This is a genomic window from Streptomyces sp. NBC_00045 (assembly GCF_045041095.1).
In the GTDB taxonomy this organism is placed as follows: domain Bacteria; phylum Actinomycetota; class Actinomycetes; order Streptomycetales; family Streptomycetaceae; genus Streptomyces.
In genome coordinates, this window is sequence record NZ_CP108271.1 from 4162102 (window position 1) to 4218656 (window position 56555).

Consider the following 56555-nt stretch of genomic DNA (forward strand, 5'->3'; position numbering starts at 1 on the left):
CCCGACCGACCGATCGTTCGGTTCGTACTCTTCAATGGTGGGTCGGCGGCCCGTAGGGTGTCAACCTCTGAGGTCAACCCTGTGGACGCCGGATGATCGGGGCGGGATGGATTCGAACGAGCGCGAGCCCGCGGAAGACGCTGTTCCGCCGGTCGATCCGCCGGTCGATCCCGCGGTCGGAGCGGTGCCCCCGCGGGCTCCCGGGATCGCCGGCCTGTCCACCCCGTACCGCGTCGTCACGGCACTCGCCCTGGCCGTCGTGGGCCTCGCGGCCTGCGGGCACCTGGCCCTGGTCTTCCTGCACGTCGCCCCGTCCAACACCCTGAGCAAGCGGCACGCGCGGACGGTCGACGACTGGATCTACCCCGAGTTCGAGCAGAACTGGAAGCTCTTCGCCCCCAACCCGCTCCAGCAGAACATCTCGGTCGAGGTGCGGGCGGAGGTCCGCACGGCCGACCGGGCCTCGGCCACGGGCGACTGGCGCGACCTGTCCGCGCAGGACGGCGCGGCCATCCGGCACAGCCCGCTGCCCAGCCATGCGCGGCAGAACGAGCTGCGGCGGGCCTGGGACTTCTTCACAAGCTCCCACGACGAGGACAACAAGCCGACCGGCGAGCGCGGGGAACTGTCCGAGCGGTACCTGCGGCGGATCGCGCTGAGCCGGCTCGCGGACGACGGCGTCGCACCGGGCGAGATCGTACGGATCCAGCTGCGCTCGGCGACGCGTGCGGTGGCGGCGCCGCCGTGGAGCGACGAGAAGACCGACACCCAGACCTACTACCGGGAGCTGCCGTGGTGGACGGTGTGAGGCGGGCGCGCGCCGCCGCCGGCCGGGTGGTCGCGCAGGTCAGCGGACAGGCCCTGGGCCCGTACCAGAGCGCCGTCGTCCGCATCGGCTTCTCGGCGACCTGGCTGCTCTTCCTGCTGAGGGAGTTCCCGAACCGCAACGAACTGTACGGGCCGGACGGGCCGTGGAGCTTCGCCCTGGCGGAGCGACTGATCGCCTCGAACCACGCCTTCACGGTGCTGATGTGGTCGGACTCGGCGCTCTGGTTCCAGACCGTGTACGCGGTGTCGGTGCTGTCGAGCCTGCTGCTGGTGCTGGGCTGGCGGACGCGCGCGACGTCCGTCGTGTTCATGGTGGGGGTGCTGTCGCTCCAGAACCGCAGCGTGTTCATGGGCGACGGCGGGGACAACGTCATCCACCTCATGGCGATGTACCTGGTGCTGACCCGGTGCGCGCAGGTGTGGTCGCTGGACGCCCGCCGCGCACGGCTGCGGGGATCGGCCTCGGCGGGCGCGGCCGGACCGGTGCTGTGGGGCGTGCTGGGCGTGGGGTTCGCCTACGGGGCGGTGACCGCGTCGTTCGGCTACGGCTGGGTGGCGGCGTTCGCTGCGCTGTGGGTGATCAGCGCGGTGTGGTGGATGGTGGACCGGTACGAGCCCGGGGGCGAGGGGCGGGCGGTCCTGGACGTCCTGGCGAACCTGGTGCACAACGCGGGCATGCTGGTGATCATGGCGGAGGTCTGCCTGATCTACGCGACGGCCGGCTGGTACAAGATCCAGGGATCGCGGTGGCAGGACGGCACCGCGCTGTACTACCCGCTCGGGCTGGACTACTTCACGCCGTGGCCGGGGCTGTCTGCGGTGCTGGCGGGGAGCGGGACGCTGGTGATGCTGTTGTCCTACGGGACGGTGGCGGTGCAGGTCGCGTTCCCGTTCACGGTGTTCAACCGGCGGATCAAGAACGTGCTGCTGGTGTTGATGATGACGGAGCACGCGGGGATCGCGGTGCTGTTGGGGTTGCCGTTCTTCTCGATGGCGATGATCGCCGCCGATGCGGTGTTCCTGCCGACCGGGTTCTTGGTCTGGCTCGGCGCCAGGGCCTCGGGCTGGGTGCGGGTGGCTGCGCCGGCGGCCGGGTCTGTGACTGCGCCGGTGCCTGCGCCTACGCCTACGCCTGTGGATTCCGAGACCGCGCTCGTGGCGCGGGAACCGAGTCCGGGGCCGCGCTGACCGCTGCGCGTGGCCTTCGCCCCGCCCAAATAGCGCTGGGCCGTGCCTCCACTCGGGACACGGCCCTGGACCCCCTTGCTCTCCGGCGCCGCTGTCGGGCCGGCCCCGGACCACCGCGCCTCAAACGCCGGCGGGACTGGAGGGGTGGCGGTCGCCTGGATGGGTCCCGTGTCGCTGGAGGGGGCCGGTGGGGGTGGAGCGAGACCTGTCGGCGGGTGCTCGGGTGGGACCTGCCGTGCTGGGGCGGGCCGGTGGTCCGGTCGGAGGGGAAGGTGCGTGCCCGTGGCCCGTAGGCTCGGCGGCATGAGTGAGCAGAGTGGGCGGCAGTGGCGGGACGCGGCCGAGCGGGGGGACCTCGTACTCCTCGACGGGTTCCACGCGCTGAAGCACGCCCTGCGCTTCGGGGCGGACGTGCAGGACGTGGTCGCCGATGATCCGGACGCCGTGCGGGCGCTGGCCGACGAGCTGGCTCCGGACGTGGCGGACGAGGTCGGGCGGCTGGTGCGCAAGGCCGAGCTGCGCACGCTGCTGCCCCGCGTCCACCCCACCGGGGTCGCGGCGCTCGCGGTACGGCCCGATCGCGGCGAAGGGCGGGCCCGGCTCGACCGGCAGCCGCGGACCGCGCCCGTCGTCGTGCTCGACAACCCCCGCAACCTCGGCAACGTCGGCGCCGTCGTCCGGCTGGCCGCGGGCTTCGGCGCCACGGGCGTGGTGACCCGCGGCGACCTCGACCCCTGGCACCCGAACGTGGTCCGGGCCGGAGCCGGGCTGCACTACGCCACCACCGTGGACCGGGTGGAGATCGACACCCTGCCCGCCGGGCCGCTCTACGCGCTCGACCCGGAGGGCGAGGACATCCGCGCCCTCACCCTCCCGGACGACGCCCTGCTGGCCTTCGGCTCGGAGCGCCACGGCATCTCACCCGAGCTGCGCGAACGGGCCGACCACCTGGTGTCCCTGCCGATGCGTCCGCAGGTGTCCAGCTACAACCTGGCCACGAGCGTGGCCATGACCCTCTTCCACTGGGGAGGGCCCCGGGCCGATTAGGCCTGGCGGCGGACCTCGACCATGCGGAAGCGGTTCGAGACGAACGCTCCGTCGCAGAGGGCCGCGTTGGCGGCCGGGTTGCCGCCCGAGCCGTGGAAGTCCGAGAACGCTGCGGTCTGGTTGACGTAGACCCCGCCCGTCAGGTTCAGCGACAGCTGCGCCGACTCCTCAAGGCAGACCTCCTCGATGGACCGCTCGGTGTCCGCCGACGTCGTGTACGCGCCGACCGTCATCGCGCCCTTCTCACGCACCGTGCGGCGCAGCAGGTCCAGCGCGTCCGCCGTGGAGTCCACGGCCACCGCGAAGGAGACCGGGCCGAAGCACTCCGACAGGTACGGTGCCTCCGGATCGGGCTTGGCGGCGTCCAGCTTCACCATCACGGGCGTGCGCACCACCGCGTCGGGGAACTCCGGGTTCGCCACCTCGCGCGAGGCCAGTGCCACCTCGCCCAGGGCGGACGCCGCCTCCAGGCGGGCCTTGACGTCCGGGTTGACCAGCGCGCCCAGCAGCGCGTTGGCCCGGGCGTCGTCGCCCAGCAGGCCGCCGACCGAGGCCGCGAGGTCGGCGACGAACTCGTCGTACGACTTGTGGCCGGTGTCCGTCGCGATGCCGTCCCGCGGGATCAGCAGGTTCTGCGGGGTGGTGCACATCTGGCCGCTGTACAGGGACAGCGAGAAGGCCAGGTTGGACAGCATGCCCTTGTAGTTGTCGGTGGAGTCGACGACGACCGTGTTGACGCCGGCCTTCTCCGTGTAGACCTGGGCCTGGCGGGCGTTGGTCTCCAGCCAGTCGCCGAACTCGGTCGAGCCGGTGTAGTCGATCAGCTTGATCTCGGGCCGGACGGCCAGGGACTTGGCGATGCCCTCGCCCGGCCGCTCGACGGCCAGCGCCACCAGGTTCGGGTCAAAGCCGGCCTCGGCGAGGACCTCGCGGGCCACCTTCACCGTCAGGGCCAGCGGGAGCACGGCGCGCGGGTGTGGCTTGACCAGCACCGCGTTGCCCGTGGCCAGGGAGGCGAACAGGCCCGGATAGCCGTTCCAGGTCGGGAAGGTGTTGCAGCCGATCATCAGGGAGATGCCGCGCGGGACGGCGGTGAAGGTCTTGCCGAGCTCCAGCGGGTCCTTCTTGCCCTGCGGCTTCGACCAGTCGGCGCGGCCCGGGACGCGGGTCTGCTCCTCGTACGCGTAGGCCACCGCCTCCAGGCCGCGGTCCTGTGCGTGCGGGCCGCCGGCCTGGAACGCCATCATGAAGGCCTGGCCGCTCGTGTGCATGACCGCGTGCGCGAACTCGTGCGTCCGCGCGCTGATCCGGGCCAGGATCTCGATGCAGACCAGGGCGCGCGCCTCGGGCCCGGCGTCGCGCCAGGCGCCCATGCCGGCCTTCATCGCGGGCAGCAGCACGTCGGGGTCGACGTGCGGGTACTCGACGCCCAGCTCGGGGCCGAAGGGGGACACCTCGGCGCCGGTCCAGCCGTCCGTACCGGGCTGGCCCAGGTCGATGCGGGTGCCGCGGACGGCCTCGAACGCGGCGAGCCCGTCGGCCGGCGCGGTTTCGCCGTAGGCCTTGGGGTGCTCGGGATGCGGAGACCAGTAGGCGCGGCTGCGGATGGCCGCCAGGGCCTGCTCCAGGGTGGAGCTGTGCTTGTCGGACAGCTGGGGGACGGTGAGCTCGGCGGCCATCAGGGACCAACTCCTCGTTGAGCCGGGCAAGATCAGGCTGGGTCGCAGACTGAGATCAGGCAGGGGCGGGTGAAGAAGAGCAGACTGGAGTTAGAGTAACCGAACGATCGGTCGGGACAAGAGGGCCCGGCGGACCTGTGGAAAACCCCGTGCGGGAGGATCAGGACATGACAGCAATCGAGCGGTCCCGCACTGTGGCGGTCGTCGGCGCCGGCACCATGGGGCAGGGCATCGCCCAGGTCGCCCTCCTCGCAGGTCACCCGGTGCTGATCTACGACATCAACGACGACCTCGCCGCCGGCGGCGTCGCCATCGTCCAGGACCGCGTCGACCGCATGGTCGCCAAGGGCCGCCTCGACCGCGCCGGGGCCGACGATGCGATCGGCCGGATCCGTGGCACCTCCGCCGTCGCCCGCCTCGCCGATGCCGCCCTCGTCATCGAGGCCGTCGTCGAGGACGCCGCCGTCAAGCGCGCGGTCTTCGAAACCATCGAAGAGGTGGTTTCGCCGGACACCCTGCTGGCGACCAACACCTCCTCCCTCTCCGTCACCGAGCTCGCCGCCGGCCTCGCGCACCCCGGCCGTTTCCTCGGCCTGCACTTCTTCAACCCGGCCCCGCTGCTCCCGCTCGTCGAGGTGGTCAGCGGTTTCGCGACCGACCCGGCCGCCGCCGAGCGCGCGTACCGCACTGTGCTGGGCTGGGGGAAGACGCCGGTCCGCTGCGCCGACACCCCCGGGTTCATCGTCAACCGGATCGCCCGCCCCTTCTACGCCGAGGCCTTCGCGGTGTACGAGGAGCAGGGCGCCGACCCGGCCACCATCGACGCCGTGCTCCGCGAGAGCGGCGGTTTCAAGATGGGTCCCTTCCAGCTGACCGACCTGATCGGGCAGGACGTCAACGAGGCCGTCACCCGCTCCGTGTGGGAGTCGTTCTTCCGGAGCCCCAAGTTCACCCCGTCCCTCGCACAGCGCCGGCTGGTGCAGTCGGGCCGCCTGGGCCGCAAGTCGGGCCACGGCTGGTTCCCGTACGGCCCGGACGTCGAGGCCGCGGCCCCGCACACCGCCGCTCCCGAGGCCGCCCCGGAGAAGGTCGCCGTCGTCGGCGACCTCGGTCCGGCCGCCGGGCTGGTCGAACTGCTGGAGGAGGCCGGGATCGCGGTCACGGCCACCGAGCACGGGGGTCCGTACATCCAGCTGCCCGGCGAGGGCCAGCTGGTGCTCGCGGACGGCAAGACCTCGATCGAGTTCGCCGACGTCGTCTACTTCGACCTCGCGCTCGACTACCGCGGCGCCACCCGGATCGCGCTCTCCGCCGGCGAGGACACCAGCGAGCGGACCCTCGCCGAGGCGGTCGGCCTGTTCCAGAAGCTCGGCAAGAAGGTCTCCGTCATCGGCGACGTGCCCGGCATGATCGTGGCCCGTACGGTCGCGATGCTGATCGACCTGACCGCTGACGCCGTCGCCCGCGGCGCGGCCACCGCCGAGGACATCGACACGGCGATGAGGCTCGGCGTCAACTACCCGCTGGGCCCGTCCGAATGGCACGAGCGGCTCGGCCGGGACTGGGCGTACGACCTGCTGCACCACCTCGACGAGCGCTGCCCCGGCGGCCGCTACGCGCCCTCGCTGGCCCTGTTCAAGCTCGGCTACGCGGAGGGTGAGGGCGAAGAGGGCGAAGAGGGCGGCGAAGGCGGAGACGGCGTCGCGGAGGAGACCGCATGACCACGGCCAGGCGCGACACCTACACCCCCGAGACGCTCCTGTCCGTCGCCGTCCAGGTCTTCAACGAGCGCGGCTACGACGGCACCTCCATGGAGCACCTCTCCAAGGCGGCGGGCATCTCGAAGTCCTCGATCTACCACCACGTGGCGGGCAAGGAGGAGCTCCTGCAGCGGGCCGTCAGCCGCGCGCTCGACGGGCTCTTCGCCGTGCTGGAGGAGTCGGGCGCGGTCCGGGGCCGGGCGGTCGAGCGGGTCGAGTACGTCACGCGCCGCACGGTCGAGGTGCTGGTCGCCGAGCTCCCGTACGTGACCCTGCTGCTGCGGGTGCGGGGAAACACCCGGACCGAGCGCTGGGCCCTGGAGCGCCGCCGCGAGTTCGACCACCAGGTCGCGGAGCTGCTGAAGGCCGCGGCGGAGGAGGGGGACCTGCGGGCGGACGTGGACATCCGGCTGGCCACCCGCCTGCTGTTCGGGATGGTGAACTCACTGGTGGAGTGGTACCGCCCGCACCCCGGCACGACGGCGGACCAGCTGGCCGACGCGGTCGTCCACATGGCGCTGGACGGCCTGCGGACCGTGCGCGGCTAAGCACCGGACCGGGCCGTGCGATCCCCGGCACATTTTGATATCGGTTCCCGTTCGAACTCTGTACGATGAGCCTGCTTTCGAACATGTTCAAGCAGGAACAGAATATGGGGGGATCGGTGCGCAGTCGCCGTCTCGTTGTTTCCGCTGCCGTCGTCGTCGCGGCCAGCGTTGGTTTCATCCCGGGCATGGCCCAGGCGGCCGGTCCGGCCGCAGGCTCGCCCGCACCCGTGGCCAAGGGGGTGTCCGCTCCCGGAGCGGACCTGGCCAAGCTGGGCGCGGCCGGGACGAAGACCTTCCACAGCCCGAAGGAGCACGGGGTCCGCAAGGCCCTGACCGCGGCCCAGGGCAAGGCCGCCGCGAGCGCCACCGTCCAGGGCGGCGAGACCGTCGCAGCCGGCAACCCGGACCTGGGCCTCGTCCTCGACGCCAAGGCCATCTCCGCGCACGGTGTCGAGCTGAAGACCCAGGTCCTCAGCTCCCCGGGCGCCACCCTCCGCGTCACCTACAACTGGGGTGACGGCACGACGGACGGCGCCGACGCCGCCCCCGGCCAGGAGGTGTCGCTCAAGCACAGCTACGCCGAGCTCGGCGAGTACAACGTCAAGGTCACCGTGACGGACGCCGCGAACCAGGCGGAGGTCGTCAATGAGCTCCCGCTGTCGACGGTCGGCTCGGACTTCACCCCGTACGCACCGACCCGCCTCCTGGACACCCGTACCGGCACCGGTGCCCCGATGGGCATGGTCCAGGCGTACTCCTCGGCCAAGGTGAAGATCGCCGGCAACGGCAAGATCCCGGCGAACGTCACGGCCGTTGCCCTGAACGTCACGGCGACCAACACCTACAACCCCGGACACGTGACGGTGTACCCCGGCGGTACCACCCGTCCGACCACCTCGAACCTCAACTTCGAGGCCAACCAGACCGTCCCGAACATGGTGGTCGTCCCGGTCGGCAAGGACGGCACCATCGAGCTCTACAACGGCAGCTGGACGGCGGTCGACCTGATCGCCGACATCACGGGCTACTTCACCCACAGCGCGGCCAGCGGCTACACGCCGATGACCCCGGTCCGCGCCGTGGACACCCGCGCCGGCCAGGGCGCGCCCCAGGGCCAGGTCCCGGGCCGTGGCACGATCGGCGTGCAGCTCGGCGGCTGGTACGTGCCCGCCAACGCCACCGCCGTGGCGCTGAATGTGACCGCCACCAACCCGCGCGAGGACGGCCACCTGACGGCCTACCCGAGCGGCCAGCAGGCCCCGAACACGTCGAACGTGAACTTCAAGGCCAAGCAGACCGTCGCCAACTCGGTGATCGTCCCCGTCGGCCCCGACGGCAAGGTCAACGTCTTCAACGGCGCCTGGGCGGGCACCGACGTCATCGTCGACGTCGTCGGCTACTACAGCCCCGACAGCTCGGGCGCCTACATGTCCGTGGCTCCGAGCCGGAGGCTCGACACCCGCTCCTGGGGCTACGGCCCGATGGACGCCCGGAACTACATCTGGATGAACATCTCCCACGGGGAGCCGGGCATCGCGGGCTACATCCTGAACACGACGGTGACCAACACGCGCACCGACGGATTCCTGTCGGTCGCCCCGGACCCCAACACGCCGGACCAGTACCACAACGGCACCGAGAACGAGGTGGCGCGGCCCACGGCCTCCACCCTGAACTGGGCGGCCGGCAAGACCGTCCCGAACCTGGTCCAGGCGAGCTCGGGCGGCGTCAACGGCGTCGTCGACTTCTGGAACCAGAGCTGGGACACCACGGACCTGATCGTCGACATGTTCGGCTACTACGAGACGAAGTAACGGATCGATCCGGCAGGCGGTGCCCCGGGACGGCCTTCGTGGCCGTCCCGGGGCACCGCCTTTTTCCGGCTACTCCTCGGAGATGGCCGGGCCGCCGCCCGAGCCCGGGGCCAGCAGGTCCGTCTCCTCGAAGACCAGGAGGGTGCGGGTCGACAGGACCTCCGGGATGGACTGGAGGCGGGTCAGGACCAGCTCGCGCAGGGTGCGGTTGTCCGGCGTGTGGACCAGCAGCAGGACGTCGAAGTCGCCGCTGACCAGGGCGATGTGGGCCGCGCCCGGCAGCTCGCGGAGCTTCTCGCGGACCGTCCGCCACGAATTCTGGACGATCTTCAGGGTGATGTACGCGGAGGCGCCCTGGCCCGCCCTTTCGTGGTTCACGCGCGCCGTGAACCCGCGGATCACCCCGTCGTCGATGAGCCGGTTGATCCGGGCGTAGGCGTTCGCGCGCGACACGTGGACCTGCTCGGCCACCGACCGTATCGACGCGCGGCCGTCCGCCTGGAGCAGGCGCATGATCGAACGGTCGATGGGGTCCAGGGGGCGCGGAGGTGCCTGTGGGGCGGAAGGTGCACCGCCCGGAGGGCCCGGCGCGGAACCCGCGGCAGAACCCGCCGCGGCCATTTGTTCATCCGGCATTGCCCACTGCCTCCCTCTCCTGGACGTCCTGCACCCATCCCACGGCCCCGGCGCCACTTTGTCCACAGCCTGGAGCCGCCTGTAGCCAAATTGCGCCATCGACCGAACAATCGGTTGGTGAGGCGCCTCACATCCGGGTCGCCGCCTGCCCGCTTCCCACGAGGAGGTGTACGCCGCCATGACGGTCCAAGAGCTGCCCGGTGCCGGTGCGTCCCACCGATCCACCCCGCCGCCCGCCTGGAGGCCCCGCACGGACGCCGCCCCGCTGCTCCCGGACCCCGAGCCGCACCGGGTGCTGGGCACGCCGGCCGCCGCGGAGCTCGATCCCGAGCTGATGCGCCGCTGCTACGCCGAGCTGGTGCGCGGCCGCCGCTACAACGCCCAGGCCACCGCCCTCACCCGGCAGGGCCGGCTCGCCGTCTACCCCTCCACCGTCGGGCAGGAGGCCTGCGAGATCGCGGCCGCCCTGGTCCTGGAGGAGCAGGACTGGCTGTTCCCGAGCTACCGCGACACCCTCGCGGCCGTGGCGCGCGGACTCGACCCCGTCCAGGCGCTGACCCTGCTGCGCGGCGACTGGCACACCGGGTACGACCCGCGCGAGCACCGCATCGCCCCGCTGAGCACCCCGCTCGCGACCCAGCTGCCGCACGCGGTCGGCCTGGCGCACGCTGCCCGTCTGCGCGGTGACGACGTGGTCGCCCTCGCCATGGTGGGCGACGGCGGCACCAGCGAGGGCGATTTCCACGAGGCGCTGAACTTCGCGGCCGTCTGGCAGGCCCCGGTGGTCTTCCTCGTCCAGAACAACGGCTTCGCCATATCCGTCCCGCTGGCCAAGCAGACCGCCGCCCCCACCCTGGCCCACAAGGCCGTCGGGTACGGGATGCCCGGCCGCCTCGTCGACGGCAACGACATCGCCGCCGTGCACGAGGTGCTGTCCGAGGCCGTCCGGCGGGCCCGGGCCGGCGGCGGCCCGACGCTGATCGAGGCGGTCACGTACCGCATCGAGGCCCACACGAACGCCGACGACGCGACCCGCTACCGCGGTGACGCCGAGGTCGAGGCGTGGAAGGCGCACGACCCGGTGGACCTGCTGGAACGCGAGCTGACCGCCCGCGGGATCCTGGACGCGGCAGGCATCCAGGAGGCCAAGGACGCCGCCGAGGCGATGGCCGCGACGCTGCGCGAGCGGATGAACGCCGATCCGGTGCTCGACCCGATGGACCTGTTCGAAAACGTCTACGCGGAGCAGACCGGCCGGCTCCGCGAGCAGGCGGAAATGCTGCGCGCCGAGCTCGACGCGGAGGAGCAGTCGTGACCACGGTGGCCGTGAAGCCGGCAACGATGGCGCAGGCCCTTGGCCGGGCCATGCGCGACGCGATGGCGGAGGACCCGACGGTCCACGTGATGGGCGAGGACGTCGGGACGCTGGGCGGGGTCTTCCGGATCACGGACGGCCTCGCGAAGGAGTTCGGCGAGGAGCGCTGCACCGACACGCCGCTCGCGGAGGCGGGCATCCTGGGCGCCGCGGTGGGCATGGCCATGTACGGGCTGCGGCCGGTCGTGGAGATGCAGTTCGACGCGTTCGCGTACCCGGCGTTCGAACAGCTGATCTCGCACGTGGCGAAGATGCGCAACCGCACGCGCGGCGCGATGCCGCTGCCGATCACCATCCGGGTGCCGTACGGCGGCGGGATCGGCGGGGTGGAGCACCACAGCGACTCCTCCGAGGCGTACTACGTGGCCACCCCCGGACTGCACGTGGTGACCCCGGCGACCGTGGAGGACGCGTACGGGCTGCTGCGCGCGTCGATCGCGAGCGACGACCCGGTGGTCTTCCTGGAGCCGAAGCGGCTGTACTGGTCGAAGGCGCAGTGGGACCCGCAGACCCCGGCGGCCGTGCCGGGGATCGGGAAGGCACTCGTCCGGCGTACCGGCACCAGCGCGACCCTCATCACGTACGGGCCCTCGCTGCCGGTGTGCCTGGAGGCGGCCGAGGCGGCGCGCGAGGAGGGCTGGGACCTGGAGGTCGTGGACCTGCGCTCGCTCGTCCCCTTCGACGAGGAGACGGTCGTGGCGTCCGTACGCCGCACCGGGCGCGCGGTGGTGGTCCACGAGGCCAACGGCTTCGCCGGACCGGGCGCGGAGCTCGTCGCCCGCATCCAGGAGAAGTGCTTCCACCACCTGGAGGCGCCGGTGCTGCGGGTGACGGGCTTCGACATCCCGTACCCGCCGCCGATGCTGGAGAAGCACCACCTTCCCGGTGTGGACCGGATCCTGGACACCGTGGCCCGCCTGCAGTGGGAGAACTGATGCCGCAGGTAATGGAGTTCAAGCTCCCCGACCTCGGGGAGGGACTGACCGAGGCCGAGATCGTCCGCTGGCTGGTCGCGGTGGGCGACGTCGTCGCCGTCGACCAGCCGGTGGTCGAGGTCGAGACGGCCAAGGCGATGGTGGAGGTGCCGTGCCCGTACGGCGGTGTGGTCACCGCCAGGTTCGGGGAGGAGGGCACGGAACTCCCCGTCGGAGCACCGCTGATCACGGTGGCGGTGGGTGCGGGCGCGGACGAGACGGTGGAGTCCGAGGATTCCGGCTCGGGCAACGTCCTGGTCGGCTACGGGACGGACCACTCGCGCACGGCGCGTCGGAGGCGGGTGCGACCTGGCTCCGCAGCGCCGGCTCCCGCCGCCGCTCCCGCACCCACGGCCGCTCCTGTCGCGGCGGCCCCGGTGGCTGCTGTGGTTTCCACTGGGCCGGTGGCGGTGATCTCGCCGCTGGTGCGCAAGCTCGCCCGGGACCACGGGATCGACCTGCGCGCGCTGCGCGGGTCCGGGCCCGAGGGGCTGATCCTGCGCGCGGACGTCGAGGCGGCGCTCCGCGCGCCGGAGCCGGCGGCCGCCCCCGCCCCCACGGCCCCCGCGGTGGCCGGTGAGCGGATTCCGCTGAAGGGCCTGCGGGGTGCGGTGGCCGAGAAGCTGTCGCGCAGCCGCCGGGAGATCCCGGACGCCACGTGCTGGGTCGACGCCGATGCGACCGAGCTGATGGCGGCCCGGGCCGCGATGAACGCCGTGGGCGGTCCGAAGATCTCGGTGCTGGCGCTGCTGGCCCGGATCTGCACGGCCGCGCTCGCGAAGTACCCGGAGCTCAACTCGACCGTGGACCTCGCGGCGAACGAGATCGTGCGGCTGCCGTCCGTGCACCTGGGCTTCGCGGCGCAGACGGAGCGCGGCCTGGTGGTCCCGGTGGTACGGGACGCCCAGTCGCGGAACCCGGAATCGCTGTCGGCGGAGTTCGCCCGGCTCACGGAGCTGGCCCGGACCGGGAAGCTGGCACCTGCGGACCTGACCGGCGGGACGTTCACCCTGAACAACTACGGGGTGTTCGGCGTCGACGGCTCCACGCCGATCGTCAACCACCCGGAGGCGGCGATGCTCGGGGTGGGCCGGATCGTGGCGAAGCCGTGGGTGCACCAGGGCGAGCTGGCCGTCCGCCAGGTCGTGCAGCTGTCGCTGACGTTCGACCACCGGGTGTGCGACGGCGGCACGGCCGGCGGCTTCCTCCGCTACGTGGCGGACTGCGTCGAGTCCCCGGCGGTGCTGCTGCGTTCGCTGTAGCCGTGTTCGGCGGGGCCCCGCAGGGTCACGGCACCCGGACCGGGAGCCGTGGCGGGGTCCGGTCCGCATGGCGCAGGACGGCCCGGACCGTGACTCCGGACGGCGCCAGCCGCAGCACGCCGTTGCGCAGTGCGACGGCCACCGGGTGGGACAGCCGGTGGCCCGGGCGGCCGGCCTGCCGGGCCGCCCGGGCCACGCTCCGGGTACGGGGCCGGCGTACGGCGTCGTAGCGGGCCAGTGCCGCCTCGACGTCGGGGCCGCAGCCAGTTCCGCGGCCAGCGTGACCGCGTCCTCCAGGGCCTGGCACGCCCCCTGGCCCGGGTTCGGGGTCATCGCGTGCGCGGCGTCCCCGAGCAGCACGATCCGACCGACGGCGTAGGCGGGCAGCGGGGTAGCCAGCTCGTGGACGTCGTGGTGCAGCACGTCTTCGGGGCGTGTCGCCGCGAGCAGCCGCAGTGTGGGTTCGTGCCCGTCGCCGAAGCGGCGCCCGAGTGCTGCCCGCGGGTCTGCGTATCGGGTTCCGGCGGACGGCCTGGTCCTGGAACACCTGCTCCGGGGCACCCCGGTTCCCCGGGAGGCCCTGGAGGGGCTCGTCGCCGCCGCGCTCAGATGGCCGTCGACGAGGCCCGTCGGCAGGTGCTCAGGCGCTCACTTGCTCACGTGGTCAGCAGGAGCTTGCCCACGTGGGTGCTGGATTCCAGCGTGCGGTGGGCCTCAGCGGCATCGTGCATCGGGAACGACCCGTGCACCACCGGGTTCACCCGGCCCGCGGCCACCAGCGGCCACACGTGTTCGCGTACGGCGGCGACGATGGCCGCCTTCTCCTCCAACGGGCGCGCCCGCAACGATGTGGCGGTGATGGCCGCCCGCTTCGACAGCAGTGCGCCCAGGTTGAGTTCGGCCTTCACCCCGCCCTGGAGCCCGATCACCGCCAGCCGTCCGTTCACGGCCAGCGCGTCCAGGTTCCGGGCCAGGTACTTGGCGCCCATGATGTCCAGGATCACGTCCGCGCCGGCGCCACCCGTCGCGGCCCGCAGCTCCGCCACGAAGTCCTGTTCGCGGTAGTCGATCAGGACGTCCGCGCCCAGCTCCTTGCAGCGGGCCAGCTTCTCCGGGCCGCCGGCGGTCACCGCCACCGTCGCGCCGATCGCCTTCGCCAGCTGGATCGCCATCGTGCCGATGCCGCTGGAGCCGCCGTGCACCAGCACCGTTTCGCCGGGGCGCAGGTGGGCCACCATGAACACGTTGGACCACACGGTGCAGACCACCTCGGGCAGTGCGGCCGCCGTCACGAGGTCCACACCGGCCGGCACCGGCAGCAGCTGGCCCGCCGGGACGGCCACGCGCTGCGCGTACCCGCCGCCGCCGAGCAGGGCGCACACCTCGTCGCCCTCCGCCCAGCCGGACACCCCCGGGCCGAGGGCGGAGATCCGCCCCGAACACTCCAGGCCGGGGTAGGGGGAGGCGCCGGGCGGGGGATCGTAGAACCCCTGGCGCTGCAGGATGTCGGCGCGGTTGACGGCGCTCGCCGCGACGTCGACGAGGACCTCGCCCTCACCGGCCACCGGATCGGGCACCTCGGCCCAGACGAGGGACTCGGGTCCGCCGGGCTGTTCGATGGTGATCGCATGCATGGCCCGGAGGGTACGCCAACTCCGTGTCCGGGTGGCTAGTCCGCAGGCCCGAGGGTCGCCGGCGGGGTGGCGGTCGGTGCCGCGCGGACGATGGTGATGAGACGGTCCGTCAGCTGAAGCGGGCTCGCGTGCGGGTCGTCGTACGCGAGCAGCCGGTGGCCCCGCAGCACGCTCACGACCAGGTCGTCCGTCTCCCGTACGCCCTTGCCCGCCTCGGACTTGCGCACCGGGCGTTCGACCAGGTCGAGCCCGCTGCCCTGGTGGATCAGGTCCTCCATCACCGTGCCCGCGCTGGGGCTGAGCACCGAGAGCCCCAGCAGCCGGCCCGCCGCGCTCGCGCTCGTGATGACCGCGTCGGCACCCGACTGGCGCAGCAGCGGCGCGTTCTCCTCCTCGCGGACCGCCGCGACGATCTTCGCGCCCCGGTTCATCTGCCGGGCCGTCAGCGTGACCAGCACGGCGGTGTCGTCCCGCTGTGTGGCGATGACGATCTGACGGGCCTTCTGGAGTTCGGCGCGGAGCAGGACGTCGGAGCGCGTGGCGTCGCCGACCACGCCCGTGAAGCCCTCTGCGTTGGCCGTGTCGATCACCTTGGCGCTCGGGTCCACGATGACGACCTGCTCTTTGCGGAGGCCGGTGGCCAGCAGCGTCTGGAGGGCCGAGCGGCCCTTGGTGCCGAAGCCGACGACGACCGTGTGCTCACGCAAGTTCTTCCTCCAGCGGCTCAGCCGCCACTCTTCCCGGGTCTTCTCGGTCAGGACCTCCAACGTGGTTCCGACCAGGATGATCAGGAAGAGCACGCGCAAGGGGGTGATCAGCAGGATGTTGGTCAGCCGCGCGCTGTCGCTGTACGGGACGATGTCGCCGTAGCCGGTCGTCGACAGGGTCACCGTCGCGTAGTAGAAGCAGTCGAGGAGGTCGACCGTGCCGTTGGCGTTGTCGTGGTAACCCGCCCGGTCGAGCCACACGATCAGGACCGTCAGGAACAGCACGAACAGGGCCATCAGCAGGCGTTTGCCGACCTGTCGGAGCGGCTTCTCCACGACGCGCTTGGGCAGCTTGATGCGCCGGGAGACGAGTTTCTCGTCGGGGCCGCGGGCCATCGCGTCCTGGCCGTGCAGTTTCACGTGAAACATCCTCCGGAGGCCCACGGCAGGTCGAGGATCTCCAGGTCCTGTCCGTCGCGCGCTCCGGCCGGCGGTACGACGGCCAGCCCGTCGGCGGCGGCCACGCCCCGCAGCATCGCGGGACCGTTGTAGCGCAGCGGCACGGCGTGCTCGTCGGTCAGCAGGACGGGCACGAGCCGGGTGTCGTACGGGTGGCCCGGCACGTCGCCCTGGACCGGAACCGTGTACCGGGGGCGCTGGCGGCGGCCGGCCAGGGCGCGCAGCAGCGGTTCGGCGAGGGTCAGCAGCCCGGAGACGGCGGCGAGCGGGTTGCCGGGCAGACCGACCAGATGGCGCCCAGCCTCGCGGTCGCCGAGCCGGGCCAGCAGCATGGGGTGCCCGGGCCGTACGGCGACGCCGTCGACCAGCAGTTCGGCGCCGGCCTCGTGCAGGACGGGGTGGACGTGGTCGACGGGCCCGGAGGCGGTGCCGCCGGTGGTGAGGACCAGGTCGGCATCGGAGCTCGTGACGGCGTCCAGCAGGGCCTTGGCTCCGGCCGGGTCGTCGCCGAGCCGTCGGGTGGCGGTGACCTCGGCGCCGAGCCGGGTGAGCCAGGGGCCGAGCATGGGGCTGAGGGCGTCGCGGATCAGGCCGTCGTGCGGGCGGCCTTCGGTGAGCAGTTCGTCGCCGAGGACCAGGATCTCGACGCGGGGCCGGGGCCGGGTGGTGAGCTCGTCGTACCCGGCGGCCGCGGCGAGGCCCAGCACGGCTGGGGTGACGAGTGAGCCGGCGGGCAGCAGCAGGTCGCCGGAGCGGCATTCCTGGCCCCGCGGGCGGATGTCCTGACCGGTGAGGACGGCCCGGTCGGCGTGGAGCTGGGTGCCGGACTCGCGGGAGTGCTCACTGCGGATCACGGCGGTCGCGTCGGCGGGGATGCGGGCGCCGGTGGCGATCCGTACGGCCTCGCCGTCGGCCAGCGGCTCGGGGCGGTCGGAGCCGGCCAGCACCGCGCCGCCGGGGCGCACGGTCCAGGGGCCGGGGCCGGCGACGGCCCAGCCGTCCATGGCGGAGGTGTCGAAGGAGGGCAGGTCGGTGAGTGCCTCCAGGGACTGGGCCAGCACCTCGCCGAGCGCGTCCGCGAGGGGCACCCGGTGGGTGCGGGGACGGACGCCGGATCCGGTGCGCGCGGCCGCTTCCCGGGCCTGCGGCCAGGCGGTGGCGCGGTGGGCCCCGGCCGTGGCGGGGCGGGGGGCGCGGCTGACCAGGGCCAGGGCCTCGTCGAGGGCCTGGAGGGCGTGGTCGGCGTCGGTGGGGGTCATCCTGAGCCGTTCTCTCGGGCTTCGGCTTCGGCTTCGGTCTCGGCGGCCCAGCGCAGGGCCAGATCGGCGGCCTTGCGGGAAGCCTCGGCGACGGCCGTGGCGGGGTCGGCGCCGGCGGCTTCGGCCCGTGCGGCCGCGTAACCGACCAGGAAGGTGGTCAGGGGGGCGGCGGGCCGGGCGACGCCGTGCGCGGCGTCCCGGGCGAGGTCGAGCAGGGTCTTGGTGTCGACGGCGAGGTCGATGCCCAGCTCGGTCTTGACGGCGTTGATCCATTGGTCCAGCACGTTTCCATGCTCCCTGATCCGGGCTCGGGCGACTGCGAGATCGTCCCAGGTGTCGCAGTCGAAGGAGGCGAGTGGCGCAGTATCCGTCACCTTGGCCAGGTCCAGTTCGGCGGTGAGGGCGCGCAGGGGGAGCCCGGAAAGGCTGCCGTGCTCGGCCGCCAGGAGGGCGATCTCGCGGCGCAGGGGCTCGGCGCGGTAGGCCGCGACGAGGGGCTGGTCGCGGCCGTCGGGGTCGCGCAGCAGGGCGCCGTCGCCGCCGGCGGCGGGGGCCCGTAGGAGGGTCTCGACGGTGGCCCGGTCGAGGAACGGGAGGTCGGCGGAGAGCACGAGGACCAGCTCGGCGCTGGTCGCGCGCAGACCAGCGTCCAGGGCGGCCACGGGGCCGGCGCCGGGCGGGTCCTCCAGGGTCCAGCGGACCGGGCGCGCGGTGGGGCGGCGGCCGCCGACCACGACGGTGGTCGAGGCGTCGGTGCAGGCGTCGAGAACGCGGTCGAGGAGGGCGCGGCCGCCCACGTGGAGGGCGGGTTTGTCCGCGCCTCCGAGGCGGCGGGCCGCTCCGCCGGCCAGGACGATCGCGTCGTAGGTCATGCCCCGAGTATGCGCGGGCCATGTCCCCTGCGGGGGACTGCATTTACCGGAGGCTCATCCGGGGGTGGCCCGGGGTGGCCCGGGGTGCGTCCGGGCTGTGTCCCGGGACCCGGCGCCGGCCGGACCCCGGGAAGGGGCTGCTACAGGTACGGGCCCGAGCGGATGGCGCCGTGGCCGTCTTCCTCGTCCATCGGGGCGCCCGGCGGCAGGGCCCGGCGCATCTGTTCGAGCTGGGCCCGCGCGGCCATCTGCTGCGCGAACAGGGCGGTCTGGATGCCGTGGAACAGGCCCTCCAGCCAGCCCACCAACTGGGCCTGTGCGATGCGCAGTTCGGCCTCGGACGGAATGGCCTCCTCCGTGAACGGCAGGGAGAGGCGCTCCAGTTCCTCGACCAGCTCCGGAGCCAGGCCGTCTTCCAGCTCCTTCACGGACGCTGCATGGATGTCCTTGAGACGGACCCGGCTGGCCTCGTCCAGAGGTGCGGCGCGGACCTCTTCAAGAAGTTGCTTGATCATGCTGCCGATCCGCATGACCTTGGCGGGCTGTTCGACCATCTCCGTCACCGGGACCTCGCGCGACTCGTCATCGGCGCCGCCGACCGGCATCCCGTCCTGTCCCACGATCAGGCCGGGCGGGGGGCTGTCCTGCGACCGTTCACTCCTCGGCATCTCCATGCCGTCATTCTCTCGCACACCGTCGTACTCACACGGTGTGCCCCCGTACAGGCGTGATCCACCCTGTACGGGGGCGAGAACGCACAGTGACCGTCAGCCCGCCGCGCGGCGGGACAGGGCGCCGCCGGACTTCGTGACCAGGGCAGCCAGCAGGGCAGCGCCCAGCGGGACCAGGACCAGTAGTCCGCCGAGGGTCTCCCACGGCACCGAGATCGGCACGTAGAGCAGGTCGTCCGGGCCGCCTGAGATTTCCATGAGGTGCGCCGCTTCCCGCCGTTGGACGAGCCGCAGGCCGACCGCCGGCAAGATGCCCGCCGCCGAGCCCAGGACCACGCCCATCAGGGCCACCACGCCGCACTGGAACCCGCTGAGCGTGCGCCGCACCCGCGGCGGTGCGCCCACCGCCGCGAGTGTCTTCAGGTCGGCCTCGGCGTCGGCCTGCGCGAGCCCGGTGGCGATGCCGGCCGCGCCGATGGTGACCAGGCCGGCGAACACGGTCAGGGCCAGCAGGGTCAGGTCCCGTTCGCCCTGGTAGCCGGCCTCGATGGTGACGGGGGCCTCCACGCCGATCTGGTCGATCCGGCCGGCCACCCGCTGCTTCTGCTTGCTGTCGGCCGTGCCGTCCAGGGTGAAGTACGAGGCGAACGGCATGGTGGTGAGCCCGGCGCTCTTGGCCGCGGAGGGCGGCAGGACCAGCTCGATGCCGTACCCCTCGGCGGCGTCGGGCGCCTGGTGGACGGCGAAGACCTTGTCCACGCCCTTCGGGTCGGTGCCCGGCTCGAACTTGTCGTCCTTGTCGTCGATCAGCCGGACGGTGACGTTGCCGTCCTTGACGTTCCTCTTCTCGAAGGAGACCGCCTTGCCCTCCTTCAGGGCGGACGCCGAGCCGGGATCGGTGACCGCGAGCGCCGTCAGCAGCTTCTCGTCGGCGACGACCGTGTCGAAACGCGTGAAGTGGCGCTTGAACTGGCACCGCGGGTCCATCCGCAGTTTCTTCCTCTCGGCCGGGCCGAACGAGTCGGGGCCGTTCGGGGCCTCGTAGAGCGGGCAGCGCTGCTCCTTGGGCCGCATGATCTCGGCGCGCCCGCACTGGTTGGAACCGGTCGACCTCTCGCAGCCGGGCTTGCCGTACGAGATGTAGTCCACGTCCGCCCGGACGGCCAACGGGAGTTCCTGGGACACCGCCTCACGGATGGCGGGCATGTCCTTGCTGCGGCCGAGCTCGTGCAGCGCCACCACTCCGGAACCGGCCGGGAGGTCGGCGACGTACGAGTGGCGGGCCTGGAGCTCCATGCTGTGCTGGTACGTGGCGACCGCGACGGTGCCCGCGACGGCGGCCAGGACGGCGGCCACGGCGGGTGCCGTACGACCCCGGTTGCGTACGGCGTCGCGCAGTGCGAGCCGGGGCGACAGAGGCAGCCAGCGCCCGAGCCGCCCGAACAGGCCCACCAGCACCGGGGTCAGTGCGACGATTCCGAGCTCGGCGATGGCACTGCCGCCCGCGACGACCGTGGCGCCCATCTGGGAGGCCGTGCCGTAGAGGGCGATCGCGGCGCCGGCGGCGAGGGCGATCAGGCCGATGGCGGGCAGCACCCGGTTGGCCCGGCGGATCCCGCGACGGCCGGTCAGCGAGGCCAGGACGGTCTGCCGGGAGGCGGTGACGGCCGGGGCGATCGCGGCCAGCAGACCGGTCAGGACGGCGAGCAGGGCGATGCCGAGGATTTCCAGCGGTCGGAACTCGAAGCCGCCGAAGCGCAGGCCGAGGTACTCCTCCAACAGCGGTCGCAGCCCCACGGTGAGGGCGACGCCGAGGACGGTGCCGATGACGGCCGCCGCGGCGCCGATGACGAGGCCGCCGGAGAGCACGATGGCCCGGATGTGGCGCCGGTCGCCGCCGTTGGCACCGACGAGGCCCAGCTGGCGGCGCGAGCGCCGGGCGCCGACCGCGAAGGCGGGTCCGGCCAGCAGGCAGATCTCCAGCATCGCGAGGCCGACGACCGTGGCCAGGACGGCCAGTTCGGTGGTCGGGAACTCGTTGCCCGGGTTGTAGTAGCCCAGCTCCTTCTGCTGGGTGATGTACGGCACGTCCGATTCGGCCGGCGGGTCGAGCTGCACGGCGCGGGAGACGACCTGGACGCTCTTCGCGTTGAGCGCCTTGACCGTGTTCCACGTGAAACCATCGCCGCCGACCTTGACCAGGTAGCTGTCGGTGGCGACCACCCCGGGGACCCCGGCGGCCTGGAAGGCCTTGTCGAGCGGGGTGATCATGGTGCCGGGAGGGGCGAGGACCTCGGTCTTCTTGAGCTCGGAGGGCAGCTCGTACGCGCCCACGATCCGGTACCAGGTGTCGGAGCCGCGCGCGCGGAACTCGGAGCCCACGAAGAAGCCGGAGGTCTCCAGGAAGGCGGTGGTGGCGACGACCTCGCCCGCCTCCTGCGCAGCCCGCCCCCGCTTCATCGTGATCATGCCCTCGACCAGCGGGTTGGCCGTGTCGATCTCGCGCAGGTCGGTGTCCAGCAGGCCGTACCGGGTGCGGATCTTGGTGTGCGCCGTGCTGTCCTTGAGGGACTGGGCGCCCGCCGGGATCACCGAGGCCAGCAGGTTCGGGTTCGGTTCTGATCTGGGGTCGTACTTGTCGTAGCCGCCGACGGGCACCGAGGTGCGGCCCTCGACGTCCTGGTAGACCGGCCCGTTGAGCTCCGAGTCCTTCAGCCGGGCGTCTGCGGCGCCGATCTGACGGGACACCAACTGCTCGGGGGTGAGCTCTGCGCTGCGCATGGTGAGGTCGGCGGCGCTCACGCCGATGATCGGCAGGGCGATCATCGAGAGGACGAGGGCGCTGCGGCCCTTGGCGCGCCAGGCGTCGCGGCGGGCGATCCGGATCGCCGCGACCCATGCGTGGTACGAGGACTTCACTGGCCGGCCGCCTGCCCCGAGAGCAGCGAGTCGGCGTGGCTGCGCAGGGTCTCGTCGACCACGCTGCCGTCGCGCAGGAAGACCACGCGGTCCGCCCAGGCGGCGAACCGCGGTTCGTGGGTGACGAGGATTCCGGCGGCCCCGGCGTCGCAGCGCGAGCGCAGCAGGGCGAGGACGGATTCGCCGGTCTCGGAGTCGAGGGCGCCGGTGGGCTCGTCGGCGAGGACCAGGCGGCGGTCGCCGACGAGGGCGCGGGCGATGGCCACGCGCTGCTGCTGGCCTCCGGACATCTCGTCGGGGAAGCGGTCGGCGAGCTGCCCGAGGCCCATCTCTTCCAGGGAGGCCAGGGCCGAGGCGCGGGCCTTGCGGGCGGAGGTGCCGTCGAGTTCACGGGGCAGGGCGACGTTCTCGGCGGCGGTGAGGGCCGGGATCAGGTTGTAGTCCTGGAAGACGTACCCGATGCTGCGGCGGCGCAGCGCGGCCAGCTCCTTGCGGCTCGCGGTGGTGATGTCGGTGCCTTCGACGACGACCCGGCCGCTGCTGGGCGTGTCGAGGCCGCCGGCCAGGGTGAGCAGCGTGGACTTTCCGGATCCGGAGGGCCCCATGACGGCGACGAGTTCGCCGGGGTACACGGCCAGGTCGATGCCGCGCAGGGCGTGCACCTCGGTGGCGCCGCTGCCGTGCGTGCGGACGAGCTTGTCGAGCTGGAGGACGGGACGTGCGGACCGGTCCGGCTGAGCGGGCGGGACGGGCCGTATATGGGATGCGGACTGCTGGTCAGGCATGGGGATCCCCCCTGGGAACGGTGGTGGCGTCAGCTCCGCGGGCCGCGGAAGGCGCGGCGCCGCGGTGCGGTGACGGCGTTGGGGACGGCGTCGGGGACGGTGTCGGCGTCGGGGACGGTGTCGGCGGCCTGCGGCGGTGCGGGCTCGGCTCTCCGGTCGGCCGGCAGGGAGAGCCGTACGAGGCGTGCTTCGGAGTGGTCGAGCCAGCGGGCCTCGGCTTCGGTCTGGAAGATCAGCTGTTCCAGGACCAGCAGCCAGGCCACGTCGTCGCGCTCGCGGGACGTGCCGCTCTCGACCGCGGCGAGCGCCTGCGCCTTGAGGCGGGTGTAGTCCTGCATCGCCCTGATCGTGGCGTGCCGCTGGGCCTGGATGACGGCGCGGATGTCCACGCCGGGGGCGCCCACGGCCATGGCGAGCTTGATGGACAGCTCGTCGCGGGGCGGGTTGGTGCGGTCGACGGGGCGCTCGTACCACTGGTGCAGTTCGGCGCGCCCGGTGTCGGTGATGGCGTAGAGGGTGTGCCCGGCGGCGTCCTCGCCGCCGGGCGCGACGAGGCCGTCGCGCTCCAGTCGGGCGAGGGTGGTGTACACCTGCCCGACGTTGAGCGGCCAGGTGGAGCCGGTGCGGGATTCGAACTCGGTACGCAGCTGAGAGCCGTACCGAGGACCCCTTTCCAGCAGGGCGAGAAGGCCGTGGCGGATCGACATACTCAGTATGTATACCGAGTATGTCGGGCCACGCAACCATCCTGAGGTGTAGGCCGGAAGGGGGAGGCCGCTCTCAGAGGCCCTTGCGCAGCCGCATTCCCAGATAGCCCAGACCCAGCCCCATCAGGGCGAACCCGGTGCCGAGCGGCAGTATGTGCGCGGCCAGGTCGGCGGCGCGCTCGTTCGGCCCGGTGCCGATCGCGGTGACCACGGGCGGCGGGCTCGGCAGGGCCTGCGGGACCGGCGGCACGTGCGGCACCTGCGGCACCTGCGGCACCTGCGGGACCGGCGCAACCCGCGGAACCCGCGGCACCTGTCGGGGGTCGGCGGGGTGGGCCGGCCGGTGCTGCGGGCGGGCCGGGAGGCGGCGGTTGGCCAGCACGGTCTCCGGATTCGCGGGCTCGGCCGCCGGCCGCCCGGGCCGCTCCCGCCCGACTCCGGCGGCGCTGCCGGCGAGCTCTTCGTACGCCTCGTGGGGTACGTCGGCGACGGGATCGGCGTCGGTGTCGTCGGTCTTCGGTGCGGTGCGGAGGGTCGTGTCGGGAGTTCTGTCGGGGGCCCTGCCCGGGGCCCTTCCGCGTGCCGTGACGGAGCCGGCCGGGGCGGCCGGGCGGACGGCCGTGACCCGGCCGGCCGGGGACGAGGCGGCGGACGAGGCGGCGGATGCTGTGGCGGACGAGGGGGACAGCGCGGCGGCGGCCACTGCGGCCCCGGCCAGCCAGCGCTGAGCGCGGTGGCGTTGAGTCACGGGGAGCCCCTCCCGTCCCGAGCAGCCGAGATGCTTCGCTCAGATTGACATAGTGGGGCAAAACAGGCATCCCGGGCGCCCCGTGGGGGTCGCCCGGGATGCCGGGTGTGTCGCGGAGGGCGGCGCCGGCGCCGCCCCGTGGTGGCTCCGGACTACTGCGGACTACTCCGGTCTACTGCGGGTTGCCGGTCGACACGGTCAGCGTGTACTCCGTGCCTTCCTTGTCGATCTTGTCTCCGGCCCGGGGGCTCTGTTCGAGCACCGTGTCCTTGCCGTACACGGCCTCGTCCTTCTCGACGATCTTGTACTTGCCGCCGGAGGCCTGGATGCACGTCTTGACCGAGAGCAGGTTCTTGTAGGTCAGGTCCGGCGCCGAGTACTTGTTGGCGTCGCTGTAGGACTTGACCGGGTCCTTGCACTTGGCCGGGTCGATCGTGCGCGAGGGGTCCGGACCCTTGAAGCCGCCCTTGGCCGAGGCGGACGCGGAGGCACCGGGCGAGGCGGAACTGCCGCCGGCCTTGTCCTTGTCCTTGTCGCCGTTCGCCATGATGGCCGCGATCAGACCACCGACCGCCAACAGCGCCACCAGGACCGCGCCGATGACCACCGGCATGTTCCGCTTCTCGCCGTCCGAGGTGCGCGCGCCGGACGGGGCGTTGTTGGCCGCCGGAGAGATGGTGAACGGCGGCGGCGTCTGCGGTGCGTACTGCTGCTGGTGCGGGACCTGCTGCTGGGGCGGGTAGGCGTACCCGCCCTGCCCGTGCGGCTGGCTCACCGGCGGCGGGGTCTGCGGCGCGTACGGGGACGGCGCGGGGGTCGGCGCGTACGGCTGCTGCACCGACTGGGCGGGGGGCGCCTGGAACCCGGAGTCCACCGGCGGGAACACGGCCGAGCCGACGCCGGCCCCGCTGCCGCCCGCGTGTGAACCCGGGACGATGACCGGGGCGCCGGCCTGACCCGCCGACAGCACCCGCGCGACCTCGTCGCGCATGGCGGCGGCGGTGGGGAAGCGCTCGTTCGGGTTCTTCTTCAGGGCGCGCGCCACCAGTGCGTCCATCGCCGGGGTGACCGAGCGGTTGATGGAGGACGGCGCGACCGGCTCCTCCTGCACGTGCGCGTACGCGATGGCCAGCGGGGAGTCGGCGTCGAACGGGATCCGGCCCGTCAGCAGCTGGAACAGCATGATGCCGACCGAATACAGGTCGGAACGGGCGTCCACGCCGCGTCCCAGCGCCTGCTCGGGCGACAGGTACTGGGGGGTGCCGACGACCATGCCGGTCTGCGTCATCGAGGTGACCCCCGACTGCATGGCACGGGCGATGCCGAAGTCCATGACCTTGACCACGCCGCGCTTGGTCATCATCACGTTGCCGGGCTTGATGTCGCGGTGGACCAGGCCCATCTCGTGGCTGGTCTCCAGCGCGGCCAGCACGTCGGCCGTCACCTTCAGTGCCTTGTCCGCGGGCATCGCGCCGTACTGACGGACGTCGGCGTCGAGCACGGAGCCCAGGGGCTGGCCCTCCACGTACTCCATGACGATGTACGGCATCACCGCGGCGTCGCCCGCCCCGGGACCGCTGAACGTCACTTCGCCTTCGCCCGTGTCGAATACCGAGACGATGTTCGTGTGCGACAGTTTCGCTACAGCCTGGGCCTCGCGGCGGAACCGCTCGCGGAAGGACTGTTCGCGGCCGAGGTCGCTGTGCAGGGTCTTGATGGCGACCTGGCGGTCGAGCGCGGAGTCGTACGCCAAGTAGACGGACGCCATGCCGCCCGCTCCGAGCAAGTCCCTTAGCTGGTAACGGCCACCGGCCAGAGAGCCGCCTGCGTACTGGCCCTGAGTGCCGTCCTGGCTCATGACTGTTGCTTCCCCTCGGGATGTGTCGCTACGCGTCTGGCTGAGCGCATGTCGCGCCCAGTCTGCCGGAGGGCAAGCACACGTCAAGCCGGGTGCCCGTTCCGTGACCACACGCGTACACACGTGGATGTCCGGACGGCGATCTGTTGGGAGGCTGTAGCGTTCATCGGAGCACACGGAAAAAGGACCTACCGCGAAGCGGCGGCCGAGAGAGACGACGGCGAGGACTGATGGCACCCGAACCCGAGGGAAACGGCGCCGGGATGGCCGACGGTCCTGAGCATTGGGGGGCCGGCGGCTTGGTCGGCGACGGCCGCTACCGGCTCACCCACCGCCTGGGCCGCGGCGGCATGGCGGAGGTGTTCGCCGCGGAGGACGTCCGGCTCGGCCGCACCGTCGCCGTGAAGCTGCTGCGCGCCGACCTCGCGGAGGACCCGGTCTCCAAGGCCCGCTTCACGCGTGAGGCGCAGTCGGTCGCCGGGCTCAACCACCACGCCGTCGTCGCCGTGTACGACTCCGGCGAGGACAAGGTCGGCCCCAACACGGTCCCGTACATCGTCATGGAGCTGGTCGAGGGCCGCACCATCCGCGACCTGCTGATCAGCGCCGAGGCCCCGGGCCCCGAGCAGGCGCTCATCATCGTCTCGGGCGTGCTGGAAGCCCTCGCGTACTCGCACCAGCACGGCATCGTGCACCGCGACATCAAGCCCGCCAACGTGATCATCACGGACGCCGGCGCGGTCAAGGTGATGGACTTCGGCATCGCGCGCGCCCTGCACGGCGCCCAGTCGACGATGACCCAGACCGGCATGGTCATGGGAACCCCGCAGTACCTGTCGCCCGAGCAGGCGCTCGGCAAGGCGGTCGACCACCGCTCCGACCTGTACGCGACCGGCTGCCTGCTGTACGAACTGCTCGCGCTGCGGCCCCCGTTCACGGGTGAGACCCCGCTCTCGGTGGTCTACCAGCACGTGCAGGACGCGCCGGTGCCGCCCTCGCAGCTGCCGGAGGGCCACCACATCCCGCAGGAGCTCGACGGTCTGGTCATGCGCTCCCTCGCCAAGGACCCGGACGACCGGTTCCAGAGCGCCGAGGAGATGCGCGGGCTGGTCCAGTACGCGCTCCAGATGCTGCACGACCAGGGGCCGAACACGGGTACCTGGAACACCGGCCCGGTCACCATGTCCCTGCCGCACGGGCGCGGCGGGGCGGCGCAGACCACGGCGATGCCGATGGGGCCGGCCGGCGGGCAGCAGAACTACCCGGCGCACGCCTCGACCTCGCAGTTCCAGCAGCCCATGGTGCCGCCGCTGAACCCCGACGACGGCTCGGCCTTCCCCGGCGGGGGCGGGTACGACAACCACGGCCACGGTGGTGGACCGGGCGGCCGCGACGGCTACGACGACCGCGGCGGCAGCCGTTGGAAGCTGTGGCTGTTCGCGGTGCTGGCCATCGTCGCGATCGCGGGCGGCGTGGCGTACGCCGTCAACTCCGGGTCGCACAAGACGACGGACGACAACACGCCGAAGACCGTGCAGAGTTCTTCGGGCGGCCAGCCGAGCGTCCCGTCCGAGCAGCAGAGCACGCCGTCGCGCGAGACGCCGTCGACGCACGCGTCGGACGACTACACGCCGACGCCGGGCCGCAGCAAGTTCACGCCGAGCAGCAGCCCTTCGCCGTCGACGTCCTTCTCGCCGTCGCCGTCCGCGTCGAAGAGCTCGCCGTCGCCGTCCGCCTCGAAGAGCTCGCCGTCGCCCTCGAAGTCGACCGGCACGGGCGGGGGCGGGGCCAGTCCCGACCCGCTGGGCGACGGGAACTAGCGAATGCACAGGGGCCCGGCGGAATTCGATTCCGCCGGGCCCTTGCGCATGGAGCCGGGATCTTCGTGCGTATGGGTGAATGCGCAGCTCAGATGGCGTGCTGGTACTCCCGGTCCGGATTCCCGGCCAGGGAGTGGACGGTGACGAACTGGGGCTCGATTCGCATGTAGACGGGGTCGAACACCGCGCCGTCCGCGAAATGCGGGACCGGACCGAACAGTTCCAGTTCGCTGGTGGTGGGCTCGATGATCTGGGCCGTTCCGGTGAACTGCACGGACCACAGCAGCGGGTCCCGGGAATTGTAGTTGTCGGCCCCGTAGGCCACCACGCTGCCGTTGCACGCCTGGTGATAGCCGAAGCCCGCGTGCATTCTCAGGACGACCTTGCCGTCCACCACGACGTGGCGGGCGAGCGCGAGGAAGGGCAGCGCGCGCATGCTGGTGGCCACCCGGCCGTACGGCACCCGGCGTAGCAGTTCGATGGCGTGGAGTTCCTCCGCAGACATGTGTCCACTCTCCGGTACGGACACTCGACGGAAAAGAGGAGGCGGCCCCGACGATCGGGGACGTTGGTCCCGAATGAAACGCCGCCGTCGGCGGAACGGCCTGGTCAGGCCCCGCCCGGCAGGCCCCCGCTGCGGCTCAGACGCGCCTTTCGGCTTGGAGCCGGGCCACGTACGCGGCGGCCTGGGAGCGGCGCTCCATGCCGAGCTTGGACAGCAGGCTGGAGACGTAGTTCTTGATGGTCTTCTCGGCGAGGTGCAGCCGCTCGCCGATGACGCGGTTCGTCAGGCCCTCGCCGATCAGGTCGAGGATCTTCCGCTCCTGCTCGGTGAGGTTGGACAGGCGGTCGTCGCCCTTGCCGTTCTTGCCGTCGCGCAGCCGCTCCAGCACCCGGGCGGTGGCGACCGGGTCCAGCAGCGACCTGCCGGCCGCGACGTCCCGTACGGCGCTCAGCAGCTCGTTCCCGCGGATCGCCTTGAGCACGTAGCCCGAGGCCCCGGCCATGATCGCGTCGAACAGTGCCTCGTCGTCGGCGAACGAGGTCAGCATCAGGCACTTGATGTCCTCGTGCTGCGAGCGGACCTCGCGGCAGACCTCCACCCCGCTGCCGTCCGGCAGGCGCACGTCGAGCACGGCCACGTCGGGCCGGGTGGCGGGGATGCGCACCAGGGCGTCCGCGGCGGTGCCCGCCTCACCGACGATCTCGATGTCCTCTTCGACCGAAAGGAGCTCATGGACGCCGCGTCGTACCACTTCGTGGTCGTCCAGGAGGAATACCTTGATTTTTCCGTCTTCGCGCACGAACTCAGTTTCACACACTCACCCCTTCCCTGAGGTCGTTACCCGGGATAACGTGCCGTTGTTCCGGCCCCCTGCAAGGCTGTGACCAGTGGTTGTTCCCCGCGCTGCGGATTTACTTGGAAATCCAAGCAAAAACGCAGGTCAAGTGGGGTTTCGCAGTTATGCGGCGCACTGGGTAACGTGCATTGCGCAGGGCACTTGCCGGGGCACCTGTCACGCTCGAATCCGCACACGACGCGCACCCACCCCGTGCGCTGGTACGGATTCGGGTGAGCCGCACTGGACCCCGGAGAACCCGGGAGCCGGACCGACGGAGGAGCAACACGTGACCGTGGAGAGCACTGCCGCGCGCAAGCCGCGACGCAGCAGCGGCACCAAGCGGGCGGCAGGCGCGGCGAGCGCCGCCAAGGCCCCCGCTGCCAAGGCTGTCGCCACCGCGCAGAACGCCGAGCCCCAGCTCGTACAGCTGCTGACGCCCGAGGGTGAACGGGTCAGCGCCGCAGACAATCCCGATGCTGCGGAGTTCCTGTCCTTCGTCGAGGACATCACCACCGAGGACCTGCGCGGGCTGTACCGCGACATGGTCCTGACCCGCCGTTTCGACGGCGAGGCGACGGCCCTGCAGCGTCAGGGCGAGCTCGGCCTGTGGGCCTCGCTGCTCGGGCAGGAGGCCGCCCAGATCGGCTCCGGTCGCGCGCTGCGCGACGACGACTACGTGTTCCCGACCTACCGCGAGCACGGGGTGGCCTGGTGCCGCGGCGTCGACCCGACGAACCTGCTCGGCATGTTCCGCGGCGTGAACCACGGCGGCTGGGACCCGAGCACCAACAACTTCCACCTTTACACGATCGTCATCGGCTCGCAGACGCTGCACGCGACCGGTTACGCGATGGGCGTGGCCAAGGACGGCGCGGACTCCGCGGTCATCGCCTACTTCGGCGACGGCGCGTCCAGCCAGGGCGACGTCGCCGAGGCCTTCACCTTCTCGGCCGTCTACAACTCCCCCGTGGTGTTCTTCTGCCAGAACAACCAGTGGGCGATCTCCGAGCCGACCGAACGCCAGATGCGCGTGCCGCTCTACCAGCGCGCCCAGGGCTTCGGCTTCCCCGGCATCCGCGTGGACGGCAACGACGTCCTGGCCTGCCTGGCGGTCACCCGCTGGGCGCTGGAGCGGGCGCGCCGCGGCGAGGGCCCGACCCTGGTCGAGGCGTTCACGTACCGGATGGCCGCGCACACCACCTCCGACGACCCGACGAAGTACCGGCGGGACGAGGAGACGGCGGCCTGGGAGGCGAAGGACCCGATCCTGCGCCTGAAGACGTACCTGCTGGCCAGCGGCGGCGCCGACGAGGCCTTCTTCGAGGCCCTGGAGGCCGAGAGCGAGTCGCTCGGCAAGCGGGTGCGCGAGGTCGTGCGCGCCATGCCCGACCCCGACACGATGGCGATCTTCGAGAACGTCTACGCGGACGGGCACGCGCTCGTCGACGAGGAGCGCGCCCAGTTCGCCGCCTACCTCGCGTCCTTCGAGGAGGGTCACTGATGGCTGTCGAGAAGATGTCGATCGCGAAGGCGCTCAACGAGTCCCTGCGCAAGGCCCTGGAGACGGACCCGAAGGTCCTGATCATGGGCGAGGACGTCGGCAAGCTGGGCGGTGTCTTCCGCATCACCGACGGGCTCCAGAAGGATTTCGGCGAGGAGCGGGTCATCGACACCCCGCTCGCCGAGTCCGGCATCGTCGGCACGGCGATCGGCCTGGCGCTGCGCGGCTACCGCCCCGTGGTGGAGATCCAGTTCGACGGGTTCGTCTTCCCCGCGTACGACCAGATCGTCACGCAGCTCGCGAAGATGCACGCGCGGTCGCTGGGCAAGGTCAAGATGCCGGTCGTCGTGCGCATCCCCTACGCGGGCGGCATCGGCGCGGTGGAGCACCACTCGGAGTCCCCCGAGGCGCTGTTCGCGCACGTCCCGGGCCTGAAGGTGGTTTCCCCGTCGAACCCGAGCGACGCGTACTGGATGCTCCAGCAGGCGATCCTCAGCGACGACCCGGTGATCTTCTTCGAGCCGAAGCGGCGCTACTGGGACAAGGGCGAGGTCGACACCGACGCGATCCCGGACTCCCTGCACGCGGCGCGGGTCGCCCGCGAGGGCGCGGACATCACCCTGGCGGCCTACGGCCCGATGGTGAAGGTCTGCCTGGAGGCGGCGGCCGCGGCGGCCGAGGAGGGCAAGTCGGTGGAGGTCGTGGACCTCCGCTCGATGTCCCCCATCGACTTCGACGGGCTGCAGGCTTCCGTGGAGAAGACCCGCCGGCTCGTGGTCGTCCACGAGGCCCCGGTGTTCCTGGGTACGGGCGCGGAGATCGCCGCCCGCATCACGGAGCGGTGCTTCTACCACCTGGAGGCGCCGGTGCTGCGCGTGGGCGGTTTCCACGCCCCGTACCCGCCGGCCCGCCTGGAGGACGAGTACCTGCCGGGCCTGGACAGGGTGCTCGACGCCGTCGACCGCTCGCTGGCGTACTGAGGAGCCACGTTCATGACCATCCGCGAATTCAAGATGCCCGACGTGGGCGAGGGCCTCACCGAGGCCGAGATCCTCAAGTGGTACGTCCAGCCCGGTGACACGGTCACCGACGGGCAGGTCGTGTGCGAGGTCGAGACGGCGAAGGCGGCCGTCGAGCTGCCGATCCCGTTCGACGGCGTCGTGCACGCGCTCCTCTTCGAGGAGGGCACCACGGTCGATGTCGGCCAGGTGATCATCTCCGTGCAGACGGGTCCGGCGGAGGCCGAGGCCCCGGCCGCCGCCGTCGCCGCTCCGGCGGCCGCCCCGGCTGCGGCCGAGGCGCCCGTGGAGGAGCCCGTCGTCGCCCGTCAGCCCGTTCTGGTGGGCTACGGGGTCTCCCAGGCCTCCACCAAGCGCCGCCCCCGCAAGGCCGTGCCCGGCACGGGCGCCGCCAGCAACGGCACCGCCGCGGCGGTCGCCCCGGCCGCGCTGCCCGCCGTACCGGCCCAGCCGGAGCCGGTCGCGGCCCCCGGGGTGAACGGCAACGGCCACGTCGCCGGGGAGCGCCCGCTGGCGAAGCCGCCGGTGCGCAAGCTCGCCAAGGACCTCGGGATCGACCTGGCCTCCGTGGTGCCCACCGGCGAGGGCGGGGTCGTGACCCGCGAGGACGTGCACGCCGCAGCCGCGGCCGCGCTCACTCCGCAGGCCGTGGCCGCGCCGGCTCCGGCCGCTGCGGTCCAGGCCGTGGCCCAGGCTCCGGCGGCGGTGTCCGCGGCGGGCGAGGCGTCCGCGCGGGAGACCCGCATCCCGGTCAAGGGCGTCCGCAAGGTCACCGCCCAGGCCATGGTCAGCTCCGCGTTCACCGCGCCGCACGTCACCGAGTTCATCACCTTCGACGTGACCCGCACGATGAAGCTGGTCCAGGAGCTCAAGGCCGATCCCGACCTGGCCGGGCTGCGGATCAACCCGCTGCTGCTCATCGCCAAGGCGGTGCTGGTGGCCATCCGCCGCAACCCGGACGTCAACGCGTCCTGGGACGAGGCGGCCCAGGAGATCGTGCTCAAGCACTACGTGAACCTGGGCATCGCGGCGGCCACCCCGCGCGGCCTGATCGTTCCGAACATCAAGGACGCGCACGCCAAGACGCTGCCCGAGCTGTCGACGGCCCTGTCCGAGCTGGTCGCCACGGCCCGCGACGGCAAGACCTCCCCGGCCGACATGCAGAACGGCACCATCACGATCACCAACGTCGGCGTCTTCGGCGTCGACACCGGTACGCCCATCCTGAACCCCGGTGAGTCCGCGATCCTCGCGGTCGGCGCGATCAAGCTCCAGCCGTGGGTCCACAAGGGCAAGGTGAAGCCGCGCCACGTCACCACGCTGGCGCTGTCGTTCGACCACCGGCTCATCGACGGCGAGCTCGGTTCCCGCTTCCTGGCGGACATCGCGGCCGTCCTGGAGCACCCCCGCCGCCTCGTCACCTGGTCGTAGCCACACACCCGGTCGTAGCGCGCATCCGAAGGCCCCCTCGCCACCGCACCGCGAGGGGGCCTTCGGCCTGCGGTCCCCACAGCGCGGCGGAAAAGCCTTGGTCAGGGCATCCGTCCGGTGTGATCATCGACCGTGATCTACCGCGCTGCGCTCGCAGACCCCGCCGGCCTCGACCGCGCCGTCGCCTTCCAGGCCGACGGTCCCGTCAAGGCCCTGTCCGCCGACACCATCCGTGAGGAGCTCGCCGAGAACCGGTTCCGTCCCGAGTGGATCTGGTTCGCCGAGGACGAGGACGGCGAGGTCCTGGCCCGCGCCCTGTGGTGGGGCCGCGCCGACAGCGAGCGGCCCGTCGCCCTCGACTGCCTCCAGGTACGGGAGTCCGTCGCCGACCCGGCCGCGCTCGCCGCCGGACTCCTCGCCGCCGGACACGCGGCCTTCGGCAACCTCCCGCTCTACAACATCTCGCTGCCCGGCGACTGGCGCACCCGCCCCGGCCTGGCCGAGGCCGTCGCCTGGCGGCAGGAAGCCGCGAGCAAGGCGGGTCTGACCCGGGAGATCGAGCGGCTGCGCTACGAGTGGACCCCCGCCGCCGGGACCGTCGAACCCACCGGGAGCCTGGTGTTCCGCGAGGGCACCGACGAGGAGTTCCTCGACGCGTTCGCCCGCCTGTCGGCCGGCAGCCTGGACGTGCACACCCAGACCGAGCTCCGCTCGATGGACGCCGAGCAGCTGGCCCGCGAGGACATCGAGTTCTACCTCGACTGCCCGGGCGAGCGCTCCTGGTGGCGACTGGCCGAGCTGCCGGACGGCACCCTGGCCGGCCTGGCCGTTCCCTCGGCGACCCCGTACCACCGCAACGTCGGCTACCTGGGCGTCGTACCGGAGCAGCGCGGCCGGGGCCTGATCGACGAGGTCCTGGCGGAGATCACCCGCTTCCACGCGGCCGCGGGCGCCGAGCGCATCACCGCGACCACGGACACCGTCAACGTGCCCATGGCCGCGGCGTTCGATCGCGCCGGGTACGAGGTCACGGAGATCCGCCTGGTCCTGGAGCCCCAGGAGGCGTAGTACCGGCGCTCCGGCACCGGCAGGGGGTAGCCTCCCGCCCGGGGAAGGGGGGCGGGGTGGCCATCGCCGAATTGCAGGTGTACTCCGTCGAGGAGGCCGACGTCACGGGCGGCGTGTGCGTGGTCCGCTGCCTCGGCGGGGTCGCGCGCGCCGGACAGGTCTACGCGGTCGGGGAACTGCGGCTCGGGCTGCGGCGGATCGAGCGGTACGGGCGCGACGTGGCCTTCTTCGACGCGGGGCACATGGCGAAGGTCCACCTCACGGGCGCCCTGGTGGCGCTGCTCGCCCGGGGGCAGGTGCTGACCGCGGTCCCGCCCGGCGGTCACGCGCTGGAGGACATCGAGGCCTGGCTGGCGACCGGTCCGCCGCTGCTGGACGAGCCGCGGCCGCGGACGCTGCGCGCGCTGGCCGTGGGTGGGATGCAGGAGGTCCGGCTGCCGGGGGAGGTCCGGTTGCGCTGGGGGCGGGTGGCGGTGGCGGCGACGTACCGCTGTGCGGAGGCGGAGGGTGCGGCCGAGCTGGTGCGGGGGATCGAGCTGGCCTCCGTACGGGGTTATCTGATCCGGGAGTTCGGGCCCGGCCGAGGCGGCGATCCGGGCCTCCTGTGCCGGGAGCTGCTCGCGCTGGTCGACCTCACCCCGGCGCAGGCGGCGGCGCGGGCCGGCCGCTGGCGGGACCTGCCCCGGGCGGAGATCGTGCACCTGCGCCGGATCAAGAGCCTGCTCCGCTGGACGGACGCGGCGCGGCCCCACCTTCCGGAGGACGACCCCCTTGCCGCGTCCCTCGATGCCTGGTCACAGGTCCGCCCCCGGCTTCCGTAGAGCCTTTTCCGGCCGTTGTGGCTCGGATACGCTGCCATGTCATGCACACAGCCGGGGACCCCGTAGAGCAGCCGCGGACGGACCGGACGGCGGTCGCCGAGTTCGTCTACGACCCGACCCCGTCCGACTACCGGACGGCCGTCCGCCGCTTCACGTTCGGGACCTGGCCGGGACGCCGCGGCATGATGGTGGGGCCGGTCGTGGGACTCGGCCTCGCGGTGGCCATCTCCCAGCTCAAGGGCTTCTCGCCGACCGAGTCGGCCTTCGTGATCGGCGCGGTCACGCTCTCCCTCTTCTTCATCCTCCCGCGGCACCTGGCCCGCCTCGCCCGGCAGCAGTACGAGGACATGGAGGCCTACGGGACCTGCCGGACCGCGGTCACCGAGGACGGGATGACCACCGCGGGCGGACCGGTCGCCGAGGGCGCCCCCCTCAGCAGCACCATCGACTGGCAGGCCTTCCCCTGGTACGTCGAGACGGACGACCTCTTCGTCCTCACGACCAGCCGCACCCGCATCTACTTCGCCCTGCCCAAGCGGGGCGCCCAGGACCCGGCCGACGTCGACCGGGTCCGGGCCGTGCTCGACCGGCATCTGCGCCGGCTCTGAACGCCCCGGGGGCGGACCCGTCAGCCGGTCGCCTTCGCGGCGTTGCCGAGCACCTTGGACGGGGTGATGCGGACGACGACGCGGACGTCCTCGGCCGGGGCCTCGGCGTACTCCTTGCCGGCGCCCGGGCCCATGTACTCCTCGGCGATGCGGACGGCGACCGCGCGGCCCGCGTCCTCGGTGAGGGTGGCCGTACCGCGGATCTCGACGTAGACGAACGGGTTGGCGGTGTCGAAGACGGTCAGCCCGACGCGCGCGTCCCTGGCGATGTTCCGCTCCTTGCGGCGGCCCTGCTCGGTGGAGACCAGCACGTCGCTGCCGTCCCGGGTCACCCAGACCACCGAACTCTGCGGACTGCCGTCGGGGTTGAGGGTGGAGAGCACCGCCGGATGCGGGGAGTCGAGCAGCTTGCGAACCGTCTCGTTCAGCACAATGGTCATGCGGGCGAGGCTAGTTGGCGGTCTCCGGACCCGTCCAAGGATTCCCGACTACTGGGGCAAGTCGGCTGCCGCCACTACTTCCAGGGGATGTTGAGCCAGGGACTGGCGGGCTCGCCCGTCAGCGTCAGGTGGGTGGCGAGGGAGCTGTCGTACCACTCGCCGAACTCCTCCTCGTCGAAGTGCAGGCACCGGCCGAGCAGGTACCCGGCGGAGAACTCCGCCCAGGAGCGGTACGTCTCGCCGGCCACCTCGCCGGCCCGGAGCACGGCGCGCTCCGCCTCCTCCAGGGTGCCGTAGCGGGCGCCGAGTCCCCAGCGGGCCATCTGGGAGGCCCGGCCGATGTCCCAGCCCTCGACGGAGCGCACGTACCCCTCCTCGGGGAGCAGCCCGTCGGCCCGGAAACGCTGCTCGTACCGGGCGATGCGGCCGATGAGGCGCTGCACCCCGGCGATCTCGCCCTCGACCTCGGCGGTGGGGCGCGGCTGTGCGACCGTGACCCCGTCGGGGGTGAGCTGCGGCTCGGCGGCCCGTTCGGCGCTGCGGCGCAGACTGGCCTCGGCGGCGTGCCGCCAGTGTTCGACGTCGACCGGCCCGGCGAAGTCGGAGGCGAGGATCCGGCGGACGCGCAGGACGAACTCCCAGACGGGGCTGACGATCTCGGCGTTCAACATGCGGTGCAGGACGTCGAGCCACTCCTCGCGGGTGGTGATGCCCCACCACCCGCGCAGGCGTTCGCGCTCGCGGAGGTAGCCGCTGCCGTGGTAGGCAAGCGCGTTCCAGAACTCCCCGTTGGCCACGGCGAGATGGGCGCCGACGGCGAGTCCGCGGGCGACCGGCCCGTGCAAGGGCCCGCCGACGTGCAGGGCGTGCACCTCGCCGACGGCCAGGCCCCAGCCGGTCGCGGCGTCCGAGTGGGCCCGCCAGCGCGCCAGATCGGCGGGGCCCGTGGTCAGGTAGGCCTCGGCGGGGCTGCCGGGGTTCACCGCCAGGTACGCCGGGTCGTGGCGTTCCCAGACGCCCGCGAACCAGGACAGGCGCTGGCGCACGAACACGGTCTCGGGAGTGGGGACGGGCAGCATCCCGGCGGTGTACACGGGCAGGCTGTGGCCGACCGGGTGGAACCGGGCGTGCGTGGGCTCGGCGTCGACCTGTGCGCGGACCTGCGGGAGGAACAGCTCGGAGCGGGCGAGCACATCGAGGAACCGGTCCCACGCGCCGGCGCTCTTGGCCTCGTACAGCTCTCGTTCTATGGCGCTCGGTGCGGTCCAGGTCCCCATACGGGCACACCCTAGCCGGGCCCGTCCCCGAGCTGCGAAGTGGTGGCCGGGCCACCGCCGGGGGGCCGCACGGTGGTGGGCGGGGCACCTTCGCCCGGGAACCACCGGGGCGTGGTGCGCACGGGGAGGGTGGTCCGGTCCGTCTCCAGCGGGGCTCCAGGAGTCTGCGAGCCGCTGCTGCCCTGGCCAAGGGCCTGTCGGGGACTCCGTCAAATGATCAACCGGGTCCCCGTGGTCCGTCCGGGGCTGATGACCCCCTGCGCACGCCGGGCCGAATGTGTGTGACCGCTCCACCTGGTTCTCCCGCCGTGCCCGGCCGCAGGGTTGAGGAGCTGGAGAGAACACCGGGGGAAGGGATGGATCCATCATGAGCGCACCGAGTCTCGAACGTTTGGAGACCCTGAGCAGCCGGTTCGTACCGGACCTGGTCGTGGACGAGCTCTGCACCGAGCTGTTCGCCTCGCTGCCGCGCAGCGACCAGCGACGCAAGGGGGAGGTGTACCTGCGCGGCCTGCTCAAGGCCGAGGGGCGCAAGTCGATACGCAACATCGCGGCGCACGTCGGCGACCGGGCGGCCGAGCAGAGCCTGCACCACTTCGTGGTGTCGTCGACCTGGGACTGGGGTCCGGTGCGCGCCGCCCTCGCCCGGTACCTGGAACGTGCGCTGCGCCCCCGCGCCTGGGTCGTGCAGCCGGTGGTGATCTCCAAGGCCGGCACGGAGTCCGTCGGGGTCGCCCGCCGCTTCGTGCCCGAGCGGGGCCAGATGGTCAACAGCCAGGTGGCGTTCGGCGTGTGGTCCGTCGGCGAGGACCAGAGCTGCCCGGTGAACTGGCGGCTCGCACTCACCCAGAAGTGGCGCGACAGCGTCGGCCCCCTCTCCCCGAACGTCCACGAGTCGGAACTGGCCACCACCCCCCTCGAATGCGCCGCCGGAGCCGTCGAGGAGCTGCGCGACTGGGTCGGGCAGAGCCGTCGCCCGGTGGTGTTCGACCTGCCCGACGTCGATCCGGCCGCGGTGGCGCGCCGGTTCGGCCCGGTCGGGATGCACTTCGTGGCGTCGGCCCGCGGCTCGCTGCGGGTCCGCTGCGTGGATCCGGTCCTGCCGAGCAGCGGCAACCGCGAGCTCGCCGCCCATCAGCTGCTGCTGATGGCCCGAACCCTGCGCCGCCCGGTGACCTGGGTGGACCCGGTGACCCTCCAGCAGCGCACCACGCTGGTCGTCGGCGTACGGGTGGAGCTGCCGCAGGCACCCCGTCCGCTGCTGCTCTTCGGCGAGTGGAACGACCCGCGGGGCTGGCCCGAGCAGTGCTGGATCAGCGATATGACGCAGGCGCCGCCCGGCGGGCTGCTGCGGCTCGCGAAGCGGGCGCAGAACGTCGAGGCGGACTTCGCGAACGTCTCGCAGAAGGTGGGGCTCACCGATTTCGGCGGCCGTTCCTTCGGCGGCTGGCACCGGCACACCACCTTGGCCTCCGCCGCGCACGCGGTCCGCATGCTCACCGAGCGCTCCGTCGACCGCTAGCCGATGATCTGCCGCGGCTGGCCGGTGCGGGGGGCCTTCTTGTTCAGGGCCTGGCGGGTCCGCTGGAGCTGGAGGGCCAGTTGTACCTGGAGGGCCTGGGTCGGCTTCTGCCAGTCCTCGCCGAGGATCTCGGTGATGCGCTCCAGCCGGCGCGAGACCGTGTTGGGGTGGACGTGCAGGGACTCGGCCGCCCGGGAGGGGCTGTTGGCCGAGGCGAAGTACGCCTCCATGGTGCGGATCAGTTCGGTGTACTGCTGGTCGTCGTAGTCCAGGACGGGACCGATGGTCTCGTTGATGAACCCCGCGATGTTCGGCTTCTCCGAGAGGAGGACGCCGAGGAAGCCCAGTTCCTCGGGGGAGGCGGTGCTGCCGGCGCCGGTGAGCGCCGCGACCGCGTCCAGGACCCGGCGGGCCTCCTGGTACATGTGGACGATGCCGGCCGGATCGTCCACGGGACCGGCGGAGCCGGCCGTGACGGGCTTGCCGAGCACCTCGGAGAGTTCCCTGGACGCCGTACGGGCGATGGCCCCGGCCTCGGTGCCGGGCAGCAGCAGCACCACGACGTCGCCGTCCACGCTCTTGAGGCCGTGGTGGCGGTTGGCGTACGAGGCGGCCCAGGCGACCACGCGGCCCTGGACCCCGCCTTCGGGCCGGGCGATCACGATGACGTGGGGCTCGTCGAGGTTCAGCGCGAGGCGGCGGCTCTGCTCCGCGATCTGTACCGGGGACAACGAAGTGCCGCGCAGCAGGTCGTGGAAGAACTCGTCCCGCATGTGGCCCTCGGCGGCGGCCATGCCCTGCTCCATCAGCAGCACCACGGCGGTGACCTGGGCGGTGAGCGCGAGGAGCTGGACCTGGCGGTCGGTGACGGGCTCCGCGCAGGACAGGATCAGCGTGCCCAGCATCTCGTCGCCGGCGGCGACCGAGGCGATCCACACCCCGTCGCCCGTGCTGCGCGGCTGCCGGTCGGTGTGCGCGTCCAGCAGGACGGTGCGGACCTCCGCCTCGTTCAGTACGGGGGGTTCGCCGCCGGGGCAGGCGAGGTTGCGGCCGGCCGCGTCCCGTACGAGGAGGGTGCCGTCGAGGCCCTTGACCGCCTCGGCGGCCAGGCGGCCGAGACCGCCGCCCTGGAGCACCAGGTCGAGCAGCCGGCCGTGGGTCTCGCGGAGCAGGCGGGCGGTGGTGGAGGAATCCAGGGCGCGGGAGGTGTCCTGCTCCAGCTCCACCACCTCGTACCGGGTCTGCTCCAGCAGCCGGGCCTTTTCGATCGCAACGGTCGCGAGGTCGGCGAGCGAACTCATCAGCGACACTTCGTCCGGTGTGAAGTGCCGGATGTTGCGGTCCGCCACGTACAGGGCCCCCAGGGCGGTGCCGGCGTGCCGCAGCGGGACGGCCATGACAGCGTGCAGGCCCTCGGCCTGCACCACCTCGTCGATGACGGGGCTGTGCTGGAAGGTTTTGTCGTTCATGTAATCGGCCGACCAGAACGGGGCGGAGCCGTCCGCGGCGCGCTTGCCGACGCCCCCGCCGGTCAGCGGGATGGCGAACCCGATGGTCAGCGCGGAGGCGTGGCCGTCGGCCGAACGGACCCGGGAGCACTGCTCTTCGAGGTCGTCGAAGCTCACCCAGGCCATGTCGAGCCCGAGGAGCAGCCGGGCCCGGCGGGTGATCACCTTCAGGAGTTCGTCGAGGTCGTACGGCAGGGTCAGGTCGCGTGCGGTGTCCACGAGTGCGGCGAGGCCGGCCTCGCGCTGCTGGCGGCGAACGAAGAGCGCCCGGATGCCGAGACTCTGGTCCCTGGCCCTGGTCAGCTGGGCGAGGGCGTCCCCGGACAGGCCGGACTCACGCGCTTTGCGGACCACGTCGTCGAAGGCAGCCGCAGGCGCCTCTCTGTTCAGCAGTTCCAGCATTTCGTAAGCGTGGTCAACCACGACTTCTCCCCCGACCCCCATAAAAGCCGTTCACGTTTGCACCAACCGAGGTGCAAGCAATCCCGGACCTGCCTGAAAGTATCTCTTGGGGCAAGAACCGGTCAAGAATCACTTGAGATTCGATCCAGGTCAGGGACGCGGAGGGTGATCGGATCACCACGGTCCATGAGCGACGCTGTCATCTGACCACCTTCTGGTCGAGGCTCACTCAAGGGCAGGCTGATCACCGAGCGTTCCGGTGCCGACACCACCATCGCCGCCGTCGACGCCACCACCGCAGCCTGACGTTTCCTTGGGGGGATTCGCATGTCACAGCTGTCACAGCTGTCCCAGCTTCAGAGTTACGAGCGGTCGCTGCTCCGCAGCCGCCTGTCCCTGACCCGGCAGGACCGGCCGCGCGTGTTCACGCTCGGCGACCGCGAGTGGGACCTGTTCGACGAGGTCTTCGCCCCCGTCTACTCCCCCTCCACGGGCGTGGCCCTCGAACTGCTCGGCCTCAACGAGGTGGCGCCGAGCCCGCGTTCTGGTTCGTTCCTGGAGATCGGCTGCGGCACCGGCGTGATAGCCGTGACGGCAGCCCTGTTCGGATACGAGCGGGTCGTGGCGGCCGACATCAGCCCCTCCGCCGTGGAGAACGCCGCCGTCAACGCGGACCGGCACGGGGTCGGGGACCGCCTCCAGGCCCTGCACAGCGACCTGTTCTCCGGATTGCGCGAGGACGAGCGGTTCGACGTGGTCTTCTGGAGCTCCAACTATGTGATGGGGCCCGAGAGCTACGAGTACAAGTCGGTGCACGAGCGGGCGTACGTGGACACCGGCTACCAGGCACACCGCCGCTACCTGGAGCAGGCCGTGCACTGGACCGCACCGGGCGGCCGCGTCCTGCTCCACTTCAGCGACCGGGGGGACCTCGCGGCGCTGCACGAGCTGGCGGACGTCAGCGGGCGCGAGCTGTCGACGGTGGCGAGCTGCCGCGTCCGCGAGGGGGAGTACGGAGAGGACATGGTCGAGCACATGCTGCTCGAAATCAAGCCAATCCAGGCCTGATTTAGCCGGGGGGATATTTCATCGTGCGTACGCTTCTTGTAGACAATTACGACTCGTTTACTTATAACCTCTTCCACTATCTGGCCCAGGTCAATGGACGAGAGCCGGAAGTCGTTCGAAATGACGACCCGCACTGGAAGATCGCACAACTCGACGCCTTCGACAACGTCGTCATCTCACCGGGTCCCGGTACTCCGCGCCGGGAAGCCGACTTCGGCATCTGCGCCGAGGTCATCGAGCACTCGCAGCTGCCGCTGCTCGGCATCTGCCTGGGCCACCAGGGGATCGGCCACGTCCACGGCGCCACGGTCGACCGGGCGCCGGAGCCCCGGCACGGCCGCACCTCGCCCGTCCTGCACGACGGCACCGGGCTGTTCGCCGGGCTGCCCTCGCCGCTGGAGGTGGTCCGGTACCACTCGCTCGCCGTGACGGACCTGCCGGACGAGCTCGCAGCCACCGCGTGGACGCCGGACGGCATCCTGATGGGGTTGCGGCACCGGTCGCGGCCGATGTGGGGGGTGCAGTTCCACCCCGAGTCGATTTGCAGTCGGTATGGGATCGAGCTGCTTGCAAATTTCGCCGGGCTGACCCGTGCGCACCAGGCGGAACGCACGGACCGGGCGCCGCGGAGCCCTCGCCGGGCCCCCGCCCCCGCTGCCGCGCCGGCCGGAGCGCCCGCCCCCGCCCCCGCTGCCGCGCCGGCCGGAGCGCCCGCCCCCGCCCCCGCTGCCGCGCCGGCCGGAGCGCCCGCCCCCGCTGCCGGTCCGGCTCCCGCAGCCGCCGGGGCCCCGGTCCGCAGGCTGCGGCCGGCCGTGAGCAGGCTGGCCACCCGCTGGTGCCCCGAGACGGTCTACGACCAGCTCTTCCGGGGCAACGACCACGCCTACTGGCTGGACAGCAGCCTGCCCGGCGGCGAACGCGGCCGGTTCTCGGTCATGGGCGACGCCACCGGCCCGCTCGCCCGCGTCGCGACCGCCGACGTGTGGAGCGGGTGCGTCACCGTCGAGTCGGCGGGCGGGGAGAGCGAGCTGGTCGCCGCTCCCTTCCTGGAGTGGCTCGACCGCGACCTGCGCTCCCTGCACACCGAACTCCCCGAGCTGCCCTTCGACTTCACGCTCGGCTGGGTCGGCTACCTCGGCTACGAACTGAAGGCCGAATGCGGCGGCGACCTCGTGCACCGCTCGCCCGTCGACGACGCCACCATGGTCTTCGCCGACCGCGCCCTGGTCTTCGACCACGCCGAGAACACCACGTACCTGCTCGCGCTGGTGGAGGGGACCGGGGAGGAGTCCGCCGCCGCGGCCGACGCCTGGCTCATCGGCACGGGGGAACGGCTCGCCGCGCTCGCCGGCCTGAGCCTGCCGGATCCCCGGCCGACCGCCCCGAGCGGGGAGATCAGCCTGCGCCACGACCGCGGCGCCTACCTGGACCTCATCGACACCTGCTTGGAGGAGATCGCCGCGGGCGAGACGTACGAGGTCTGCCTGACCAACATGGCCGAGGCCGAGGCCAACCTCGACCCCTGGGCCTCCTACCGCACCCTGCGCCGCACCAGCCCGGCGCCGTTCGCCGCGCTGCTCCAGTTCGGCGAGCTGTCCGTGCTCAGCACCTCGCCCGAGCGGTTCCTGCGGGTCTCGCGCGACGGGCTCGTCGAGTCGTCCCCCATCAAGGGCACCCGGCCGCGCGGCGCCACCGCGCGGGAGGAGGCGGAGCTGATCGCGGACCTGCTGACCGACGAGAAGGACCGCTCCGAGAACCTGATGATCGTCGACCTGGTCCGCAACGACCTCGGCCGGTGCGCGGTACCCGGCTCGGTCGAGGCCGAGGACCTGTTCCGGGTCGAGACGTACGCCACCGTCCACCAACTGGTGAGCACCGTACGGGCGCGCCTGCGACCGGAGCTGTCGGCAGTGGACTGCGTACGCGCCGCCTTCCCCGGCGGTTCCATGACCGGTGCCCCCAAGCTCCGCACGATGCAGATCATCGACCGGCTGGAAGCCGGCCCGCGCGGGGTGTACTCGGGCGCCATCGGCTACTTCTCGCTGTCCGGCGCCGCGGACCTGAGCATCGTGATCCGCACCGCCACGGTCACGGCCGACCGGGTCCGGTACGGGGTCGGCGGGGCCGTGGTGGCCCTGTCCGACCCGGCGGCCGAGTACGAGGAGACGGCCGTCAAGGCAGCTCCGCTGCTGGCGCTGACGAACACCCGGTTCCCGGAGAGGCAGCGAGACCGGATCCCGTCCTGATCTCCCAGCTGTGCTGGAGACGGGCGAGTCCCGCCGTCTCCAGCACGGCCGCGACCTCCCGGGCGGGGACGCCGAGCCGGTCCAGGGCCCGCAGGGCGCAGGTCGCCTCCGCGTCGGCGTTGAGGAGGGTGTCGCCGGTCAGCTCCGGCTTCTGCGCGGCGGCCTCCAGGGTGTCCACGGACAGGGCGAGCGCGGTGTTCCAGCCCACCAGGGCGCCCACCCCGCCGTCCGCGCCGGTGCCCCACAGCAGTCGCGGCTGCGGGGCGCCGTTGGCCCGCAGCACCCGCCACCAGTCCCCGGACAGCCGTTCCTCGCGCAGCCGGTACATCCTGCGGGCCACGGCCAGACCGGCGGCGCCGCGCACCTCGTGGCCGGGGTCGACGCCCAGCCCGTCCAGCCGGGCGTCGACCTCCGCGTCGAACAGGCCCACCGGGAACGAGGCCACCATGGGGGCGTCGCCGAGCGGCCGGCCGCAGGACAGGGACCGCTCCAGCCCGGCGACGTAGGCGTCGAGCACCTCGGCGTACCGCTCGTCCGAGAAGACCATCGCGGCGTGCACCCCGATCCCGTCGGCGAGGCAGTCGGTCAGCGCCTCCAGGCCCGCCGGGGTCATGGGGATGCGGACGAGCGCGTTGCGGCGGGCCACCGACCGGTGCAGAGCGCGGGCGGCGGCGCCCAGGGCCTTCGCGTCATGGGCCCAGCGCGGTGACACCGGTACGGAGACCTGCCCGACCATGCCCTTGCTCACCTCGAACACGGGCAGCAGGAGGTCGCAGGCCCGGCGGAGCTGGGCCAGGCTACTGCCCGCCGGTGCCAGCGCGTTGTGGAAGTGGGTGCCCAGGGTCGGATACCTGACTCCGGCGTCGAACTCTCTCGGATCCTGCGCGCTCAGCCACGGCGAGACCCCCTCGGACACCAGTTGTTTCAGCAGCGCTCCCGCTCCTTGACTCACCACGGGACCGACCTTAGAACGTCATGACCTTGCGCCTGAATGAAGCCGTTGATGGTGTGTCAAGTACGGCGGTGACGGCGCTCCCTTCCCCCCTCGCGGTGTGCGGACCCTAAAGGGCCGGCGGACGCCCGGACGTACCGGTCCCGATAATGCGTCAGGTTTATTTCTAAATCCTCCAAGGGACCTGACCGAATACGCGCCCACCTGACGGAGTGGCGAATCTATGGTGGTTCACTCGAATGGCTGTTTCACACACTTCTGGCTGCATCTGATGTCACGGCAGGTTCAGCACTGGGAGGTGCCACATGTACGGTGTTGCACGCTGGAAATCATTGCCCGCGGGCCAGCAGCCCGTTTGGCCGGATGAAGACGCCCTGGAGAATGCCAGGGCCGAACTCGCGGACTCGGCCGCACTCGTTCGTCGGGAGGACGTCGAAGACCTTCGCGCCCTGCTCGCCGCGGCGTCGCGGGGCGAGGTGCAGGTCGTCCAGGGCGGCGACTGCGCGGAGGACCCCGCGGAGTGCACCCCCGGCTATGTGGCGCGCAAGGCGGCGCTCCTCGACGTGCTGGCCGGTGTCATGAAGACGCGTTCGCTCAAGCCCGTCATCCGGGTGGGCCGGCTGGCCGGGCAGTTCGGCAAGCCCCGCTCCAACCCGACGGAGACGGTGGCCGGGGTCGAGCTGCCCGTCTACCGCGGACACATGGTCAACAGCCCGGAACCGGACCCCGAGCTGCGCCGACCGGACCCGCAGCGCCTCGTCGCCGGCTATCAGGCGGCCTCGGGGGCCATGGCCTCCCTCGGCTGGCACGGCGAGGGCCGCCCCTCCGCGGCCGAGGCCCCGGTGTGGACCAGCCACGAGGCGCTCCTGCTCGACTACGAGGGCCCGATGCTGCGCACGCAGCCGGACGGCTCGGTGCTGCTGACGTCGACGCACTGGCCGTGGATGGGCGAGCGCACCCGCGAGCTGGACGGCGCCCACGTCGAGCTCTTCGCGACGATCGCCAACCCGGTCGCCACCAAGGTCGGCCCGAAGATGACCCCGACCGAGCTGGTGGAGCTGTGCGGGCGGCTCGACCCGCGGCGCGAGCCGGGCCGGCTCACGTTGATCTCCCGGATGGGGCAGGGCGCGGCCGCCGAGAAGCTGCCGGAGCTGGTCCGGGCGGTCCGCGAGGCCGGGCACCCGGTGCTGTGGATGTGCGACCCGATGCACGGAAATACCGTGAGCGCGCCCGGTGGAATCAAGACCCGTTACGTCGAAACCGTCGTACGTGAGGTCGAGGAATTCCAGAAGGCCGTGGTCGACAACGGCGGGGTGGCGGCCGGACTCCACCTGGAAACGACTCCGGACCAGGTCCACGAATGCGTTTCCGACGAATACCACGTGGACGAGCTGGGTGAGAAGTACACCTCGTTCTGCGACCCGCGCCTCAATTCCGAGCAGGCCATCGAAGTCGCCTCCGCCTGGCGCGGCTGAGGCCGAAGAAAAAGAGGGGGTTACTCCATCATGGAAGGAAAGATCGCTCTGGTCACCGGAGCGGCAGGCGGCATCGGCGAGGCCATCGTCCGTGCCCTGGCCGCCCGGGGCGTCCGGGTGGCGGCGGTCGACCGGGACGCCGACCGCCTGCGCGACGTGGCCAAGTCCGTCGGCGAGGAGGGCGGCCGGGTCGACCCGTTCCCGGCCGACGTCACCGCCAGCGCCGACGTCGAGGCGCTGGTCGACGACGTCGAGGCGCTCGTCGGACCGCTCGACTTCCTCGTCAACGCGGCCGGCGTGCTGCGGCTCGCCGAGGCGCGCAAGCTGACCGACCAGGAGTGGAGCACGACGTTCGCGGTCAACACCACGGGGGTCTTCTTCGTCTCCCGGGCCGTCGTCAACCGCATGGTGCCGCGCCGGCGGGGAGCGATCGTCACGATCGCCTCCAACGCCGCGGGCACCGCCCGTACCGAGATGTCCGCGTACGCCGCCTCCAAGGCAGCCGCGACGATGTTCACCAAGTGCCTGGGGCTGGAGGTCGCCAAGTTCGGCATCCGCGCGAACCTCGTCGCGCCGGGCTCCACGGACACCCCCATGCTCAACTCCATGTGGGAGGACGAGAGCAGCGCCCGGGCCTCCATCGACGGGGTCCCGGACGCGTACCGCGTCGGCATCCCGCTCGGCAAGCTCGCGCGTCCCGAGGACGTCGCCGAAGCGGTGGTCTTCCTGCTCTCCGACAAGGCCGCCCACATCACCATGCACGACCTCACCGTGGACGGCGGTGCGGCGCTCGGTGCCTGAGAACGGTGCGACCCGTCAGCGAACCGTGAACGAGAGCGTGAACGAGAGGGAGAAAGGCATGGCAGGCATACCTGCGATCAGCCCCTATCCGATGCCGTCGGCGGCCGACCTGCCCGCCTCCGCCGTCGACTGGGACGTCGATCCCGACCGCGCCGTCCTGCTGGTGCACGACCTTCAGAAGTACTTCCTGGCCGCCTTCCCGGCGGGCGAGCAGCCCGTCGTGGACCTGTCCCGCAACGCCGGCGAGCTGCGCGTACGCGCCGCCGAGCTCGGCATCCCGGTCGCGTACACGGCGCAGCCGGGCGGCATGACACCCGAGGAGCGCGGGCTCCTCAAGGACTTCTGGGGACCGGGCATGCAGCCCAGCCCGGAGCACCGCCAGGTCGTGGACCCGGTGGCGCCCGCCGCCGGCGACTGGATGCTCACCAAGTGGCGCTACAGCGCCTTCTTCAAGACCGACCTGCTGGAGCGGATGCGCGCGCAGGGCCGCGACCAGCTGATCATCTGCGGGGTGTACGCCCACGTGGGCGTCCTGATGACCGCGGTCGACGCGTTCACCAACGACATCCAGCCCTTCCTCGTCGCCGATGCCATCGCCGACTTCAGCTGGGAGGAGCACCGGATGGCGCTCGCATACGCCGCCGGCCGCTGCGCCCGCCTCACCACCACCAAGGAGCTCCTGACCGCCCTCCCCGACCGGGTGGCCGCGTACGCGGGAGCGGGAGGGGAATCCGCATGACCGCGGACCTGCTGGGCCAGATCCTGACGGGCCGGCCGCCGGCCTTCGCGCTGATCCACCGTCCGGAGACCACCGTCACCCGGCAACTCGACCTCTTCCTCGGTGAGTTCACCGAGGCGGCCACCCTCGCCGACATCCCGCTCCGGGACGTCGAAGCGGGCGCCGGGGCCCGCCAGGACGTGCTCACCCTGGTCCCGTACCGGCAGCTCGCCGAGCGCGGCTTCGAGGCGCCCGACGACGGCACCCCGCTGCTCGCGATGGTGATCGAGGAACAGGGGCAGGTGCCGCTCGACACCGTCCTGGCCGCGATCCCCGACGCCCCCGTCCACCTCGCGGCGGGCGGCGACTTCGACATCGACGACGACGCGTACGCCGAGACGGTCCGCCGCGTCATCGCGGACGAGATCGGCACCGGCGCCGGCGCCAACTTCGTGATGAAGCGGTCCTTCGTGGCCGACATCAGCGAGTACTCCGTCGCCGCGGCCCTGCGCTTCTTCCGCCGGCTGCTGGAACGGGAGACCGGCGCGTACTGGACGTTCATCGTGCACACCGGCGGGCGCACCCTCATCGGCGCCTCGCCCGAGCGCCACGTCAGCCTCTCCGGCGGCCGGGCCGTGATGAACCCCATCAGCGGCACGTACAGGTTCCCCGCCTCGGGGCCCGAACTGCCCGGCGTCATGGACTTCCTCGCCGACCGCAAGGAGGCCGACGAGCTGTACATGGTCGTCGACGAGGAACTCAAGATGATGGCCCGGATCTGCGAATCGGGCGGCCGGGTCGTCGGGCCGTACCTCAAGGAGATGGCCCGCCTCGCCCACACCGAGTACTTCATCGAGGGCCGCACCTCCCGCGACCCCCGGGAGATCCTCCACGAGACCCTGTTCGCACCGACGGTCACCGGGTCCCCGCTGGAGAGCGCGGGCCGGGTCATCAAGAAGTACGAGCCCGGGGGCCGCGGCTACTACAGCGGTGTGCTGGCCCTGATGGGCCAGGACGAGAACAGCGAGCGGACGCTGGACTCGGCGATCTTGATCCGCACCGCCGACATCGACGCCGGCGGCCGGATGCGCATCGGCGTCGGCGCCACCCTCGTGCGCCACTCGGACCCGCTGTCCGAGGTCGCCGAGACCCGCGCGAAGGCGGCGGGCCTGCTCGCGATGTTCGAGCAGTCGGGGCCGCGCCGCTTCGGCGACCACCCGGACGTCCGGGCGGCGCTGAGCCGGCGCAACGCCACGATCGCCGGGTTCTGGCTGGACGACGACGCTTCCCGGGCCCGGCCGGTGCCGTTGCTGGTGGGCCGCAAGGTACTGGTGGTCGACGCGGAGGACACCTTCACCGCGATGATCGAGCACCAGCTGCGGGCCATGGAGGCCGACGTCACGGTCTGCCGGTTCGACGAGCCGTACAGCTTCGCCCCGTACGACCTGGTCGTCATGGGTCCGGGGCCGGGCGACCCGCGGGACGTGGACCACCCGAAGATCGCGCACCTGCGGTCCGCGGTGGACGTCCTGCTCGCCGAGGGCCGGCCGTTCCTCGCGGTCTGCCTCAGCCACCAGGTGCTCAGCACCAAGCTGGGCTTCTCGCTCAAGCGCCGGGAGCAGCCCAACCAGGGCGTGCAGCGGGAGATCGAGCTGTTCGGGCGCCGGGAGCGCGTCGGCTTCTACAACACCTTCGCCGCGCAGAGCGCCTCGGACTCCGTCGAGGTGCCCGGGATCGGCACGGTCGAGGTGTGCCGGGAGCCGGGGACCAGGGAGGTCCACGCCCTGCGCGGTCCGGGCTTCCGCTCGATGCAGTTCCACGCCGAGTCGGTGCTCACCGAGGACGGCATCCGCATCGTCAGCGAGGCCCTCTCCGGACTGCTCCGGGAGCAGGCCGTATGAAGGCGACGGTGGCATGGTGGGACCTGAAGGGCTCGGGGCACACCAGCGACTCGCTGCGGGCGTACCTGCGCGATGAGGCGATCGACCGGTTCGCCGCGGTCGAGGGGCTGCGCCTGAAGTTCTGGATCGCGGACCCGCAGACGGAGCGCTGGGGCGCGGTGATGCTGTGGGAGTCCGCGGAGGCGGCGGCGCAGCCGCTGGCCCCGCGGGCGGCCGAGCTGATCGGGCGGGCCCCGGTCCAGTACACGGTGTTCGACGTGGAGGCGACCGTCGAGGGTGTCCCCGAGCTGCCCGGGAGGGTGTGAGCCACGAGAACACCGACGAGAACACCGACGGCCCCTCACGTCCCTTCCGGGGTGTGGGGGGCCGTCGGCGTGGGCTCACGACCGTTTGCTCAGGACGTCGCGCAGGACCTCCGTCATGGCGTCCAGCGTGCCGTGGAAATCGCTGTCCAGGTCCCGCAGATAGGTGTTCTGCGCCAGGATCGCCGCTGCCGGGCGGTCGGTCAGGGTGATGCTCAGCGTGAGCGTGAGCCGGCCGTCCTCGTCCTCGCCGATCTCGTTGCGTATCTCGGCGATGTCGGTGTCGTTCAGATGCCGGTAGGTAATGCGTCCGGCACTCTCCTGCGGAGTGACGCGTTGCAGGAACGTCAGCTCACCGCGCCGGATTTCCCGGAGAAATCCATCGGCGTAGCGCTCGTTGATCCGGCATTCCGTAATGGCCGGAACATAACCGGTGGGGAACTCCGCCTTGTGGAGCAGAGCCTGCCACAGGCTCTCCCGCGTGGGAGCCGGACACCCCTTCTGAGCTGCGCCGACGACTGGACGGGTCCATGAAAGCGTCAGCATTGATCTCCCTTTTCCGCCGCTGGGCCGGCGTGCAGCATCGGTCGGGAGAACGACCGTGTCAAAGCGCGGCGGGGCATTACGTCACCTGCCCCGAGGACCTGACGAAGTGACCGGATTCCACTGCCTCACCGGCGCCCTTCTCTTGCAGTGTGACGGTTGGTTGGCGGCGTTCCACAGAGCGCCTTCCCGTTAAATCCGACGCGGAGAATCAGGAGAACGCTGATGTCTGAACGGTTCGACGGCCAGGTCGTCCTCGTCACCGGAGGAGGCGAAGGCATCGGCCGGGCAGCGGCGGTTGCCTTCGCCCGGCTCGGCGCCCTGGTGGTGGTCGCAGGCCGCCACCCGGAGACGCTCGAAGGAACGGTCAAACTGATCCGTGACGAGGGCGGGCGGGCCGACAGCGTGGTCGCCGACGTGTCGGACACGACGGCCGCCGCCGACACCGGCGCCGGATACGTCGTCGCCGAGACCGTGCGCCGGCACGGCGCCCTGAACGTGGCCTTCAACAACACCACCGAACTCGGCCCCCACCAGTCCGTCGCGGACATCGACGAGACGGTCTGGGCCCACACCCTGACGGCCAACCTCACCGGCGTCTGGCTGTCCATGAAGCACGAGATCGCCCACATGGAGACCGCCGGCGGCGGCGTCATCGTCAACACCGCCAGCAACATCGGCTCCCAGGGCATGCTCCCCGGCCTCGGCGCGTACGCCGCCTCCACGGCCGCCGTCAGCGCCCTGACCCGGACCGCGGCCCGCGAGTACGTCTCCCAGTCCATCCGCATCAACGCGATCAGCCCCTGCCCCCTCGGCCGGGGAGCCAGCGTCGAGGAGATCGCGGACACCGTGGTCTGGCTCTGCTCCGACGCCGCCGCGTACATCGTCGGGCACGACCTCGTGCTCGACCGCAAGACGAGCGAGTAGAGCCGTGACCACTCCCACGACCACCGCCGTCGACGACCCGGGCGAGCCCGGCTGGTCCAAGCAGGGCCGCGTACGGACCGACCCCGACGTGGTGCTGATCGCCACCGCCGGTGAGGTCCACATCGCCCGCGACGCCCGCGCCATCCTGGGCCGCGAGGGCATCGCCGCCCGGGTCGTGTCGACCCCGGGCCCGCAGCCGTGCGGCGTCCGGGCCCGCGTGTCCGTACGGGCCGGCTCCGCGCTCGGCTGGTACCAGCTGCTCGGCGACGCCGGAATCCCGGTCCGCCTCGACCAGTTCGCCCCGGGCGGCCCGTACACCGCCCTCTACGCGCAGCACGGCTTCTGCGCCGAGCGGGTCGCCGCCACCGCCCGGGCCGGCCTGGCCCGCGCCGGACACCGGGAGGGCGCGTGACCAGCGCCACGGCCGTGCTGACCGCCCGGATCCCGGGCTCCAAGAGCATCACCAACCGGGCGCTGCTGCTGGCCGCCGCGGCCGACGGGGTCTCGCTGCTGCGGGCCCCGCTGGTCAGCGAGGACACCATCGCCTTCCGGGAGGCCCTGGCCGGCTTCGGCGTCCCCGTCGCCCCGGACGGCGACGGCTGGAAGGTCACCGGGAGCGGGCGCGCCCCGGCCGCCGGCGGCGCGGTGTGGTGCGAGGACGCGGGCACCGCCGCCCGGTTCCTGCCCCCGTTCGCGGCGACCGGCAGCGGCGCCTTCACCTTCGACGGCACCGACCAGCTGCGCGCCCGGCCACTGCGCCCCCTCGCGGACGCACTGGGCCGGCTCGGTGCGGACGCCAGGGTCACCGAGCCGGTCGGCGGACTGCCGCTGACCGTCGCCGCCCGGGGCCTGACCGGCGGCGAGCTGACCGTCGACGCCTCGCTCAGCAGCCAGTACCTCACCGGGCTGCTGATGGCGGGACCGTTGATGCGCCGGCCGCTGACCGTGCGGGGCGCGGGGCTGGTCAGCCGCCCGTACATCACCATGACCCAGGCGCTGATGCGCCACTTCGGCGCGTACGTCGACGAGTTCGAGGACGGCGCGATCCAGGTGCTGCCCGGCGGCTACCGGGCCGCCGAACTCGACGTCGAACCCGACGCGTCCACCGCCTCGTACTTCTTCGCCGCGGCCGCCGTCACCGGGACCACCGTCACCGTGCCCGGCCTCGGCCGCGGCAGCGTCCAGGGCGACCTCGGCTTCGTGGAGGTGCTGCGCCGGGCGGGCGCCCGGGTGGAGATCACCGACCGGGCGACCACCGTCACCGGCACCGGACCACTGCGCGGCGGCTTCGACGTCGACATGGGCGACATCTCCGACACGTTCATGACGCTCGCCGCGGTGGCCCCGCTCGCCGACGCGCCGATCACGGTGCACGGCATCGGGCACGCACGGCTCAAGGAGTCCGACCGGATCGCCGCGGTCGAGGAGAACCTGCGGGCGCTCGGGGTCCGCACCGAATCCGGACCGGAGCGGCTCACCGTCCACCCGGGCCGCCCCGCCGCGGCCCGGATCGCCTGCCGCCGGGACCACCGGATCGCCATGGCGTTCTCGGTACTGGGCCTGCGCGTCCCCGGCATCACCCTCGACGACCCGTCCTGTGTCGGCAAGACCTTCCCCGGCTTCCACGCCGAACTGGGACGGCTCTTCCCGGCCCACCGCTCGGGCACCCACAGTCACTGACAACGAAAGGGATGGGAAAAACCCATGGCCGACATACTCATCGCCGGCGGTGGCATCGGTGGCCTCGCCGCGGCGCTCGGACTCGCGAAGCGCGGACACCGGGTCACCGTGCTGGAGCGCCGGGACGTGTTCACGGAGGTCGGCGCGGGCATCCAGCTCGGCCCGAACGCCTTCCACGCCCTCGACCTGCTGGGCGTGGGCCAGGACGTCCGCGACCGCGCCGTCTTCATCGACGAGCTGCGCTTCATGGACGGCACGACCGGCGAGAAGGTCGCCGCCATGCCGGTGAAGGAGAAGTACCGGGCCCGGTTCGGCAACCCGTACGCCGTCGTGCACCGCGTCGACCTGTACCTGCCGCTGCTGGAGGCCGCCCGCCGGCACCCCGGCGTCGAACTGCTGGGCCGCCACCACGTGGTGGCGTACGAGCAGAAGGCGGGCGCGGTCTCCGCCGTCCTCGCGGACGGCCGGCGCATCACCGGCGACGCCCTGATCGGCGCGGACGGGCTGCACTCCGCCATCCGGCAGCAGATGGTTGCCGACGGCTCCCCGCGGGTCTCCGGGCACACCATCTACCGGTCGGTGATCCCGATGTCGGAGGTCCCCGAGGAGCTGCGGTGGAACACCGTCACCCTGTGGGCCGGCCCGAAGTGGCACTTCGTCCACTACCCCATCGCGGGCGGAGAGCACTTCAACCTCGCCGCGACCCGCGACGACGGCGCCACCGAGGCCGTCGCCGGCGTACCGGCCGAGCACGGCCACGTGCTGAACTCCTTCCCCGAACTGTCCGGAGCGGCCCGGCGGTTGCTGGAGCTGGGCCGGGACTGGAAGGCCTGGGTGCTGTGCGACCGCGACCCGGTCGACCGCTGGACCGAGGGCCGGGTGGCGCTGCTGGGCGACGCCGCGCACCCGATGCTCCAGTACGCCGCCCAGGGAGCCTGCCAGGCCGTCGAGGACGCGGTGCTGCTGAGCGGTCTGCTCGACGGCTGCCCGGCCGACTACGAGCAGCGCCTGGAGAAGTACAACGCGGCGCGGCGCGAACGGACCGGGCAGGTGCAGCTGGTGGCGCGCGAGATGGGGCGGCAGCTGTACCACGCGGCGGGCGACGCGCGCGTCGAGCGCAACGCGATGCTGGCTTCGCTGTCGGACGACGACATGTACGACAAGGTGGCCTGGCTGCACGACGCGTACGACTTCGGGACCGAGGCGGCCCGTTGAGCAGGCTGCGCTGGCTGACCGCCGGGGAGTCGCACGGCCCGGCGCTGGTCGCGACGCTGGAGGGGCTTCCCGCCGGCGTTCCGGTCACCACCGGGCTGGTGGCCGGCCATCTGGCGCGGCGGCGGCTCGGGTACGGGCGCGGTGCGCGGATGAAGTTCGAGCAGGACGCGGTGACGTTCCTCGGCGGTGTCCGGCACGGTCTGTCGCTGGGGTCGCCGATCGCGGTCATGGTCGGGAACACCGAGTGGCCGAAGTGGGAGAAGGTCATGTCGGCCGATCCCGTGGACCCCTCGGAGCTGAAGGCGACGGGCCGGGGTGCCCCCCTGACGCGTCCGCGTCCGGGCCACGCGGATCTGGCGGGCATGCAGAAGTACGGCTTCGACGAGGCCCGGCCGGTGCTGGAGCGCGCGAGCGCCCGTGAGACCGCAGCGCGCGTCGCCCTCGGCGCGATCGCGCGGTCCTTCGTCAAGGAGGTCGCGGGCATCGAGATCGTGTCGCACGTGGTGGAGCTGGCCGCGGTCAAGGCCCCGGACGGCGTGTACCCGCTGCCCGGGGACGTGGAGCGGCTGGACGCCGACCCGGTGCGCTGCTTGGACGCGGACGCGTCGAAGGCGATGGCCGCGGCGATCGACCAGGCCCACGCGGACGGCGACACCCTCGGGGGTGTCGTCGAGGTCCTGGCCCACGGGGTTCCGGTGGGCTCGGTTCGCACGTCCACTGGGACCGTCGCCTGGACGCCCGTCTCGCGGCGGCGCTGATGGGCATCCAGGCGATCAAGGGGGTGGAGGTCGGCGACGGCTTCGACCTGGCCCGCGTGCCGGGCTCCCGGGCGCACGACGCGATCGTGTCCACCCCCGGGGGCATCAGGCGGACCTCGGGCCGCTCGGGCGGTACCGAGGGCGGTCTGACCACCGGCGAGCTGCTGCGCGTCCGGGCGGCGATGAAGCCGATCGCGACGGTCCCGAAGGCCCTGGCCACGGTGGACGTGGCCACGGGCGGGGCGGCCGCGGCGCACCACCAGCGCTCCGACGTCTGCGCGGTCCCGGCGGCCGGGATCGTGGCGGAGGCGATGGTCGCCCTGGTCCTCGCGGACGCGGTCGTGGAGAAGTTCGGCGGCGATTCGGTGGCCGAGACCCGGCGCAACGTCCGGTCGTACCTCGACGCGCTGCGCATCGGCTGATCGCGGGAGGGGGCACGGACACCCCGTGCCCCACCGTGGGCTCCCGCCGCGCGCCTCCCACCGGGCGGCCGTGGGAAAACACGGCTCGCCGAGCTGCCGGGGCGGCTGGCAGGGTGCGTACATGCCACCGCTGTACGAGGTACGAGCCGACTACGACGCTCGGACGATCGTGGTCTACCAGGCGTACTCGCCCGCCGTGGCCGCTCCCGCCCTGGAGGCAGGCCGGTTCGTGCCGCCGTTCTCCTTCCACCGCATGACGTGGATCAAGCCGTCGTTCCTGTGGCTGATGCACCGCAGCAACTGGGCCCGCAAGCCCGGCCAGGAACGCATCCTCGCCGTGCGGATCACCCGGGAAGGATGGGAAGAGGCCCTCTCCCGGGCCGTCCTGACGACCTCGGACCCGGCCGCCGTCGCCGGGGCACCGGTCCACGTCCAATGGGATCCGGAGCGCTCCCTGCGGGGAGGGGCGCTCAACCAGTACAGCATCCAGGTCGGCATCGGCCGCGGTCTGATCCGCAGGTACGTCGACGACTGGCTGGTCGACATCACGGACGTCACCGCCCGGGCCCGCAAGATCGCGGACCTGGCCCGGACGAGCCACTGCGCAAGTGCCGGACGCCTGCTCCCGCCGCAGCGCCCCTACCCGCTCCCTCCGGAGATCGGCCACCGCCTCACGGCAGGCTCTTGACGTAGGCCTCGATGGCGGCGATCACGCGGTCGCGGTCGGCGGCGGAGATGTCCGTTCCGGCCGTCTGCTGGAGGAAGAAGTAGGTGAGCGAGGCCGTGCAGACGTCTGCCTGTTCCTTGGGGAGCAGGCAGACGAGGCCGTTGGTGGTGGGGTGCGCGCCGCGGAAACGCAGCAGGTGGAGCATGGCTTTGACATCGGTCGACCGGTCTTCGCGGCTGGTCCCCACGTAGAGCCCCGGGACGCCGCTGGGGATGTTCACGGTCCTGCCCGTGTCGGCTTCCTTGCAGGCGCTTTCCGTGACGTCCGGCGGCAGCTGTTCCAGCAGCTCGGGCGAGGTCTTGCCGAAGTCGGAGCAGTCGGTGGCCCTGC

The 56555-nt window shown here is 72.1% G+C and carries 49 protein-coding genes and 2 pseudogenes (1 of these 51 running past the window's edge); 30 read left to right on the plus strand and 21 right to left on the minus strand.

Translation table 11 applies throughout. The features are described from left to right. Positions 1-106: 106 nt before the first annotated feature. The 3 genes from OHA65_RS19485 (at position 107) to OHA65_RS19495 (ending at position 3063) form a co-directional block, all read left to right on the plus strand. On the plus strand, positions 107-808 hold the full coding sequence (locus OHA65_RS19485) for a DUF5819 family protein (RefSeq protein ID WP_327284355.1): 702 nt from the start codon (positions 107-109) through the stop codon (positions 806-808). Then, on the plus strand, positions 796-2016 hold the full coding sequence (locus OHA65_RS19490; RefSeq protein WP_405762189.1) for an HTTM domain-containing protein: 1221 nt from the start codon (positions 796-798) through the stop codon (positions 2014-2016). The genes OHA65_RS19485 and OHA65_RS19490 overlap by 13 nt, the downstream gene beginning before the upstream one ends. Before the next feature lie 303 nt (positions 2017-2319). Next, the gene (locus OHA65_RS19495) at positions 2320-3063 is read left to right on the plus strand and encodes a TrmH family RNA methyltransferase (RefSeq protein WP_327284356.1); all 744 of its coding nucleotides are present in this window, start codon (positions 2320-2322) and stop codon (positions 3061-3063) included. Here OHA65_RS19495 and paaN read toward each other — a convergent pair. After that, positions 3060-4742 (minus strand): phenylacetic acid degradation protein PaaN, encoded by a 1683-nt coding sequence (gene paaN, locus OHA65_RS19500; protein ID WP_329314044.1) that lies wholly within the window; start codon positions 4740-4742, stop codon positions 3060-3062. The genes OHA65_RS19495 and paaN overlap by 4 nt on opposite strands. A 167-nt stretch (positions 4743-4909) precedes the next feature. Here paaN and OHA65_RS19505 point away from each other — a divergent pair, with 167 nt between their 5' ends. From OHA65_RS19505 to OHA65_RS19515, 3 genes are all read left to right on the plus strand, one after another. After that, positions 4910-6463 (plus strand): 3-hydroxyacyl-CoA dehydrogenase, encoded by a 1554-nt coding sequence (locus OHA65_RS19505; RefSeq protein WP_405762191.1) that lies wholly within the window; start codon positions 4910-4912, stop codon positions 6461-6463. Further along, positions 6460-7050 (plus strand): TetR/AcrR family transcriptional regulator, encoded by a 591-nt coding sequence (locus OHA65_RS19510; RefSeq protein ID WP_327284359.1) that lies wholly within the window; start codon positions 6460-6462, stop codon positions 7048-7050. The genes OHA65_RS19505 and OHA65_RS19510 overlap by 4 nt, the downstream gene beginning before the upstream one ends. A 116-nt stretch (positions 7051-7166) precedes the next feature. Then, on the plus strand, positions 7167-8864 hold the full coding sequence (locus OHA65_RS19515; protein WP_327284360.1) for a PKD domain-containing protein: 1698 nt from the start codon (positions 7167-7169) through the stop codon (positions 8862-8864). Positions 8865-8933: 69 nt separating this feature from the next. On the opposite strand, the gene OHA65_RS19520 is transcribed toward OHA65_RS19515, so the two are convergent. Then, positions 8934-9500 (minus strand): Lrp/AsnC family transcriptional regulator, encoded by a 567-nt coding sequence (locus OHA65_RS19520; protein ID WP_327284361.1) that lies wholly within the window; start codon positions 9498-9500, stop codon positions 8934-8936. Positions 9501-9678: 178 nt separating this feature from the next. Between OHA65_RS19520 and pdhA (OHA65_RS19525) the strand changes: the two genes are divergently transcribed. Genes pdhA (OHA65_RS19525) through OHA65_RS19535 form a run of 3 tightly spaced genes read left to right on the plus strand, consistent with a single transcriptional unit; the run spans position 9679 to position 13111 of the window. Further along, positions 9679-10815 (plus strand): pyruvate dehydrogenase (acetyl-transferring) E1 component subunit alpha, encoded by a 1137-nt coding sequence (gene pdhA / locus OHA65_RS19525; RefSeq protein WP_327284362.1) that lies wholly within the window; start codon positions 9679-9681, stop codon positions 10813-10815. 26 nt (positions 10816-10841) lie between these two features. After that, on the plus strand, positions 10842-11810 hold the full coding sequence (locus tag OHA65_RS19530; RefSeq protein ID WP_327285722.1) for an alpha-ketoacid dehydrogenase subunit beta: 969 nt from the start codon (positions 10842-10844) through the stop codon (positions 11808-11810). Then, positions 11810-13111 carry a dihydrolipoamide acetyltransferase family protein gene (locus OHA65_RS19535; protein ID WP_327284363.1) on the plus strand — a complete coding sequence of 434 codons (1302 nt, stop codon included), beginning with the start codon at positions 11810-11812 and terminating at the stop codon, positions 13109-13111. The genes OHA65_RS19530 and OHA65_RS19535 overlap by 1 nt, the downstream gene beginning before the upstream one ends. A 25-nt stretch (positions 13112-13136) precedes the next feature. On the opposite strand, the pseudogene OHA65_RS19540 reads toward OHA65_RS19535, so the two are convergent. The 11 genes and pseudogenes from OHA65_RS19540 to OHA65_RS19590 all read right to left on the minus strand — a co-directional run. Continuing rightward, positions 13137-13633, minus strand: a pseudogene (locus tag OHA65_RS19540) (FAD-dependent monooxygenase); the annotation flags it as partial. Between the two features lie 134 nt (positions 13634-13767). Continuing rightward, positions 13768-14745: an NAD(P)H-quinone oxidoreductase gene (locus OHA65_RS19545; protein WP_328763230.1), complete on the minus strand. Its 978-nt coding sequence runs from the start codon at positions 14743-14745 to the stop codon at positions 13768-13770. A gap of 35 nt (positions 14746-14780) precedes the next feature. Beyond that, positions 14781-15881: a potassium channel family protein gene (locus OHA65_RS19550; RefSeq protein WP_405762193.1), complete on the minus strand. Its 1101-nt coding sequence runs from the start codon at positions 15879-15881 to the stop codon at positions 14781-14783. Then, positions 15869-17170: a molybdopterin molybdotransferase MoeA gene (locus tag OHA65_RS19555; protein WP_405756381.1), complete on the minus strand. Its 1302-nt coding sequence runs from the start codon at positions 17168-17170 to the stop codon at positions 15869-15871. The genes OHA65_RS19550 and OHA65_RS19555 overlap by 13 nt, the downstream gene beginning before the upstream one ends. After that, on the minus strand, positions 17167-18042 hold the full coding sequence (locus tag OHA65_RS19560) for an NTP transferase domain-containing protein (protein WP_405762194.1): 876 nt from the start codon (positions 18040-18042) through the stop codon (positions 17167-17169). The genes OHA65_RS19555 and OHA65_RS19560 overlap by 4 nt, the downstream gene beginning before the upstream one ends. A 140-nt stretch (positions 18043-18182) precedes the next feature. Beyond that, the gene (locus tag OHA65_RS19565) at positions 18183-18716 is read right to left on the minus strand and encodes a bacterial proteasome activator family protein (RefSeq protein ID WP_327284368.1); all 534 of its coding nucleotides are present in this window, start codon (positions 18714-18716) and stop codon (positions 18183-18185) included. A gap of 93 nt (positions 18717-18809) precedes the next feature. Continuing rightward, positions 18810-21632 (minus strand): ABC transporter permease, encoded by a 2823-nt coding sequence (locus OHA65_RS19570; protein WP_327284369.1) that lies wholly within the window; start codon positions 21630-21632, stop codon positions 18810-18812. Next, positions 21629-22417 carry an ABC transporter ATP-binding protein gene (locus tag OHA65_RS19575; protein WP_327284370.1) on the minus strand — a complete coding sequence of 263 codons (789 nt, stop codon included), beginning with the start codon at positions 22415-22417 and terminating at the stop codon, positions 21629-21631. The genes OHA65_RS19570 and OHA65_RS19575 overlap by 4 nt, the downstream gene beginning before the upstream one ends. Before the next feature lie 29 nt (positions 22418-22446). Continuing rightward, positions 22447-23124, minus strand: a complete 678-nt coding sequence (locus tag OHA65_RS19580) for a PadR family transcriptional regulator (RefSeq protein WP_405762196.1) — start codon at positions 23122-23124, stop codon at positions 22447-22449. A 73-nt stretch (positions 23125-23197) separates the two neighbouring features. Continuing rightward, the gene (locus OHA65_RS19585; protein WP_405762198.1) at positions 23198-23872 is read right to left on the minus strand and encodes a hypothetical protein; all 675 of its coding nucleotides are present in this window, start codon (positions 23870-23872) and stop codon (positions 23198-23200) included. Positions 23873-24044: 172 nt separating this feature from the next. Continuing rightward, positions 24045-25730, minus strand: a complete 1686-nt coding sequence (locus OHA65_RS19590) for a protein kinase domain-containing protein (RefSeq protein WP_327284374.1) — start codon at positions 25728-25730, stop codon at positions 24045-24047. A 230-nt stretch (positions 25731-25960) separates the two neighbouring features. On the opposite strand from OHA65_RS19590, the gene OHA65_RS19595 reads away from it, so the two are divergent. After that, complete coding sequence (locus OHA65_RS19595; protein WP_327284375.1) at positions 25961-27550, plus strand: protein kinase domain-containing protein; 1590 nt, start codon at positions 25961-25963, stop codon at positions 27548-27550. Between the two features lie 88 nt (positions 27551-27638). Here OHA65_RS19595 and OHA65_RS19600 read toward each other — a convergent pair whose 3' ends face one another. Together OHA65_RS19600 and OHA65_RS19605 are read right to left on the minus strand one after the other, a co-directional pair. Beyond that, positions 27639-28055 carry a pyridoxamine 5'-phosphate oxidase family protein gene (locus OHA65_RS19600; RefSeq protein WP_329314053.1) on the minus strand — a complete coding sequence of 139 codons (417 nt, stop codon included), beginning with the start codon at positions 28053-28055 and terminating at the stop codon, positions 27639-27641. Between the two features lie 136 nt (positions 28056-28191). Next, the gene (locus tag OHA65_RS19605) at positions 28192-28854 is read right to left on the minus strand and encodes a response regulator transcription factor (protein ID WP_327284377.1); all 663 of its coding nucleotides are present in this window, start codon (positions 28852-28854) and stop codon (positions 28192-28194) included. Positions 28855-29179: 325 nt separating this feature from the next. Here OHA65_RS19605 and pdhA (OHA65_RS19610) point away from each other — a divergent pair, with 325 nt between their 5' ends. From pdhA (OHA65_RS19610) to OHA65_RS19635, 6 genes are all read left to right on the plus strand, one after another. Continuing rightward, on the plus strand, positions 29180-30394 hold the full coding sequence (gene pdhA / locus OHA65_RS19610) for a pyruvate dehydrogenase (acetyl-transferring) E1 component subunit alpha (RefSeq protein ID WP_328763231.1): 1215 nt from the start codon (positions 29180-29182) through the stop codon (positions 30392-30394). Continuing rightward, positions 30394-31374, plus strand: a complete 981-nt coding sequence (locus OHA65_RS19615; protein ID WP_327284379.1) for an alpha-ketoacid dehydrogenase subunit beta — start codon at positions 30394-30396, stop codon at positions 31372-31374. Before pdhA (OHA65_RS19610) ends, OHA65_RS19615 begins: the two co-directional genes overlap by 1 nt. A 12-nt stretch (positions 31375-31386) precedes the next feature. Next, entirely contained in the window at positions 31387-32844 is a 1458-nt protein-coding gene (locus OHA65_RS19620; protein ID WP_405762200.1) for a dihydrolipoamide acetyltransferase family protein, read from the plus strand. A gap of 132 nt (positions 32845-32976) precedes the next feature. Next, positions 32977-33912 (plus strand): GNAT family N-acetyltransferase, encoded by a 936-nt coding sequence (locus OHA65_RS19625; RefSeq protein ID WP_327284381.1) that lies wholly within the window; start codon positions 32977-32979, stop codon positions 33910-33912. 56 nt (positions 33913-33968) lie between these two features. After that, positions 33969-34733 carry a hypothetical protein gene (locus tag OHA65_RS19630; RefSeq protein WP_328763234.1) on the plus strand — a complete coding sequence of 255 codons (765 nt, stop codon included), beginning with the start codon at positions 33969-33971 and terminating at the stop codon, positions 34731-34733. 41 nt (positions 34734-34774) lie between these two features. Beyond that, positions 34775-35341, plus strand: coding sequence for a YcxB family protein (locus OHA65_RS19635; RefSeq protein ID WP_405762202.1), 567 nt, complete (start codon positions 34775-34777; stop codon positions 35339-35341). Between the two features lie 20 nt (positions 35342-35361). Here OHA65_RS19635 and OHA65_RS19640 read toward each other — a convergent pair whose 3' ends face one another. Both OHA65_RS19640 and OHA65_RS19645 read right to left on the minus strand, forming a co-directional pair. Next, complete coding sequence (locus OHA65_RS19640) at positions 35362-35781, minus strand: PPOX class F420-dependent oxidoreductase (RefSeq protein WP_327284384.1); 420 nt, start codon at positions 35779-35781, stop codon at positions 35362-35364. A gap of 74 nt (positions 35782-35855) precedes the next feature. Next, complete coding sequence (locus OHA65_RS19645) at positions 35856-37058, minus strand: DUF1266 domain-containing protein (RefSeq protein ID WP_405762204.1); 1203 nt, start codon at positions 37056-37058, stop codon at positions 35856-35858. A 367-nt stretch (positions 37059-37425) separates the two neighbouring features. Between OHA65_RS19645 and OHA65_RS19650 the strand changes: the two genes are divergently transcribed. Beyond that, positions 37426-38580 carry a transposase gene (locus OHA65_RS19650; protein WP_327284386.1) on the plus strand — a complete coding sequence of 385 codons (1155 nt, stop codon included), beginning with the start codon at positions 37426-37428 and terminating at the stop codon, positions 38578-38580. Here OHA65_RS19650 and OHA65_RS19655 read toward each other — a convergent pair. Continuing rightward, positions 38577-40511, minus strand: coding sequence for a helix-turn-helix domain-containing protein (locus OHA65_RS19655; RefSeq protein ID WP_327284387.1), 1935 nt, complete (start codon positions 40509-40511; stop codon positions 38577-38579). The two genes, OHA65_RS19650 and OHA65_RS19655, sit on opposite strands and share 4 nt — an antisense overlap. A gap of 306 nt (positions 40512-40817) precedes the next feature. On the opposite strand from OHA65_RS19655, the gene OHA65_RS19660 reads away from it, so the two are divergent. Then, the gene (locus OHA65_RS19660; RefSeq protein ID WP_327284388.1) at positions 40818-41558 is read left to right on the plus strand and encodes a class I SAM-dependent methyltransferase; all 741 of its coding nucleotides are present in this window, start codon (positions 40818-40820) and stop codon (positions 41556-41558) included. A gap of 23 nt (positions 41559-41581) precedes the next feature. Next, complete coding sequence (gene pabB / locus OHA65_RS19665; protein ID WP_405762206.1) at positions 41582-43804, plus strand: aminodeoxychorismate synthase component I; 2223 nt, start codon at positions 41582-41584, stop codon at positions 43802-43804. Here pabB and OHA65_RS19670 read toward each other — a convergent pair. Next, positions 43731-44759 carry a transaldolase family protein gene (locus tag OHA65_RS19670; RefSeq protein WP_327284390.1) on the minus strand — a complete coding sequence of 343 codons (1029 nt, stop codon included), beginning with the start codon at positions 44757-44759 and terminating at the stop codon, positions 43731-43733. The two genes, pabB and OHA65_RS19670, sit on opposite strands and share 74 nt — an antisense overlap. Positions 44760-45061: 302 nt before the next feature. Here OHA65_RS19670 and OHA65_RS19675 point away from each other — a divergent pair, with 302 nt between their 5' ends. From OHA65_RS19675 to OHA65_RS19695, 5 genes are read left to right on the plus strand one after another with little or no spacing between them, the layout of a single operon-like run. Continuing rightward, positions 45062-46231: a 3-deoxy-7-phosphoheptulonate synthase gene (locus OHA65_RS19675; protein ID WP_405762208.1), complete on the plus strand. Its 1170-nt coding sequence runs from the start codon at positions 45062-45064 to the stop codon at positions 46229-46231. Positions 46232-46261: 30 nt separating this feature from the next. After that, positions 46262-47032 (plus strand): 2,3-dihydro-2,3-dihydroxybenzoate dehydrogenase, encoded by a 771-nt coding sequence (locus OHA65_RS19680; protein ID WP_327284392.1) that lies wholly within the window; start codon positions 46262-46264, stop codon positions 47030-47032. Positions 47033-47090: 58 nt separating this feature from the next. Next, the gene (locus OHA65_RS19685) at positions 47091-47771 is read left to right on the plus strand and encodes an isochorismatase family protein (protein ID WP_327284393.1); all 681 of its coding nucleotides are present in this window, start codon (positions 47091-47093) and stop codon (positions 47769-47771) included. Then, positions 47768-49651 (plus strand): anthranilate synthase family protein, encoded by a 1884-nt coding sequence (locus OHA65_RS19690; RefSeq protein WP_327284394.1) that lies wholly within the window; start codon positions 47768-47770, stop codon positions 49649-49651. The genes OHA65_RS19685 and OHA65_RS19690 overlap by 4 nt, the downstream gene beginning before the upstream one ends. After that, positions 49648-49956, plus strand: a complete 309-nt coding sequence (locus OHA65_RS19695) for a hypothetical protein (RefSeq protein ID WP_327284395.1) — start codon at positions 49648-49650, stop codon at positions 49954-49956. Before OHA65_RS19690 ends, OHA65_RS19695 begins: the two co-directional genes overlap by 4 nt. A 75-nt stretch (positions 49957-50031) precedes the next feature. Here the strand turns inward: OHA65_RS19695 and OHA65_RS19700 are convergent, their stop codons facing one another. Beyond that, positions 50032-50499, minus strand: coding sequence for an AtaL-like protein (locus OHA65_RS19700; protein ID WP_371644192.1), 468 nt, complete (start codon positions 50497-50499; stop codon positions 50032-50034). A 222-nt stretch (positions 50500-50721) separates the two neighbouring features. Here OHA65_RS19700 and OHA65_RS19705 point away from each other — a divergent pair, with 222 nt between their 5' ends. The 6 genes and pseudogenes from OHA65_RS19705 (at position 50722) to OHA65_RS19730 (ending at position 56186) form a co-directional block, all read left to right on the plus strand. After that, entirely contained in the window at positions 50722-51423 is a 702-nt protein-coding gene (locus OHA65_RS19705) for an SDR family oxidoreductase (protein ID WP_327284397.1), read from the plus strand. Positions 51424-51427: 4 nt separating this feature from the next. Beyond that, the gene (locus OHA65_RS19710; protein ID WP_371644194.1) at positions 51428-51835 is read left to right on the plus strand and encodes a transketolase-like TK C-terminal-containing protein; all 408 of its coding nucleotides are present in this window, start codon (positions 51428-51430) and stop codon (positions 51833-51835) included. Next, complete coding sequence (gene aroA, locus OHA65_RS19715) at positions 51832-53103, plus strand: 3-phosphoshikimate 1-carboxyvinyltransferase (protein ID WP_327284399.1); 1272 nt, start codon at positions 51832-51834, stop codon at positions 53101-53103. Before OHA65_RS19710 ends, aroA begins: the two co-directional genes overlap by 4 nt. A gap of 24 nt (positions 53104-53127) precedes the next feature. Next, positions 53128-54318 carry a 3-hydroxybenzoate 6-monooxygenase gene (locus OHA65_RS19720; protein ID WP_328763244.1) on the plus strand — a complete coding sequence of 397 codons (1191 nt, stop codon included), beginning with the start codon at positions 53128-53130 and terminating at the stop codon, positions 54316-54318. After that, a pseudogene (gene aroC / locus OHA65_RS19725) lies at positions 54315-55498 on the plus strand (chorismate synthase). Before OHA65_RS19720 ends, aroC begins: the two are co-directional and overlap by 4 nt. A 121-nt stretch (positions 55499-55619) precedes the next feature. After that, positions 55620-56186: a DUF4291 domain-containing protein gene (locus tag OHA65_RS19730; protein WP_327284402.1), complete on the plus strand. Its 567-nt coding sequence runs from the start codon at positions 55620-55622 to the stop codon at positions 56184-56186. Here OHA65_RS19730 and OHA65_RS19735 read toward each other — a convergent pair. Next, on the minus strand, positions 56170-56555 hold the final stretch of the coding sequence (locus OHA65_RS19735; protein ID WP_327284403.1) for a hypothetical protein. Its footprint extends 1027 nt past the window's final position; 386 of the gene's 1413 nt are visible here — the last part of the coding sequence; its start codon lies beyond the right edge, outside the window; the stop codon is at positions 56170-56172. The genes OHA65_RS19730 and OHA65_RS19735 overlap by 17 nt on opposite strands.

What these genes read in the sequence shown, in the direction of transcription:
- OHA65_RS19495 (WP_327284356.1), top strand. Translation starts at nt 2,320, where the DNA reads ATGAGTGAGCAGAGTGGGCGGCAGTGGCGGGACGCGGCCGAGCGGGGG.
- OHA65_RS19545 (WP_328763230.1), bottom strand. Translation starts at nt 14,745, where the DNA reads ATGCATGCGATCACCATCGAACAGCCCGGCGGACCCGAGTCCCTCGTC.
- OHA65_RS19695 (WP_327284395.1), top strand. Translation starts at nt 49,648, where the DNA reads ATGAAGGCGACGGTGGCATGGTGGGACCTGAAGGGCTCGGGGCACACC.
- OHA65_RS19505 (WP_405762191.1), top strand. Translation starts at nt 4,910, where the DNA reads ATGACAGCAATCGAGCGGTCCCGCACTGTGGCGGTCGTCGGCGCCGGC.
- OHA65_RS19575 (WP_327284370.1), bottom strand. Translation starts at nt 22,417, where the DNA reads ATGCCTGACCAGCAGTCCGCATCCCATATACGGCCCGTCCCGCCCGCT.
- OHA65_RS19640 (WP_327284384.1), bottom strand. Translation starts at nt 35,781, where the DNA reads ATGACCATTGTGCTGAACGAGACGGTTCGCAAGCTGCTCGACTCCCCG.
- pdhA (WP_327284362.1), top strand. Translation starts at nt 9,679, where the DNA reads ATGACGGTCCAAGAGCTGCCCGGTGCCGGTGCGTCCCACCGATCCACC.
- OHA65_RS19700 (WP_371644192.1), bottom strand. Translation starts at nt 50,499, where the DNA reads ATGCTGACGCTTTCATGGACCCGTCCAGTCGTCGGCGCAGCTCAGAAG.
- OHA65_RS19645 (WP_405762204.1), bottom strand. Translation starts at nt 37,058, where the DNA reads ATGGGGACCTGGACCGCACCGAGCGCCATAGAACGAGAGCTGTACGAG.
- OHA65_RS19685 (WP_327284393.1), top strand. Translation starts at nt 47,091, where the DNA reads ATGGCAGGCATACCTGCGATCAGCCCCTATCCGATGCCGTCGGCGGCC.
- OHA65_RS19615 (WP_327284379.1), top strand. Translation starts at nt 30,394, where the DNA reads ATGGCTGTCGAGAAGATGTCGATCGCGAAGGCGCTCAACGAGTCCCTG.
- OHA65_RS19635 (WP_405762202.1), top strand. Translation starts at nt 34,775, where the DNA reads ATGCACACAGCCGGGGACCCCGTAGAGCAGCCGCGGACGGACCGGACG.
- OHA65_RS19565 (WP_327284368.1), bottom strand. Translation starts at nt 18,716, where the DNA reads ATGGAGATGCCGAGGAGTGAACGGTCGCAGGACAGCCCCCCGCCCGGC.
- OHA65_RS19600 (WP_329314053.1), bottom strand. Translation starts at nt 28,055, where the DNA reads ATGTCTGCGGAGGAACTCCACGCCATCGAACTGCTACGCCGGGTGCCG.
- OHA65_RS19650 (WP_327284386.1), top strand. Translation starts at nt 37,426, where the DNA reads ATGAGCGCACCGAGTCTCGAACGTTTGGAGACCCTGAGCAGCCGGTTC.
- paaN (WP_329314044.1), bottom strand. Translation starts at nt 4,742, where the DNA reads ATGGCCGCCGAGCTCACCGTCCCCCAGCTGTCCGACAAGCACAGCTCC.
- OHA65_RS19520 (WP_327284361.1), bottom strand. Translation starts at nt 9,500, where the DNA reads ATGCCGGATGAACAAATGGCCGCGGCGGGTTCTGCCGCGGGTTCCGCG.
- OHA65_RS19535 (WP_327284363.1), top strand. Translation starts at nt 11,810, where the DNA reads ATGCCGCAGGTAATGGAGTTCAAGCTCCCCGACCTCGGGGAGGGACTG.
- OHA65_RS19690 (WP_327284394.1), top strand. Translation starts at nt 47,768, where the DNA reads ATGACCGCGGACCTGCTGGGCCAGATCCTGACGGGCCGGCCGCCGGCC.
- OHA65_RS19580 (WP_405762196.1), bottom strand. Translation starts at nt 23,124, where the DNA reads ATGTCGATCCGCCACGGCCTTCTCGCCCTGCTGGAAAGGGGTCCTCGG.
- OHA65_RS19720 (WP_328763244.1), top strand. Translation starts at nt 53,128, where the DNA reads ATGGCCGACATACTCATCGCCGGCGGTGGCATCGGTGGCCTCGCCGCG.
- OHA65_RS19530 (WP_327285722.1), top strand. Translation starts at nt 10,842, where the DNA reads ATGGCGCAGGCCCTTGGCCGGGCCATGCGCGACGCGATGGCGGAGGAC.
- OHA65_RS19705 (WP_327284397.1), top strand. Translation starts at nt 50,722, where the DNA reads ATGTCTGAACGGTTCGACGGCCAGGTCGTCCTCGTCACCGGAGGAGGC.
- OHA65_RS19510 (WP_327284359.1), top strand. Translation starts at nt 6,460, where the DNA reads ATGACCACGGCCAGGCGCGACACCTACACCCCCGAGACGCTCCTGTCC.
- OHA65_RS19620 (WP_405762200.1), top strand. Translation starts at nt 31,387, where the DNA reads ATGACCATCCGCGAATTCAAGATGCCCGACGTGGGCGAGGGCCTCACC.
- OHA65_RS19660 (WP_327284388.1), top strand. Translation starts at nt 40,818, where the DNA reads ATGTCACAGCTGTCACAGCTGTCCCAGCTTCAGAGTTACGAGCGGTCG.
- OHA65_RS19675 (WP_405762208.1), top strand. Translation starts at nt 45,062, where the DNA reads ATGTACGGTGTTGCACGCTGGAAATCATTGCCCGCGGGCCAGCAGCCC.
- OHA65_RS19730 (WP_327284402.1), top strand. Translation starts at nt 55,620, where the DNA reads ATGCCACCGCTGTACGAGGTACGAGCCGACTACGACGCTCGGACGATC.
- OHA65_RS19560 (WP_405762194.1), bottom strand. Translation starts at nt 18,042, where the DNA reads ATGACCTACGACGCGATCGTCCTGGCCGGCGGAGCGGCCCGCCGCCTC.
- OHA65_RS19680 (WP_327284392.1), top strand. Translation starts at nt 46,262, where the DNA reads ATGGAAGGAAAGATCGCTCTGGTCACCGGAGCGGCAGGCGGCATCGGC.
- OHA65_RS19595 (WP_327284375.1), top strand. Translation starts at nt 25,961, where the DNA reads ATGGCACCCGAACCCGAGGGAAACGGCGCCGGGATGGCCGACGGTCCT.
- OHA65_RS19590 (WP_327284374.1), bottom strand. Translation starts at nt 25,730, where the DNA reads ATGAGCCAGGACGGCACTCAGGGCCAGTACGCAGGCGGCTCTCTGGCC.
- OHA65_RS19550 (WP_405762193.1), bottom strand. Translation starts at nt 15,881, where the DNA reads ATGTTTCACGTGAAACTGCACGGCCAGGACGCGATGGCCCGCGGCCCC.
- OHA65_RS19485 (WP_327284355.1), top strand. Translation starts at nt 107, where the DNA reads ATGGATTCGAACGAGCGCGAGCCCGCGGAAGACGCTGTTCCGCCGGTC.
- OHA65_RS19555 (WP_405756381.1), bottom strand. Translation starts at nt 17,170, where the DNA reads ATGACCCCCACCGACGCCGACCACGCCCTCCAGGCCCTCGACGAGGCC.